The organism is Nocardia sp. NPDC004168, assembly GCF_040610355.1.
Classification (GTDB): Bacteria; Actinomycetota; Actinomycetes; order Mycobacteriales; family Mycobacteriaceae; genus Nocardia; species Nocardia sichangensis.
In genome coordinates this window covers 1-42,860 of the sequence record NZ_JBEXME010000039.1, presented here as the reverse complement: position 1 = coordinate 42,860, position 42,860 = coordinate 1, and the positions used below count along the sequence as shown (strand labels likewise).

General features: G+C 70.4%; 41 protein-coding genes. 12 read left to right on the top strand and 29 right to left on the bottom strand.

Translation table 11 applies throughout. The features are described 5' to 3' along the window. Window positions 1–132: 132 nt before the first annotated feature. Complete coding sequence (locus tag ABZW96_RS34630) at window positions 133–456, bottom strand: multidrug efflux SMR transporter (protein WP_355080710.1); 324 nt, start codon at window positions 454–456, stop codon at window positions 133–135. Between the two features lie 119 nt (window positions 457–575). Here ABZW96_RS34630 and ABZW96_RS34625 point away from each other — a divergent pair, with 119 nt between their 5' ends. Continuing rightward, window positions 576–1,841 carry a hypothetical protein gene (locus ABZW96_RS34625; RefSeq protein WP_355080709.1) on the top strand — a complete coding sequence of 422 codons (1,266 nt, stop codon included), beginning with the start codon at window positions 576–578 and terminating at the stop codon, window positions 1,839–1,841. A gap of 39 nt (window positions 1,842–1,880) precedes the next feature. Here ABZW96_RS34625 and argH read toward each other — a convergent pair whose 3' ends face one another. The 11 genes from argH to ABZW96_RS34570 all read right to left on the bottom strand — a co-directional run bounded on the left by argH (window position 1,881) and on the right by ABZW96_RS34570 (window position 12,870). Beyond that, on the bottom strand, window positions 1,881–3,290 hold the full coding sequence (gene argH, locus ABZW96_RS34620; protein ID WP_355080707.1) for an argininosuccinate lyase: 1,410 nt from the start codon (window positions 3,288–3,290) through the stop codon (window positions 1,881–1,883). A gap of 524 nt (window positions 3,291–3,814) precedes the next feature. Then, window positions 3,815–5,017, bottom strand: a complete 1,203-nt coding sequence (locus ABZW96_RS34615; protein ID WP_355080705.1) for an argininosuccinate synthase — start codon at window positions 5,015–5,017, stop codon at window positions 3,815–3,817. A gap of 287 nt (window positions 5,018–5,304) precedes the next feature. Then, window positions 5,305–5,724, bottom strand: a complete 420-nt coding sequence (locus ABZW96_RS34610) for a type II toxin-antitoxin system VapC family toxin (protein ID WP_355080703.1) — start codon at window positions 5,722–5,724, stop codon at window positions 5,305–5,307. After that, window positions 5,721–5,963, bottom strand: coding sequence for a type II toxin-antitoxin system Phd/YefM family antitoxin (locus ABZW96_RS34605; protein WP_355080716.1), 243 nt, complete (start codon window positions 5,961–5,963; stop codon window positions 5,721–5,723). Before ABZW96_RS34605 ends, ABZW96_RS34610 begins: the two co-directional genes overlap by 4 nt. A gap of 147 nt (window positions 5,964–6,110) precedes the next feature. Beyond that, complete coding sequence (locus tag ABZW96_RS34600; protein ID WP_355080701.1) at window positions 6,111–6,626, bottom strand: arginine repressor; 516 nt, start codon at window positions 6,624–6,626, stop codon at window positions 6,111–6,113. Window positions 6,627–6,669: 43 nt separating this feature from the next. Next, window positions 6,670–7,614 (bottom strand): ornithine carbamoyltransferase, encoded by a 945-nt coding sequence (gene argF / locus ABZW96_RS34595; RefSeq protein WP_355080700.1) that lies wholly within the window; start codon window positions 7,612–7,614, stop codon window positions 6,670–6,672. Next, window positions 7,611–8,813: an acetylornithine transaminase gene (locus tag ABZW96_RS34590; protein WP_355080698.1), complete on the bottom strand. Its 1,203-nt coding sequence runs from the start codon at window positions 8,811–8,813 to the stop codon at window positions 7,611–7,613. Before ABZW96_RS34590 ends, argF begins: the two co-directional genes overlap by 4 nt. Next, window positions 8,810–9,745, bottom strand: a complete 936-nt coding sequence (argB, locus tag ABZW96_RS34585) for an acetylglutamate kinase (RefSeq protein WP_355080696.1) — start codon at window positions 9,743–9,745, stop codon at window positions 8,810–8,812. Before argB ends, ABZW96_RS34590 begins: the two co-directional genes overlap by 4 nt. Next, window positions 9,742–10,959, bottom strand: coding sequence for a bifunctional glutamate N-acetyltransferase/amino-acid acetyltransferase ArgJ (argJ, locus tag ABZW96_RS34580; protein WP_355080694.1), 1,218 nt, complete (start codon window positions 10,957–10,959; stop codon window positions 9,742–9,744). The genes argB and argJ overlap by 4 nt, the downstream gene beginning before the upstream one ends. Then, window positions 10,956–12,014: an N-acetyl-gamma-glutamyl-phosphate reductase gene (argC, locus tag ABZW96_RS34575; protein WP_355080692.1), complete on the bottom strand. Its 1,059-nt coding sequence runs from the start codon at window positions 12,012–12,014 to the stop codon at window positions 10,956–10,958. The genes argJ and argC overlap by 4 nt, the downstream gene beginning before the upstream one ends. Before the next feature lie 148 nt (window positions 12,015–12,162). Then, window positions 12,163–12,870, bottom strand: coding sequence for a winged helix-turn-helix domain-containing protein (locus ABZW96_RS34570; RefSeq protein WP_355080690.1), 708 nt, complete (start codon window positions 12,868–12,870; stop codon window positions 12,163–12,165). 64 nt (window positions 12,871–12,934) lie between these two features. Here ABZW96_RS34570 and ABZW96_RS34565 point away from each other — a divergent pair, with 64 nt between their 5' ends. The 4 genes from ABZW96_RS34565 (at window position 12,935) to ABZW96_RS34550 (ending at window position 16,051) form a co-directional block, all read left to right on the top strand. Further along, entirely contained in the window at window positions 12,935–13,744 is an 810-nt protein-coding gene (locus ABZW96_RS34565; protein ID WP_355080688.1) for an isocitrate lyase/phosphoenolpyruvate mutase family protein, read from the top strand. 124 nt (window positions 13,745–13,868) lie between these two features. After that, a complete protein-coding gene (locus tag ABZW96_RS34560) occupies window positions 13,869–14,453 on the top strand; it encodes a dihydrofolate reductase family protein (RefSeq protein WP_355080686.1) in 585 nt (194 codons plus the stop codon). A gap of 14 nt (window positions 14,454–14,467) precedes the next feature. Further along, on the top strand, window positions 14,468–14,806 hold the full coding sequence (locus ABZW96_RS34555; protein ID WP_355080684.1) for a YciI family protein: 339 nt from the start codon (window positions 14,468–14,470) through the stop codon (window positions 14,804–14,806). Next, the gene (locus ABZW96_RS34550) at window positions 14,807–16,051 is read left to right on the top strand and encodes an RNA polymerase sigma factor (RefSeq protein ID WP_355080682.1); all 1,245 of its coding nucleotides are present in this window, start codon (window positions 14,807–14,809) and stop codon (window positions 16,049–16,051) included. Between the two features lie 10 nt (window positions 16,052–16,061). On the opposite strand, the gene ABZW96_RS34545 is transcribed toward ABZW96_RS34550, so the two are convergent. Next, complete coding sequence (locus tag ABZW96_RS34545) at window positions 16,062–16,799, bottom strand: SDR family oxidoreductase (protein WP_355080680.1); 738 nt, start codon at window positions 16,797–16,799, stop codon at window positions 16,062–16,064. Window positions 16,800–16,909: 110 nt separating this feature from the next. Between ABZW96_RS34545 and ABZW96_RS34540 the strand changes: the two genes are divergently transcribed. Continuing rightward, the gene (locus tag ABZW96_RS34540) at window positions 16,910–17,818 is read left to right on the top strand and encodes a LysR family transcriptional regulator (protein WP_355080679.1); all 909 of its coding nucleotides are present in this window, start codon (window positions 16,910–16,912) and stop codon (window positions 17,816–17,818) included. A 15-nt stretch (window positions 17,819–17,833) separates the two neighbouring features. Here the strand turns inward: ABZW96_RS34540 and ABZW96_RS34535 are convergent, their stop codons facing one another. Then, entirely contained in the window at window positions 17,834–18,325 is a 492-nt protein-coding gene (locus ABZW96_RS34535; protein ID WP_355080677.1) for a pyridoxamine 5'-phosphate oxidase family protein, read from the bottom strand. Between the two features lie 63 nt (window positions 18,326–18,388). Between ABZW96_RS34535 and ABZW96_RS34530 the strand changes: the two genes are divergently transcribed. Both ABZW96_RS34530 and ABZW96_RS34525 read left to right on the top strand, forming a co-directional pair. Beyond that, complete coding sequence (locus ABZW96_RS34530) at window positions 18,389–19,360, top strand: WYL domain-containing protein (RefSeq protein ID WP_355080675.1); 972 nt, start codon at window positions 18,389–18,391, stop codon at window positions 19,358–19,360. Window positions 19,361–19,365: 5 nt separating this feature from the next. After that, entirely contained in the window at window positions 19,366–20,112 is a 747-nt protein-coding gene (locus ABZW96_RS34525; RefSeq protein WP_355080673.1) for a phosphotransferase, read from the top strand. 160 nt (window positions 20,113–20,272) lie between these two features. Here ABZW96_RS34525 and ABZW96_RS34520 read toward each other — a convergent pair whose 3' ends face one another. Next, the gene (locus tag ABZW96_RS34520) at window positions 20,273–21,460 is read right to left on the bottom strand and encodes an epoxide hydrolase family protein (protein WP_355080671.1); all 1,188 of its coding nucleotides are present in this window, start codon (window positions 21,458–21,460) and stop codon (window positions 20,273–20,275) included. A gap of 62 nt (window positions 21,461–21,522) precedes the next feature. Here ABZW96_RS34520 and ABZW96_RS34515 point away from each other — a divergent pair, with 62 nt between their 5' ends. Beyond that, on the top strand, window positions 21,523–22,479 hold the full coding sequence (locus ABZW96_RS34515; RefSeq protein ID WP_355080669.1) for a YafY family protein: 957 nt from the start codon (window positions 21,523–21,525) through the stop codon (window positions 22,477–22,479). A gap of 4 nt (window positions 22,480–22,483) precedes the next feature. Here ABZW96_RS34515 and ABZW96_RS34510 read toward each other — a convergent pair whose 3' ends face one another. Next, window positions 22,484–23,584: an FAD-dependent monooxygenase gene (locus ABZW96_RS34510; protein ID WP_355080667.1), complete on the bottom strand. Its 1,101-nt coding sequence runs from the start codon at window positions 23,582–23,584 to the stop codon at window positions 22,484–22,486. 104 nt (window positions 23,585–23,688) lie between these two features. Here ABZW96_RS34510 and ABZW96_RS34505 point away from each other — a divergent pair, with 104 nt between their 5' ends. After that, window positions 23,689–24,246 carry a TetR family transcriptional regulator gene (locus ABZW96_RS34505; protein ID WP_355080665.1) on the top strand — a complete coding sequence of 186 codons (558 nt, stop codon included), beginning with the start codon at window positions 23,689–23,691 and terminating at the stop codon, window positions 24,244–24,246. A gap of 36 nt (window positions 24,247–24,282) precedes the next feature. On the opposite strand, the gene ABZW96_RS34500 is transcribed toward ABZW96_RS34505, so the two are convergent. From ABZW96_RS34500 to ABZW96_RS34470, 7 genes are all read right to left on the bottom strand, one after another. Continuing rightward, window positions 24,283–25,587 carry an amino acid deaminase gene (locus ABZW96_RS34500; RefSeq protein WP_355080663.1) on the bottom strand — a complete coding sequence of 435 codons (1,305 nt, stop codon included), beginning with the start codon at window positions 25,585–25,587 and terminating at the stop codon, window positions 24,283–24,285. Between the two features lie 35 nt (window positions 25,588–25,622). Next, window positions 25,623–28,394, bottom strand: a complete 2,772-nt coding sequence (ppc, locus tag ABZW96_RS34495) for a phosphoenolpyruvate carboxylase (protein ID WP_355080661.1) — start codon at window positions 28,392–28,394, stop codon at window positions 25,623–25,625. A 66-nt stretch (window positions 28,395–28,460) separates the two neighbouring features. Continuing rightward, window positions 28,461–28,880 (bottom strand): VOC family protein, encoded by a 420-nt coding sequence (locus tag ABZW96_RS34490; RefSeq protein WP_355080659.1) that lies wholly within the window; start codon window positions 28,878–28,880, stop codon window positions 28,461–28,463. Window positions 28,881–28,974: 94 nt separating this feature from the next. Next, window positions 28,975–29,544, bottom strand: a complete 570-nt coding sequence (locus ABZW96_RS34485) for an ATP/GTP-binding protein (RefSeq protein ID WP_355080714.1) — start codon at window positions 29,542–29,544, stop codon at window positions 28,975–28,977. Window positions 29,545–29,560: 16 nt separating this feature from the next. Then, complete coding sequence (locus ABZW96_RS34480) at window positions 29,561–29,905, bottom strand: DUF742 domain-containing protein (RefSeq protein ID WP_355080657.1); 345 nt, start codon at window positions 29,903–29,905, stop codon at window positions 29,561–29,563. Continuing rightward, entirely contained in the window at window positions 29,902–30,285 is a 384-nt protein-coding gene (locus ABZW96_RS34475) for a roadblock/LC7 domain-containing protein (RefSeq protein ID WP_355080712.1), read from the bottom strand. Before ABZW96_RS34475 ends, ABZW96_RS34480 begins: the two co-directional genes overlap by 4 nt. Window positions 30,286–30,326: 41 nt before the next feature. Then, window positions 30,327–32,744, bottom strand: a complete 2,418-nt coding sequence (locus ABZW96_RS34470) for a nitrate- and nitrite sensing domain-containing protein (protein ID WP_355080655.1) — start codon at window positions 32,742–32,744, stop codon at window positions 30,327–30,329. 394 nt (window positions 32,745–33,138) lie between these two features. On the opposite strand from ABZW96_RS34470, the gene ABZW96_RS34465 reads away from it, so the two are divergent. Beyond that, window positions 33,139–33,648: a DUF3558 domain-containing protein gene (locus ABZW96_RS34465; protein WP_355080653.1), complete on the top strand. Its 510-nt coding sequence runs from the start codon at window positions 33,139–33,141 to the stop codon at window positions 33,646–33,648. Window positions 33,649–33,956: 308 nt separating this feature from the next. Here ABZW96_RS34465 and ABZW96_RS34460 read toward each other — a convergent pair whose 3' ends face one another. The 6 genes from ABZW96_RS34460 to ABZW96_RS34435 form a co-directional block, all read right to left on the bottom strand. Further along, the gene (locus ABZW96_RS34460) at window positions 33,957–34,976 is read right to left on the bottom strand and encodes a hypothetical protein (RefSeq protein WP_355080651.1); all 1,020 of its coding nucleotides are present in this window, start codon (window positions 34,974–34,976) and stop codon (window positions 33,957–33,959) included. 43 nt (window positions 34,977–35,019) lie between these two features. After that, the gene (locus ABZW96_RS34455) at window positions 35,020–35,538 is read right to left on the bottom strand and encodes a hypothetical protein (protein WP_355080649.1); all 519 of its coding nucleotides are present in this window, start codon (window positions 35,536–35,538) and stop codon (window positions 35,020–35,022) included. Between the two features lie 39 nt (window positions 35,539–35,577). Continuing rightward, the gene (locus ABZW96_RS34450; protein WP_355080647.1) at window positions 35,578–36,351 is read right to left on the bottom strand and encodes an alpha/beta hydrolase; all 774 of its coding nucleotides are present in this window, start codon (window positions 36,349–36,351) and stop codon (window positions 35,578–35,580) included. Between the two features lie 161 nt (window positions 36,352–36,512). Then, window positions 36,513–39,020, bottom strand: coding sequence for a phenylalanine--tRNA ligase subunit beta (gene pheT / locus ABZW96_RS34445; protein ID WP_355080645.1), 2,508 nt, complete (start codon window positions 39,018–39,020; stop codon window positions 36,513–36,515). Window positions 39,021–39,053: 33 nt separating this feature from the next. Further along, on the bottom strand, window positions 39,054–40,115 hold the full coding sequence (gene pheS, locus ABZW96_RS34440) for a phenylalanine--tRNA ligase subunit alpha (RefSeq protein WP_355080644.1): 1,062 nt from the start codon (window positions 40,113–40,115) through the stop codon (window positions 39,054–39,056). A 328-nt stretch (window positions 40,116–40,443) separates the two neighbouring features. After that, complete coding sequence (locus tag ABZW96_RS34435; RefSeq protein ID WP_355080642.1) at window positions 40,444–41,871, bottom strand: MFS transporter; 1,428 nt, start codon at window positions 41,869–41,871, stop codon at window positions 40,444–40,446. A 103-nt stretch (window positions 41,872–41,974) separates the two neighbouring features. Between ABZW96_RS34435 and ABZW96_RS34430 the strand changes: the two genes are divergently transcribed. Next, window positions 41,975–42,547 (top strand): TetR/AcrR family transcriptional regulator, encoded by a 573-nt coding sequence (locus tag ABZW96_RS34430; RefSeq protein WP_355080640.1) that lies wholly within the window; start codon window positions 41,975–41,977, stop codon window positions 42,545–42,547. Window positions 42,548–42,860: the final 313 nt, after the last annotated feature.

The following is a 42,860-nucleotide window of genomic DNA, read 5'->3' as shown; positions in this document are numbered from 1 at the left end:
AGTGGCGCTCACCCTGGAGACACGAGGTACCGCTCATCGCGACGACGTGCTCACCGCCCTCGGGAACGCGGGATACGGGGTCCACGTATCGGATTGACCCGCGACAACTCGCGGGATGCCTCGCAACCGAAGTCAGTGCGCGCCGCCGAGTTCCAAGGCGAGCACGCCGAGTATCACGAGTCCGATGCCGCCGACCTGCACGAGGGTCAGCCGCTCGTCGAGGAACAGCACGCCGATCAGCGCGATCGCGGCGACGCCGATCGCCGACCAGATGCCGTAAGCCACCCCGATCGGCATCCCTCGCTTCAGCGCCTGGGCGAGGAAGAAGAACGCCGTGCAATAGCCGACGACCACGACGATCGAAGGGACGAGCTTGGTGAATCCGTCGGACAGTTTCAGTGAAACGGTCGCGGTCACCTCGGAGGCGATGGCCAAGGCGAGCAGCAACAAGGTCATTTTCGCAGCCTAGTCACAGCCGCGACCCGGCTCGGCCCGGCAGCGGTGGGCACCGGCCCTCCCAGTGCCGGGGATTCGCGGACCGGCGACCGTTGCCGACGTGCCGATACGCTCGGCCGATGCGTAGCTCGAACGTTGCGGTGACCGGTTTCCCCCTCGACGAAGTGACCTGCAACGAGTTGCCGTATGCCGAGCGCGATGAGAGGTACCGGCGTTTGCACGAGTGGCCGGAACCGAGTTACGCGCATCGGTCCGGGCTGCGCATGATCTGGAAGTACGACGACGTGCGCGAAGTGCTGGACGCGACGACGCCGGGCATCTCCAACGCGAATTCGCTGGATCCCCTCGTTGGTTACGCGCGCATCGCGGCGACGCCCCGCGCCATCCCGCATTTCGTCCGGCACCTGGTTCCGCCACCCGCGAAGGCGACCGCCAACCTGTCCGACGACCTGTTGCACAAGCGGGTGTGGAATACCATGGCCGGGCCTTCTGGGCATTTCACCATCTCCCCCGCCGATCGGGCCGCCCGGGCCGCCGAGATGGCCGAGCACTTCCACGCGGCGGTGCGGGACGCGGGATTCCGGCCCGGCTCGCCGTTGGACGTGACTGCGTTGTCGATCGGTTATGCCGCCCGCACCGTCGGTGCGGCGGTCGGCTTGCCCGCATCGGACTGGCCGAACGTGGCCGCTTGGAGCGGAGCGCAATCGGGACTGCTCGGCCGGGTGATGCGCGGACGCGAACTGGCCGACGCCGTGAGCGCGCTCGGCTGGCTGTTCACCGTCAGCGGCAGAGCGGTCCGCGCGGGCCGCGGCAGCGAGGCGACCGGGTTCGCCCGCACACTGCGCGACGCCGGGCTGTCCCATCGGATCGCGGTATCCGCCATGGCGAATTCATTGGCCGCAGGCGTGCACACGGTGAGCGGCAGCATTCAGCAAGGCGTCCAGCGACTGCTCGGGGATCCGGACCGCGTCTGGTGGGATCTGCTCGCCGAGCCGAACGGCGGCGCACGGGTCGCGGCGAAGATCCTTCAACTCGATCCGGGGCTGGTGGCATGGAAGCGTCGGGCCAGGACGCCGGTCGTACTCTCCAGCGGCACGCGGCTGCCCGCCGGACCGTTGCTCGTGATGTTCGCCGCGGCGAACCGCGACCCGGAGGCGTTTCCCGACTGCCTCGCGCTGGACCGGACCGGCAAATTGCCGTTGACCTTCGGGTTCGGCAGGCATGTCTGTCCCGGCAAGAGCATGGCCACGCTGGCGGTCGAGGTGTTTCTCCGGCAGTTGCGCGAGCTGACGCCGGAGGCCGAACCGGCGCAAGGGTTCGACGTGGGTCCCCGGCGCCGCAGCGATCTGCTGTTCAGCGGAGCCGACATCACCGTCGTCGGATAGGACGGGTCGCGGATCGCGGACAGCGGGCGGAGCCCGGGTTCAGTCCAGCCAGGCTCGCGCCGCGGCCGCCGCCTCGCGCACCTCCGCGAGCTGCGCCGCGACCTGGACACCGGCCGTACCGCCCCGGGCGTTGCGGGACGCGATGGAGCCCTGCACGGTGAGCACCTCGCGCACCTTCCCGGTCAGCGCCGGGTCGATCGCGGCGAACTCCTCGTCGGTGAGCTCGTCCAAGCCGACGCCGCGGGACTCGGCGGCACGCACGCACGCACCCGCCGCCTCGTGCGCGACCCGGAACGGAACACCCTGACGGACGAGCCATTCGGCGATATCGGTGGCCAGCGTGAAACCCGCGGGCGCGAGTTCGGCCATGCGATCGGTGTGAAAGGTCAGCGTCGAGACCAAGCCCGCGATGGCCGGGAGCAGCAGTTCGAGTTGCGCGACCGAGTCGAAGAGAGGTTCCTTGTCCTCTTGGAGGTCGCGGTTGTAGGCCAGCGGCTGCGCCTTGAGGGTGGCCAGCAGGCCGGTGAGATTGCCGATCAGCCTGCCCGCCTTGCCTCGGGTCAGCTCGGAGACGTCGGGGTTCTTCTTCTGCGGCATGATCGACGAGCCGGTCGACCAGGCGTCGGCCAGCGTGACATAGCCGAATTCCGGTGTGCTCCAGAGGATCACCTCTTCGGCCATCCGGCTCAGGTCGACGCCGATCATGGCGAGCACGAACGCGGCCTCGGCGGCGAAGTCCCGCGCCGAGGTGGCGTCGATCGAGTTGGCGGCGGCCGCGTCGAAATCCAGATCCGCGGCGATGGCCTCGGGGTCGAGTCCCAGGGAGGAGCCCGCCAGCGCGCCGGAACCGTAGGGCGACACCGCCGCGCGGCGATCGAAGTCGCGCAGCCGGTCGAGGTCGCGCAGCAGCGGGTGCGCGTGCGCGAGCAGGTGATGGGCCAGCAGCACCGGCTGCGCCGCCTGCAAATGGGTCTTGCCCGGCATCACCGCGTCCGGATGCGCGGCCGCCTGCTCCACCAGCGCGTCGACCACCGCGAGCACGCCCGCGGCCACCCGGCGCACGCCGTCGCGCAGCCACATCCGGAACAGCGTGGCCACCTGGTCGTTGCGCGAACGCCCCGCCCGCAACCGGCCACCGAGTTCGGCGCCGACCCGTTCGATCAGGCCGCGTTCCAGCGCGCCGTGTACGTCCTCATCCGACTCGGCGGGGCCGAACGCGCCGGACGCTACGTCCGCCGCGAGGCGATCCAGCCCGTCGAGCATGCCGGACAGGTCGGTGTCGGAGAGCAGCCCGGCCTTGTGCAGCACACGCGCGTGCGCCTTCGACGCGCGGATGTCGTAGGGGGCCAGCGCCCAGTCGAAGTGCGTCGACTTGCTCAGCGCGGCCATGGCCTCGGCCGGTCCGGAGGCGAATCGCCCGCCCCAGAGCGCACCTTGGTTCGTGCTCATGCTCGTCCGCCTCTCCGGGTCTTCAGGCCGTACTAGTTGAGTAAGTGGTTGGTTTGCGTTCAGGTCTTGCGTTGGGTGTCGGTCGGGGTTTGGGCGTACCCGGTGAGTTACCCATGTTCTTGCGAGATCAGTTGGTGCGTTGATTCGCGAGAACAGTTGTGGGTTGGTTTGCGGGATCAACTGGTGCATCGACTTGCGGCTCAGTCGTTCCGTTGGACCGAGGAACGAGTTGTTGCGTCGGCGCGCACAGGTCGAGTCGTTCCTGTTCGACGCAGCTTCGGTGGTTGCTCGAAACCATATGCCGGGGCCTCGAGCGCCGGGGCGAAGGCGTACGCAGGTTGCTTTCGGGGTGCACTGCTGCCCTGTCAGCACACTCCGAACGCCGATTCGAGACTACGGGAAGCCACACTCCTACCCCACCGCCGCCGAAGTCGAGGCGGTGCAGCGCGAATTCTGGTTCGAGGCCACCCGCGTGGGAGCCGTCGGCGTGCCGGTGCTCGGTCGGGCACCGGCACGCCTGAGGCTTACTTCTGGTTCAGGTCGCGGCGAGCGGCGACCTTGGAGGACAGGCCGTGGATCTGGACGAAGCCCTTGGCCAGGGACTGGTCGAAGGTGTCGCCCTCGTCGTAGGTGGCCAGGTTGAAGTCGTAGAGCGACTGCTCCGAGCGGCGGCCGTTGACCACGGCGGAGCCGCCGTGCAGCACCATCCGGATATCGCCGGAGACGTGCTGCTGGGTGTCCAGGATGAAGGCGTCCAGCGCGCGCTTGAGCGGGGAGAACCACAGGCCGTCGTAGGCCAGCTCGCCCCAGCGCTGCTCGACCTGCCGCTTGTACCGGCCCAGCTCGCGCTCGATGGTGACGTTCTCCAGGGCCTGGTGCGCGGTGATCAGCGCGATGGCGCCCGGAGCCTCGTAGATCTCCCGGCTCTTGATACCGACCAGGCGGTCCTCGACCATGTCCAGGCGGCCGACGCCCTGGCGGCCGGCACGGTGGTTCAGCTCGATGATCGCTTCCAGCACGCTGACCTGGCGGCCGTCGATGGCCACCGGAACACCCTTGTCGAACGTGACGATGAGTTCGTCGGGAGCCTCGAAGTTGACGGTTGGGTCGGAGGTGTAGTCGTAGACGTCCTTGGTCGGGGCGTTCCACAGGTCCTCGAGGAACCCGGTCTCCACCGCGCGGCCCCAGACGTTCTGATCGATGGAGAACGGCGACTTCTTGGTGACGTTGATCGGCAGCGCGTTCTCCTCGGCGAAGGCGATGGCCTTCTCCCTGGTCCAGGCGTAGTCGCGAACCGGGGCGATCACGTTCAGATCGGGCGCGAGCGCGCCGATGCCGACCTCGAAGCGGACCTGGTCGTTGCCCTTGCCGGTGCAGCCGTGCGCGACGGTGCTCGCGCCGTGGAACTTGGCGGCCTCGACCAGGTGCTTGACGATGAGGGGGCGGCTGATCGCCGACACCAGCGGGTACTGGCCCATGTACATCGCGTTGGCCTGGATGGTGGGCAGGCAGTACTGGTCGGCGAACTCGTCGCGCGCGTCGACCACGATCGCCTCGACGGCGCCGCAGTCCAGGGCGCGCTGGCGCACCACGTTCATGTCCTCGCCACCCTGGCCGAGGTCGATGGCCACGGCCACCACTTCGGCGCCGGTCTCCTTGCCGATCCAGCTGATCGCGACGGAGGTGTCCAGCCCACCGGAGTAGGCGAGTACGACGCGCTCGGACATGTTCTGTGTGCTCCTCGATGGTTCGGTAGGTGTATCAGCAGTATGGCGGGTGTCCGAGCAGTGGGAAGCCCGGCCCCGACGCCTCGAGACCAGCCTGGGCGGGTCCGCGTCATTCTGCAAATGATTATGCACGACGATGCAATCCCATTCACATCGGGCCTCGCGTCCGCCCGCATAGGACTGACGACCCCGCCGGCCGCACCCGTTGCCTTCACAGCGACGCGCTGTGTGACGACCGCGCCAGGAAGGTCCCTCCCAACACCGATCAACGAAACCGATGGACGTGCTCACACCTGCCAAGGATTGATTACCGGCACATCCATCGGAGCGAAGTCCTTCACGTTTCGTGTGACGAGCGTCATGCCGTGTTCGCTCGCCGTAGCGGCGATCATGGCGTCGCGCTCGGGGCGCGGGTCCGGCACGTGCAGCCGCGCGACGCGACGCGCGACCGGCAGGTCGATTCCCAGAATCCGGCCTGCGAACACATCGAGCACGTCGTCCTCCAACCACATCCGCAGCCGCTTTCCCTGCGCGGGGTCACGTCGTTCGACTCGGCCGATGCCGACCTCGATTTCCAGCACGGTGACGACGCTCAAATACAGTTCGGACGGCCTCCGCCCAGCTATCCAGGCCCGCACCGAAGGATCTGCCGCACGAGAGGATTTCCGCAGCTCACTGAGGACGTTGGTATCGAGCAGGAATGTCACAGCCGCGGGATCTTCAACTCAACGGGCAGCTGCGGTGGATCGAAATCGCCGTCGTCATCCTCCATGCTCAACCGCTTCACAATGTCCTGACTGTCCGCGCGCAGCCTCCGATACTCGTCGATCGAAAGCAGCACGAACGCCTCGGCACCACGATCGGTGATCACGACCGGTCCCTCGGTTGCGGCGCGTTTGGCCGCACTGACGTCGCGATTGAACTCCCGCGCACTCATCGTGGTCATAGACACCTCCCAAAGTAGGTACTTACCTACATTAGGGAATTCGCTACCGACGCGCCAGGCCATCGCCTGATCAGCTGCCGGCCCAGCACAACCCGGCCATGCAAGATCATGGTCGGGCGGCGGCGGGTCTGCTCCGCCGAGAACAGATCAGGCTAGTTGTTCGATCTTCGCGGCCACCTCGGCGCCGGTCAGGGGTTCGCGGGCGATGACGGCGATGGTGTCGTCGCCCGCGATGGTGCCGACGATGTACGGCAGGGCGGCGCGGTCGAGGGCGCTGGCCAGGTAGTGGGCCGCGCCGGGCGGGGTGCGCAGGACGGCGATATTGCCGCTGGCGTCGGTGGAGACCAGCAGGTCGCCGAGCAGTTTGGACAGGCGGTCGGTGCCGCCCGTCACGCCGCGCACGGGGCTGCCGTCCTCGGGGACGACGTAGACGCCCGCGCCGCCGTCCGCGGCGCGCAACTTCACCGCGCCGAGTTCGTCGAGGTCCCGCGACAACGTCGCCTGGGTGGTCTCGATGCCTTCGGCGGCCAGCAGCGCGGCCAGCTCGGTCTGGCTGCGCACCGCGTGGGCCGACAACAGTTCCACGATGCGGGACTGGCGGCCGGCCCGGGTGCGGGCGATGGCGGGACCGCCCCGGCTCGACTCCGACTGCGAGACGCTCACGCCGCCGCCCCGTTCGATCCGGGCCGGCGCGATCGCGCGGGCCTCACGCCGCTCCCCCGAATCGTCGCTCCAGCAGCCAGGCCAGCAGCGCCTTCTGCGCGTGCAGGCGGTTCTCCGCCTCGTCCCACACCACGCTGTGCGGCCCGTCGAGCACCTCGTCGGTGACCTCTTCGCCACGGTGCGCGGGCAGGCAGTGCAGCACGACCACGTCCGGCTTCGCGTGCGCGAGCAGCTCGGCGTTGAGCTGGAACGGGCGGAACGGACCCACCCGGTCCAGGCCGTCGTTCTCCTGCCCCATGGACGTCCAGGTATCGGTGACCAGCGCGTCGGCGCCCCACGCGGCGGCGACCGGGTCGCCGGTCACCGTGACGGTCGCGCCGGTCTCGGCGGCCCGCTTGCGCGCGGCCTCCACCACCCACGGCTGCGGCTCGAACCCCGCGGGCGCGGCGATGGTCACGTTCAGACCCGCGGTAGCGCCGCCGAGCAGCAGCGAGTGCGCCATGTTGTTGGCGCCGTCGCCGAAGTAGGCCAGTTCGCGACCGGTCAGGTCGCCCTTGTGCTCGGCGAGGGTCTGCAGGTCCGCGAGCACCTGGCAGGGATGGAACTCGTTGGACAGCGCGTTGACCACCGGCACCGTCGCGGTGGCGGCCATCTCGTCCAGCCGGGACTGCTCGAAGGTGCGCCACACGATGGCGTCCACATACCGGGACAGCACCCGGCCGGTGTCGCCGAGCGTCTCCTCCCGGCCCAGCTGGGTGTCGCGGCCGTCGACGACCACCGCGTGCCCGCCGAGCTGGGCGATGCCCATCTCGAAGGAGAACCGGGTGCGGGTGGAGTTCTTCTCGAAGATCACGCCGACGCCGCGCGGACCCTCCAGCGGGCGCCGCGCGAACGGCGACTTCTTGAGTTCGGCCGCGAGGGCGAGGATCTCGGCCTGCTCGGCCGGGCTGACATCGTCGTCACGCAGGAAATGCCGCACGGAAGTCATTGCGCCGCAGCCCCTTTCGCGTCAGCGAGCGCGGCGTCGAGGATCCCGGGCAGGTCGGCGACGAAATTGTCGGCCTGGGTCTCGGTGAGCACCAGCGGCGGCGCCAGCCGGATCACGTCGGGCTTGGCCGGGTTGACCAGGTAGCCCGCATCCCGCGCCCGCGCCTCGACCTGTGCGGACACCTCGTCGGTGAGCACGATGCCCAGCAACAGGCCCGCACCGCGCACCTGATCGATGAGCGGATGCTCGAGCAGTTCGATGCCGTCGCTGAGCCGCTTGCCGACCGACTCGACGTGCGAGAGCAGGTCGGTCTCATCGATCGTGCGCAGCACCGCGAGCGCCGCCGCGGCGCACACGGGATTGCCGCCGAAGGTGGTGCCGTGCATGCCGGGGGTGAGCAGATCGGCCGCCCGCCCGGTGGCCAGCACCGCGCCGATCGGCAGTCCGCCGCCGAGACCCTTGGCCAGGGTGATCACGTCCGGGACGATGCCGACGGCCTGGTGGGCGTAGAACTTCCCGGTCCGGCCGATGCCGGTCTGCACCTCGTCCAGCACCAGCAGCGCACCCTTGCGCGCGGTGATCTCACGCGCCTTGGCCAGGTAGTCGAACGGCGGTACCACCACGCCGCTCTCCCCCATCATCGGCTCGAGGAACACCGCGGCGGTGTCCTCGTCGACCGCGGCCTCCAGCGCCGCGGCGTCGCCGTAGGGCACGTGCACGACGCCGGGCGGCATCGGTTCGAACGGGGTGCGCTTGGACGGCTGCCCGGTGAGGGCGAGCGCGCCCATGGTGCGGCCGTGGAAGGCCTCCTCGCAGGCGACGAGCTTGGGCCGCCCGGTCAGCCGTGCGATCTTGAACGCCGCTTCGACGGCCTCGGTGCCGGAGTTGCAGAAGAACGCCCGGCCTTCGCCGTCGCCGAAGTGCGCGAGCAGCCGCTCGGCCAGCTCGACGACCGGCTCGCTGGCATACAGATTCGACACGTGCCCGAGCGTGCCGAGCTGCTGGGTGACCGCCTCCAGAATCGCCGGGTGCGCGTGCCCGAGGCTGTTGACCGCGATGCCGCCGAGGAAATCGACGTAGCGCTTGCCGTCCGCGTCGTAGACCACGGCTCCCGCGCCGCGGACCAGCGCGACCTTCGGTGTGCCGTAGTTGTTCATCAGCGCGGCGGACCACCGCTGCTGCAGTTCAGCTGTGCTCATTGTTTCGTTCCGTTCGGCGCGCCGGACCCGTTCGGGATGAGCGGGGCGGGCGTCACCATCGTTCCGATTCCTTCTCCGGTGAACAGTTCCAGCAGCACGGCGTGCGGGACCCGGCCGTCGATGACATGCGCGGTCGGCACCCCGGCCGTCACGGCGCGCAGGCAGGCTTCCATTTTGGGCACCATGCCCGCATCGAGGCGTGGGAGCAACTCGGCCAACGCTTTCGTATCGATGCTGGAGGTGAGCGACGAACGGTCCGGCCAGTTCGTGTACAGGCCTTCGACGTCGGTGAGCATCACCAGTTTCTCGGCGCCGATGCCCTCGGCGAGCGCCGCGGCGGCGGTGTCGGCGTTGATGTTGTGCACCACGCCGTCGGCGTCCGGGGCGATGGTCGACACCACGGGAATTCGGCCCGCCCCGATCAGATCCAGCACGGCATCCGGGTTCACTTCGGTGACGTCGCCGACCAGCCCGATGTCGGTGGGCTCGCCGTCGACCTCGACCGTGCGGCGGGTCGCGGTGAACAGCCGGGCGTCCTCACCGGAGATGCCCACCGCGTACGGGCCGTGCGAGTTGATCAGGCCGACCAGCTCGCGGCCGACCTGACCGAACAGGACCATCCGCACCACGTCCATCACCTCGGGTGTGGTCACCCGGAAGCCGCCGCGGAATTCGCCTTGCAGCCCGAGCTTTTTCAGCATCGCGCTGATCTGCGGGCCGCCGCCGTGCACCACCACCGGGTGGACGCCGACGGTGCGCAGGAACGCCATGTCGGCGGCGAAGGCCCGCTTGAGGTCGTCGTCGACCATGGCGTTGCCGCCGTACTTCACGACGACGATCTTGTCCCGGAACTTCTGCAACCACGGCAGGGCGTCGGCCAGGACGTGCGCCTTGTCCAACGCCGAAAGCGTATGCAACACATCGCTGGTCATGAGCTGTAGGCCGAGTTCTCTTCGACGTAACCGTGCGAGAGGTCGGTGGTGCGGATGGTCGCACGCGCGGAGCCCACGTTCAGGTCGATCAGCACCTCGATGTCGGCGCCGGACAGATCGACCTCGCGTGCGCCGGGCGCGCCGACGCCATCGATGCACACCGGTTTGCCGTTGAACGACACCGAGATCCGGTTCGGGTCCAACGTCACCGGCGCCATGCCGACCGCCGCGAGCACCCGGCCCCAGTTCGGGTCGGATCCGAACAGCGCCGTCTTGACCAAGCTGTCGCGGGCGACGGTGCGCGCCGCGGCCACGGCCTCGTCCTCGGTGACCGCGCCTGCGACGGTGACCAGCACCCGCTTGGTGACGCCCTCGGCGTCGGCCATCAGCTGGGCGGCCAGATCGTCGCAGACCGCGAGCACGGCGGCGTCCAACTCCTCCTGGCTCGGGCTGACCTCGCTGGCGCCGTTGGCCAGCAGCAGGACGGTGTCGTTGGTGGAGCAGGAGCCGTCCACGTCGAGCCGGTCGAAGGTGCGCGCGGTGGCGTTGCGCAGCGCGCGGTCGAGCTGATCGGCGGTCACCGCCGCGTCGGTGGTGAGCACGACCAGCATGGTCGCCAGCGACGGTGCCAGCATGCCCGCGCCCTTCGCCATGCCGCCGACGTTCCACTTGTCGCGGTGGTGGAACGCCGCCTCCTTGGGCACCGTGTCGGTGGTCATGATGGCCCACGCGGCATCAGCGCCGCCGGACAGGCCGCCGCCCATCTCGTGCACGATCTCGGTGACGGCGGGGATCAGTTTGTCCATCGGAAGCCGGTCACCGATGAGCCCGGTGGAGCAGACCGCGATCTCCCCCGCTCCGGTCTCGGTGCCCCAGTTGCTCAGCGCGGCGGCGAGTTCCTCGGCGGTCTTGTGCGTGTCCTGGAATCCGCCCGGGCCGGTGCAGGCGTTGGCTCCGCCGGAGTTCAGGATCACCGCGCGCAGCCGCTTGCCGGTCAGCACCTGCTGCGACCACAGCACCGGAGCGGCCTTCACCTTGTTGCGGGTGAACACGCCCGCGGCCGGGTACTCCGGCCCCTCGTTGAACACCAGCGCCAGGTCCGGCTTGCCGCTGACCTTGATGCCCGCGGCGATGCCCGCCGCGCGGAAGCCGAGCGGTGCGGTCACGCCCTGGGTGCGGACCAGCTTGCCGCTGGCGGTGTCGGTCGATGTCACGGTGCCACTCCTACGGTGGAAAGTCCTTCGGTCTCCTCGAAGCCGAGGGCCAGGTTCATAGATTGCACCGCGGCGCCCGCGGTGCCCTTGGTCAAGTTGTCGATCGCGCCGATCACCACGAGCACGCCCGCGTCGGCGTCCACGGCCACCTGCAGGGTCACGGCGTTGGAGCCGAGCACCGACCCGGTCTGCGGCAGCGCGCCCTCCGGCAGCAGGTGCACGAAAGGCTCGTCGGCATAGGCTTTTTCGTAGACCGCGCGCGCCTGCGCCGCGTCGACGCGAATCGGTGCGGTGCAGGTGGCCAGGATGCCGCGTGGCATCGGCGCGAGTACCGGCGTGAAGGACACCGTGACGTCCGTGCCGCCTGCCGCCGTGAGGTTCTGCGCGATCTCCGGGGTGTGCCGGTGCGCGCCCGCGATCCCGTAGGCCCGCGCCGAACCCATCACCTCCGACCCCAACAGCCCGATGTCCAGCTTGCGGCCCGCTCCGGAGGTGCCGCTCACCGCGACCACGTGCACGGTGGGCTCCACGATGCCGGCGGCGACGGCGGGAGCCAGCGCGAGGCTCGCGACGGTCGGATAGCAGCCGGGGACCGCGATCCGCGTCGCGCCCCGCAGCTTCTCCCGGCCGCCGGGCAGCTCGGGCAACCCGTAGGGCCAGCTGCCCGCGTGCGGGCTGCCGTAGTATTTCTCCCAGGCCTCGGGGTCGGTGAGCCGGAAGTCGGCGCCGCAGTCGATGATCACGGTGGACTCGGGCAACTCGGCGGCGATGGCCGCGGACTGGCCGTGCGGCAGGCCGAGGAAGACCACGTCGTGTCCGGTCAGTTCGGCGGCCGTGGTCGGCGCGAGCACCCGATCGGCCAGCGGCAGCAGATGCGGCTGCAGCTCCCCCAGCGGGGTACCCGCATTGGAGCCCGCGGTCAGCGCCCCGATGACGAGGCGCCCGGTTCGGTAGGCCGGATGCCCCAGCAGCAGACGCAACACTTCGCCGCCCGCGTACCCGCTGGCACCGGCTACCGCGACCCGCACGGCGGGTCCGCCCGAGGAATCAACCATGTGATGATTATGCATGACTATGCAAGCTCATTCACAGCCTGGTCGCCGGGAGCGGTTCACGACCACCAGATACCCGCCGCGTCGTCAGGCGAAACGGCGAGCTCGCGGCATCGGTCACGCAAGGTACGGCGCATCGGTCCGCCGCAGGTCAGCGCAGTAGTCCGGGGGCGATGCCCAGCGTCTCGGCCAGCCCGGCCTCGCCTCGCGCCGTCACGCGCACGGCGCGCCCGCTACCGATCCGCTTGATCCACGCCAGCTCGATCATGCGGCGGCAGAGTTGCGCGCCCGCCGCGCCGCCCAGATGAACGCGGCGCTCGGTCCAGTCCAGGCACGGCCGGACGATCGGCCTTCGCGTGGCGCGCAGCGCGGCGGGGTCGACGCCCATCGGCCCGGTGAGCCACGCCGAGCCGGACTCCGTCAGCGCGAACCCGCTGTCGCCGCGCAACAGGCCCTGTGCGGTCATGGCGTCGGTGACCGCCACACCCAACCGACCCGCGAGATGGTCGTAACAGGTGCGGCCACGGGCCAGCGCGGCGGCGGCGGTCGCGGTGCGCAGTCCGGTCGCCGGGGCGGCGGGCGGGCCGACATGGGCGACCATGGCCTCGAGCAGGTCCGCGACCCGGGGCCCGGCCAGCCGCAGGTAGCGGTGCCTGCCCTGCCGATGCTCGAGCACCAACCCGCCGTCGCGCAGCCGGTCCAGGTGTTGCGTCGCGGTGGACGGCGCGACACCGGTATGGCGCGCGAGTTCGCCCGCGGTCCAGGCCCGTCCGTCCAGCAGCGCGAGGCAGATGTCGGCGCGGGTGCGGTCGGCGAGCAGAGCGGCCAGGCCCGCCAGTTCGGCTCCTCGATCGGACATCACCTCATCATGGCGCGTCGTCGTTTCGGCGGGCACCGAAACGTCCCGTGGCTACGGTCGCGGCATGACTTCGTCTTCTCCGGCGGCGCCCGCGCCGACCAAGTTCGAGATCTTCCGCGCTTTGCACCACCGCGACCTGCCCCTGGTGCTGCCGAACGCCTGGGATTTCGCCTCGGCGGCGTTGCTGGCGACCGAGGGATTCCCGGCGATCGGCACCACCAGCCTGGGCGTGGCCGGCGCGGCGGGGCTCGCCGACGGTGCGGGCGTCACGAAGGCGGAGACCTTCGACGCCGCCCGGCGCCTGGCCCGGCTGCCCATCCCGATCACCGCCGACATCGAGGGCGGGTTCGACGAGCGGCCCGAAGCGGTCGCCGATTTCGCCGGACAACTCGCCGCCCGCGGGATCGCGGGTATCAACCTCGAAGACGGCCGCGCGGGTTCCGCTCTGGCCGACCCACGGCACCAAGCAGCGCTGATCGGCGCGATCAAGGACCGCACGCCGCAGCTGTTCGTCAATGCCCGCGTCGACACCTACTGGCTCGGCCTCGACCACGGCTCCACGCAGGAGCGTGCGCGGCGCTACGCCGCGGCCGGAGCCGACGGCGTGTTCGTGCCAGGCGTGGCCGACCCGGCCCGCGTCGAGCGGATCGTCGCGGCGACCGAGCTGCCGGTGAACGTCCTCTATTCGGCCACCGGCCCCGGCATCGCGACGCTGGCGGACCTGGGTGTCCGCCGGATCAGCACCGGATCGCTGCTCTACCGCGCCGCAATGTCGGCCGCGGTGGACGTGGCCCGCGCCGTGCGGCACGACGCTCCCGTCGCGCCGGGCATCGTCAGCTATTCCGACATCCAACGCCTGCTGCCTGACAAGTGAGTCCGCCCGATGCCGCGGTGCCGGAAATTGGGCGGAAAATATTCCGCGCTCGCTGTCGATCCGCCGGTCGTCCGTTCGTGTACGTGGTGAGACCGGCGCCGCGCCGGTCGCGGAAGGAGCGGAGATGAGCAAGATCATCGCGGTGGAGCATCTGAGCTTGGACGGCGTCATGCAGGCGCCCGGCCGGGCGGATGAGGACAGCAGGGACGGATTCGCCCACGGCGGCTGGGCACACCGGCACGACGACCCGGTGCAGGCGGAGGTCATGGGCAGGCATATGGCGGCCAACCGCGGCGCGCTGCTGCTCGGCAGGCGCACCTACGAGGATTTCGCGGGATACTGGCCGCGACAGGTCGGCGATCCGATGGCCGAGGCGCTGGACAAGACCGAGAAGATCGTCGCCTCTCGCACCGGAAGCGGGCCGCTGGCCTGGCGGAATTCGACCTGGCTCGGCGGCGACGCGGCGACGGCGGTGCCCGGAATACAGCGGCGGCAGCCGGACCGGAACCTGGTGGTACTCGGCAGCGGTGACCTGTTGCGCTCTCTGATGCGTCACGATCTCGTGGACGAGTACCTATTGCTGACCCACCCGCTGGTGCTCGGCACCGGTCGCCGCCTGTTCGACGGCGTGGGGCCGGTCGGCCTGCGGTCGGTCGACACCGTGGTGACCGGCACCGGTGTCGTCATCACCACCTACCGGCGTGCGTGAGGGAGGACGACGGAATGAAGAACTATCTGCTCGGCATCTACCAGCCCGACGATGGCGTGCCGGACAACCTGGACGAGATCATGCGCGATCTCGCGGCGCTGAACGACGAGATGCGGGCGGCGGGAGCCTGGGTGTTCGCGGCGGGCCTGCACGCGCCGAGCACCGCCACCGTGCTGCGCGCCGAAGGCGACGACATGCTGATCACCGATGGCCCGTATGTCGAGGGCAAGGAGCACATCGGCGGGTTCACCGTCATCCGCGCCGCCGATCTCGACGAGGCTCTGGAATGGGGCCGCAGGCTCGCCGCCGTCGTCACTCTGCCCATCGAAGTCCGTCCGATCCGAGACGAATAGATGAGCGAGGCCGTGACCGGCTCGGTGATCGAAGCGGTGTTCGCCGAGCACTACGGCCGTGCGGTGGCGAGCCTGATCCGCGTGTTCGGAGACATCGGCGTCGCCGAGGACGCGGTGCAGGACGCGTTCGCCGCCGCCGTCCAGCGCTGGCCCGCCGACGGTGTCCCGCCGAGCCCGCCCGGCTGGATCATCACCACCGCGCGCAACCGGGCGATCGACCGCCTGCGCCGCGATGCCTCCCGGGCGGACCGGCACGCGCAGGCCAGGCTCCTGCATGCCGAGGACGAACCGTTGGAGCCCGTGAGCGCCGTGCGCGACGACCGCCTCCGGTTGATCTTCACCTGCTGCCACCCAGCCCTCGCGCAACAGGCGCGGGTGGCACTGACCCTGCGGCTGCTCGGCGGGTTGGGCACCGCCGAGATCGCCCGCGCATTCCTGGTCTCGGAAGCGACCATGGCGCAACGCTTGGTGCGGGCCAAAGGCAAGATCCGGGATGCCCGCATTCCCTACCGGGTGCCCGCCGACGCCGAGCTGCCCGCCCGGCTGCGCGCGGTACTCGCCGTCGTGTATCTGATCTTCACCGAGGGGCACACCGCCTCCTCCGGCGCGCGGCTGGTCCGGGCCGACCTCTGCGCCGAGGCGATCCGCCTCGGGCGCTTGCTGGCAGAGCTGATGCCGGACGAGCCCGAGGTGACCGGACTGCTCGCGCTGATGCTGCTGAGCGAGTCCCGCCGCGCCGCCCGCACGGGTGCCGACGGCTCTCTCGTCCCGCTCGCGGAGCAGGATCGCAGCCGGTGGGACCGCGACCTCGTCGCCGAAGGACACGCACTCGTCCGGCAGTGCCTGCGCCGCAACCAGCCGGGGCAATACCAGCTGCAGGCGGCGATCAACGCGGTGCATGCCGACGCACCCACCGCCGCGGCCACCGACTGGACCCAGATCCTGCGGCTCTACGACCAGCTCGCCGCACTCGCGCCGAGTCCGATCGTCGCGCTCAATCGCGCGGTAGCGGTCGCCGAAATACACGGTCCGGCAACGGCCCTGGCACAGGTGGACGCCCTGCCCCTGGCGGGGTACCACTTGTTCCATGCCATCCGCGCCGACCTGTTGACCCGGCTCGGCCGCACCGAGGAGGCCACCGCCGCCTACGACGCCGCCATCGCCCGCACCGAGAATGCCGCCGAGCGCAGTTTCCTGGCGCGTCGGCGCGCCGAACTGGGTGGGCAACCACGCCGGAGCGATTGACGGCCCGCGCTCACGCCAGGCGGCCGCCGCCGTCGACGTGCAGGGTCGTCCCGGTCATGAACGGATTGGTCAGTGCCGACAGCGCCGCAGCGGAGATGTCGGCGGTGCTTCCGACCCGGCGCGCCGGATTGCGAGCCGCCACCTCCTCGAAGAACTGCTCTTTCCGCTCGCCCAGACCGTCCCAGGCGCCCGAGTCGACGATGCCCGGCGACAGCGCGTTCACCCGGACCGGCGCCAGCTCGACCGCCAGCGCCTCGGCGAGAAAACGCACCGCGCCGTTGGTCGCGGCCATCACCGTCCGGCCTGGCGCGGGCCGCCATGCGGCGACCCCGGAGAACAGCAGCAGCGCACCGCCCGGCCTGACCCGGGCGGCGAAGTGCTTGCCGAGCAGGATCGGACCGATCACCTTCGCGTCGAAGGCCCGCACGACCGCCGCGCGGTCCAGCTCGGCCACGGGACCGTTCGCGTGCGCCGCCGCCACCGACACCAGATAGTCCAGTTCACCGATCTCCTCGGCCGCCCGGACGACGGAGTCCTCGTCGCCGAGATCGATGCGCAGGGCATGGATCGCCGCGCGACCACGTGTCTCGCCCGCCACCTGCCGCCGCGCGGCGGCGACGGCGTTCTCGTCCCTGCCCGCGAGCACCACGTCCGCGCCCTCGGCGGCGCCATCTCGCGCGATCTGTCGCGCGATGCCCGACGCACCGCCGACGATGACGAGTTTCTTGCCATGCATCGTGCCTGTCATGAGTTGCCTCCTCGGTAGGTGTAGCCCCCACCGAGAAGGAACAAGCGGGGAGACCATCGACCATCCCGTCGTGAGATCGATATTTTCTGGCTTTGCCATAAAATTCTCGAATGCCTACTTTGCGCGCGCTGGAGTGCCTGGTCGCCGTGCTGGACTCCGGATCGGTGACCGAAGCCGCCGGCCGGCTGCATCTGTCGCAGCCCGCGCTGTCGCATCAGATCGCCGCGCTGGAACGCGAACTCGGCACGCCGGTGCTGGAGCGGCTGCCGCGCGGTGTGCGGGCCACCGCGGCGGGCCGCGCGATCGCCGCGGACGCGCGTGCCGCCGTGGCCGCCGCCGAGCGGGTGGTCACGGCAGGCCGCGCCGTCGCCGCGGGCGCGCGAGGACAGCTGCGGATCGCCTGCGCGGACAGCATGTCCGCGAGCCTGCTCGCGCCTGTGCTGCGCGCCTGGCACCGCCGCCGCCCCGAGGTACACCTCGTCCTGGCCGAGTTGTCCAGCGCGGACGCCATGGCCGAGATGGTGTCCGCCGGGACGGCCGACCTCGCCCTCGGGCCGCGGCCGTCCCGCTGGGAGGGCCACCTCGTGGTGATCGGAACCGAGGAGATCGTCGCGGTATCGCCGCAGGCAGCCGGAGAGCCCACGGCCACGGTCACTTTCGCCGACATCGCCGCGCGACCGGTGGTGCACTACCACTCCGACAACGGTCTCGGCGCCTGGCTCGACGAAATCGCGGCAGGCAGGGGCGTGGCGCTGACCGCGTCCACCCGGACCCGGCAGGCCACCACCGCCGCCCAGCTGGCCGCCGCCGGACTCGGCACCGCACTCGTGCCGACCAGCGCGCTGACGGCCACGTTCTCCGGCGCCGTCCGCAGCCTGCGTCCGCGCCTGGTGCGCGAGGTCGTCTGCCTCACCGCCACCCCGGGCGATCCTCTCGTCCGCCGATTCCTGGAAGACCTGCGCCGGCGCGGTGTCCCGGTCCCGAGCCCGATCGCCGCCCAGTTGACGGCACGGGAGTGAGGCGGCGGCGCCGGGTCAGTGCTTGCGCACCACGCGTTCGCCTTCGCCCGGTTTCCAGATGGTGATGTCGAGGTGGTCGCCCGCGACCTCCACTGTCGACGCGCCGGTGAGATCGGCGACGTAGAAGTGGTCGAACTGTTGGCCCCTGATGTCGAACCCGGTCTCGTCGAACAGGTGCTGAGCGAAGCGAACGTGCACGTCGCGGTCAGGAAGCTCGACGACCGTGCCGAAGAGTTTGGCGTCGCCGTCGGAAACGTTCGTGTCCACCGTGGCGGTGTGCAGGCAGAAGCGCGGATCGCGCGCCAGATCGCGGAACTTGGTCGTGCCCGGCATCCCCGCGATCACCAGGAGCCCATCGAAGACGCGCGGCTCGATCGGACTGATCCGTGGATATCCGTCCGAACGGATGGTGCCGAGCATGCAGAGATTGCCCGCCGCGCGGTGCCTGCGCAGGAAGATCTCGGCGATGTGCGGCGCTTCTTCGGTGAACCGGCTCCAAGTGGTCATACCGGCGACGGTACGGTGAATACTTGCCATCTTCTGTCCAGGTTTCCGGCTAGTGTCGCCTACGTGCGAGCGAGTCGACTGGTGCAGCTGCTCTTGCTGTTGCAGACGCGGGGCAGGCTCACCGCGCCCGAACTGGCCAGGGAACTGGAGGTGTCGGTGCGCACCGTCTACCGCGACGTCGAGGCCCTCTCGTCGGCCGGTGTCCCGGTCTACAGCGAGCCGGGCCGGGCCGGTGGCGTGCGGCTGGTCGACGGCTACCGCACCCGGCTCACCGGCCTCACCACCGACGAAGCCGACGCGGTGCTGCTGACCGGTCTGCCCGGTGCAGCCGCCGATCTCGGACTCGGCACCGTGCTGGCCACCGCGCAGTTGAAGGTGCTCGCCGCGCTGCCGCCGGAACTGCGCGGGCGGGCGACGCGCATCGCCGAACGTGTGCTCGTCGACGCGCCGGGCTGGTTCCACCGGCCGGACGAGACGCCGATGCTCGCGACGATCGCCGACGCGCTCTGGCACGACCGCAGGCTGCGGGTGCGCTACCGCCGCAACGACAAAGTGGTCGAGCGCCTGCTCGACCCGCTCGGTCTGGTGCTCAAGGCGGGCACCTGGTATCTGGTGGCGCGCAGCGGGTCCACACCGCGCTCGTACCGGGTCGGCCGGATACTCGCCGCCGAGCAGACCGGCGAAACCTTCTCCCGCCCAGCGCAATTCGATCTGCGCACACACTGGTCCGAGGCCGCCGACGAATTCGCGCGCTCGATGCTGCGCGTGCGGGCGCGCTGCCGGATCGCCGCCACCCACCTGCGCCTGCTGCGGCTGACGAACGATCCGGCGGCGGTCGCGGAGGCACTGGCCTCGGCGGGACCGCCCGATGCCGAAGGGTGGGTCGAGGTGGTGGTTCCGTCGGAGTCCTACGACGTGCTCGCCCATGGCCTGCTGCCGCTCGGCGAGCACGTCGAGGTTCTGGACCCACCGCAGTTGCGCGCGCGACTCGCGGCGACCGCCGCCGCCATGCACGCGCGCTACTCCGGGAAGTAGTTCCTATGTCACCTGATGCCGAAATCCCCCTGACCGGAGGACGAATCACCCCCGGCGTGGTCCGCGTCGGCGACACAGTGCGACGACCCGCCACCGCCTCGTCGGCCTTCGTCGCCGAACTGCTCACGCACCTCCAGCAAGTCCGTTTCGCCGGCGCACCGCGTTATCTCGGAATCGACGACACCGGCCGCGATACCTTCACCTACCTGCCCGGATGGGTGCCCGCCAGGTTCCAGCGCTGGACGGACACCCAGGTCGCCGCGGCAGGGGCCCTGCTCCGTTCGCTCCACGACGCGACCCGCGACAGCGGCCTCACGGCAGGCCGGCCGGTCGTCTGCCACCACGACCCCGGCCCCAACAACACCGTCTTCCGGAATGCCCGACCGGTCGCCTTCATCGATTTCGACACCGCCGCCCCCGGCGACCCGCTCGAAGACTTCGGATACCTGGCCTGGACGTGGTGCGTCTCCTCGAAGCCCGACGCACCACCCGCCCCCGCCCAGGCAGCCCAGGTGCGAATCCTCGCCGACGCCTACGGCCTCACCAATGCCGAGCGAGCCAACGTCGTCGACGCGATGCTCGACCGCCAGATCCGCAACGCCCACTGGTGGACAGCACAGCTGGCCGACCCCGGCCATCGCGGCACCAGCCCCGAGCAGGTCGCCTCCCGCATCGCCTGGTCCGAACGGGAACAGGCCTACACCAGCGCCCACCGCGCCGCCTTCGAAGCGGCACTCCGGTACGACGGATGATCCGGGTCTCGAGCGTGCCGCCGCACCGACATTCGACCCGGGAAAGCCCGGCGGGACAAGCGGATCCGCCGAGGTCCATCGACGGATGGACCACTCACCGGCCGTGCGCGGCCGCCGGGTGGTGTCCGGCCCGGTCAGCTCTGTGGACGAGTGGGCCGGATCAGCGCAGCGTGCGGAAGAACTCGCGCACGTCCGCGAGCAGCAGATCCGGCGCCTCCATCGCCGCGAAATGCCCGCCGCGGTCGAACTCGGTCCACCGGACGATGTTGTGCGCGTCTTCGGCGAGTTTGCGGACGGACATGTCGCCGGGGAAGATCGCCGCCGCGGTCGGCACATCGGACTTCCGCGTCGGCGCGCCCCAGACCGCGGATTCGCTGTAGAGCCGCAGCGAGGAGGCGAAGGTTCCGGTGAACCAGTACAGGCTGACGTTGGTCAGCAGCGCGTCCCGGTCCACCGCGTCGTCGGGCAGCTCGATCGCCGGGTTGGTGTACTGCCGGAACAGGTCGGCGATCCAAGCCAGCAGCCCGGCGGGTGAGTCCTGGAGGCCGATCGCGAGCGTCTGCGGACGGTTCGCCTGCACGGTCGCGTAGTCGTAGCGGGCATAGCTGTCCGGACCGGTCATCGTGTCCAGCTTCGCCTGATCCGCCGCGGACCATTCCGCCTGAGCCACGTATTCGTCCGGGCCGCCGGAGTTTTCGGCGTCGCCGTCCCAGGATGGAATCGTGATCGGGCCGTTCACGTGCAGGCCTACCAAATGCTCGGGGTCGATATGGCCCAGTTGGGCGGCGACGAAGTACCCCGCGTCGCCGCCCTGCACGCCGTAGCGGTGGTAGCCCAGACGCGCCATGAGTGCCGCGACCACCTCCGCGAACCGCTCGGTCGAGCCCGCACCCGGGTCCGGGGCCACCGTGGAGAACGCGAAACCCGGCAGCGAGGGCACAACCACGTGGAACGCGTCGGCCGGGTCGCCGCCGTGTGCGCGCGGATCGCTCAGCGGTCCGAGCAACTCCAGGAACTCGACGAACGACGCGGGCCAGCCGTGCCCGAGCACCAGCGGCATGGCATCCGGCTCCGGCGAGCGCAGGTGCAAGAAGTGCACCTGCTGCCCCTCGATGTCGGTGACGAACTGCGGCAGCTCGTTCAGCTCTGCTTCCACTGCGCGCCAATCGAATTCGGTACGCCAGTACTCGGCCAGCGGTCGCAGGTAGGACACTCGCATGCCCTTGTCCCATCCGGCGCCGGGCAGGTCGCTCGGCCACGACGTGCCTGCGAGGCGCCGGTGCAGATCGTCGATCTGCTCCTGCGGGATGGCGATGCGGAAGGGGCGAATGTTCGGTTCGGTAGTCATATCGGCCACGGTAGGAAGGGCTTAGGACGGGAGCGTTCCTAACTTCCGGGCATGCTGGCGTCATGCTGGAAACGTCGGCCCGCCTGCTCGCCCTGCTGACTCTGCTGCAGACCCGTCCGGACCGGACGGGCACCGAACTGGCCGAACGGCTCGGCGTCACCGGCCGCACCGTTCGCCGCGACGTCGACCGGCTGCGCGAGCTGGGCTACCCGATCCATGCCACCCGCGGCGCCGCGGGCTACCGGCTGGGCGCGGGGACAGCGCTGCCGCCGCTGCTGCTCGACGACGACGAAGCGGTCGCGGTGGCGGTCGGGCTGCGCGGCGGCACCGTGACCGGGCTCGAAGAGGCATCGCTGCGCGCGCTGACCAAACTGGAGCAGGTGCTCCCGCCGCGCTTGCGGCACCGGATCCGCACCCTGCGCGGCGCCACCTTGCGCGTCGGCGCACCGGCGCCGCAGGTCGATCCGGACACGCTCATGGCCATCGCCGAAACGTGCCAGCGCCACGAACGGCTCCGGTTCGACTACCGCGCGCACAACGGCGCGCTCGGCCCGCGCACCGTCGAGCCGCACACCCTCGTGCACTTCAGCAGGCATTGGTACCTGGTCGCCTGGGATGTCGACCGCACCGACTGGCGCACCTTCCGGGTGGACCGGATGACCCCGCGGATTCCGACCGGGCCGCGCTTCACGCCCCGGGAGCCGCCGGAAGGCGATGTCGTGGCATATCTTTCGATGCGGCTGTCGGCCCACTCGTGGCCGTATCAGGCGACGGTGCTGCTGCACCGATCGGCCGACGACGCCGCCGGACGCGTCTGGCCCGGTGCGGGCGTCGTGGAAGCCGTCGACGAGCACAGCTGCCGCCTGCATGTCGGCAGCGAGACGCCCGAACAGCTGGTCTGGATGATCACCTCGGTCGATCTCGACTTCACCGTGCTCACCGGCCCACCGGAACTCCTCGACGCGCTCCGCGCCCAGGCCGCCCGCTGCGAGCGCGCGGTACGCGACTTCGCGCCGTAGCGAGCTAGCAGCGCCAATCCAGGACCGGCGCGAACGACCTGAGTTGCACCGAGCCGGGGATCGCCCGCAGCAAGGCGTCCCGCAGCGCGACGCCGGGCGGGAACGACAGTTGCGCCACCGCGCCGATCCGGCGCGAGCGAGCCGCGATCATCCGGGTACGCGGCCCGCGTTCCCGGTCGTAGGCGGTCAGGTCACCGTCGCGGGTCACGACCCGGGCCAGCACCACGGCGTCCTCCAGCGCCTGGCAGGCGCCTTGCCCGAGGTTGGGCATCATCGCGTGCGCGGCGTCGCCGACGAGCGCGATCCGCTCTGCCACAAAAGTTTTCAGCGCGGGCAGGTCGTAGAGATCGTGCCGCAGTACCTCGGCGTTCCCGGCCGCGGCGAGCAGGGCGGGAATCGGCTCGTGCCAGCCGCCGAACCGGGCGCGCAACTCGGCGAGCCCGCCGCTCGCCGTGCCCGCGGGCATGTTCGCGGTGGCGAAGCAGTAGACCCGGCCGTCCGCGAGCGGCGCGTACCCGAAACGCTCACCGCGCCCCCAGCTTTCGCCCATATCGGTGACCGGCTGGTGCGGCGTGACGACCAGACGCCATGCGGTGTATCCGCCGTAGCGGGGCCGAATCTCGCCGCAGACGGCGCGGCGCACCACACTGCGGATGCCGTCGGCGCCGACGACGAAGTCTCCGCTGGACGTCCCGGCCGAGTGCACCACCGTGCCGTCCACCCTCGCCTCGGCCACGGTGACACCGGTGCGCAGCGCCTCCGCCGGGATGGCCGACCGCAGAATGTCCACCAGATCGGCGCGGTGCAGCATGATCGGGCTGCCGTACGCCGCCCGGAGCTTCTCGGCGTCGATCCTGGTCAGCCACCGCCCGGTGCGGTCGCGAATACCCGCAGCGCCCTCCTCGACGGCCCGTGCCCGCACCGCGTCGCCCAGGCCGAGTACATCGAGAGCACGCAGGGCGTTGGGCCACAAGGACAACCCCGCCCCGACCTCGGTGATCTCGGCACTCCGCTCGAGCACTTCGACGCGCAGGCCCTGCCGGAGGAAGGCGACCGCGGTCGCCAGACCACCGATGCCACCGCCCACGATGACCACCTCGGGCATCGTTTCCCCTTTCTCCGGACCACTCGGTTCCCCGAACGTTACTACGTATGTAGTGTCGCCGCGCCGGACTGTAACCGGTATCACTACCGCTGTAGTATCGAGGAATGTCCGGTAAGCGCGAACTCGTCTTGGACGCGGCGATCGAGCTGCTCGGGTCCCGCGGGATCCGAGCCCTCACCCACCGCGCGGTGGACGAGGTCGCGGGCATGCCCGCCGGATCGGCGTCCAACTACTTCCGCACCCGTGCGGCGCTGCTGACCGGCATCGCCGAGCGACTCGAAGCTCGCGACTACGCGGATTGGGAGGCGCTCAACCGGCGACCCGCCCCCGCCACCATCGAGGACCTCGTCGACGGCACGGCCGCCTTCGTCGTCCACGCGGTGCGAACCGACCCCACACGGACATTGGCGCGCTACGCGCTGTTCCAAGAAGCGCGGACCTCGCCCGCGCTGCGTGAGACCGTGCGGAGCGGCCACCGCAGGCTGACCGAATGGGCCGCGAGCCTGCTGGCGAACGTCGGCGGGGACCGGGCGACGACGCAGATCCTGGTCGGCCAGCTCGAGGGCATCATCCTGCACCAATTGGTCGATCCGACACCGGATTTCGATCCGCGTCCGGTGCTGGACCGGTTGGTGCGCGCGCTGATCGCTTCGAACGACTAGCGCCGGGCGTCGCGGCCGAGAGCCCGGCGCCACCCGTCAGAAGAACGTGTGCAGGAGATCCACCACTCGCGGCGAGGGCGCGTCGGCGTCATCGATCACCGGGATCAGCCGCCATTTGTCGAAAGCCGTGCACGGGTGTGACAGACCGAGCCGAACGACCGCCCCGATGGGCAACTCGGTGGCGGCGCCGCCCGGTAACCGGAGGAAGGCGTGCTGGTCGTTGAGCGCGGAGACCGTCGCGTCCGAGTCGAGCGCACCGCCCCGCGGTCCCGCGACGCGCTGCGGAACCGGCATCCCCTCGTCGAAAGGCAGATCACGTTTGCCCGCGTCGAGCAACGCGAGGCCGGGCTCCGGGCGCGAGAGTGCGCGTGCCCAGCCGTGCATCGCCGAGCGCAGCGGCCGCGCGCACTCGGGAGCCGCCAGTGGCGACATGCTCGCGTAGAAGCCGTCATCGTGGATGACATACGCGCCCGAGCGCAGCACGACCGTCGTCGCGACACCTTGCCTGCCCTGCTCGTCGGACAGCGGGGCGAGGTACTCGAGCGCCAGCTCGGGATAGGCGCTCCCACCGGCGGTGACGACGGCCGGACCGCGATATCGCCCCGCCGCGTCGAGTTCCCGGTGCAGCCGGGCGAGTTCCCCGAGGTAGTCGCGCACCGCGCGGATGCCGGTCGCGGTGCGGTCGTGTGCGAGCGCGCCCTCGTAACCGCCCACCCCGGCGAGCGTCAGCCGGGACGCGCCGGCGATCGCCCGAGCTACGGCGTGCGCCTGTTCCACCGTGCGTGCGCCGGTTCTGCCGTGCGGGCCGCCGAGTTCCACCAGCACCCGGATCCGCGCCGACTCGGGGGCGGTGCGCAGGTGCGCGTCCATCAAAGCGACCGTTTCGGCGCTGTCGGCCCAGCAGTAGAACTCGAAAGACGGATCGCGCGCCGATTCCGCCGCGACCCACCGCAATCCGACCGGGTCCACCAGCGCGTTGGCCAGCAGCACCCGCGCGACGCCGAAGGACCGCGCCACCTGCGTCTGCCAGATGGTGGCAAGGGTGATGCCCCATGAGCCCGCGGCCAGCTGATCGGCCCACACCTGCGGCGCCATCGTCGTCTTGCCGTGCGGCGCCAGCCGAACGCCTGCCGCCCGCACCCACTCGGCCATGACCGCGATGTTCTCCGCGAGGGCCGCGCGATCGACCGTGAGCACCGGCGTCTCCAGCTGATCGAGCGCCGGTGCGGCAGCGCGGAGTTCGCGCACGGTCCGCCCCCAGAACGCGGGTGGCATGCCCTTGTGCTCGGGACCGATCCGGCGGTCCGCCAGCGCCGCCACGGCTGCTTCGTCGATCGACACGACGTCCTTCCTACCGGACGCGGGCCCTTCGGCGGCTAACCCGAGTTGCGCAGGGCGGTGGCCAGGCCGTTCATCGTCAGCAGGATGCCGCGTTTCACCAGTTCGGAGTCGTCCCCGGCTCGGAGGCGGCGCAGCAGCTGCACCTGCATCTGGTTCAGTGGTTCCAGGTAGGGGAAGCGGTTGTGGATCGACTCGGCCAGCGACGGGTTGTCGGCCAGCAGGTGATCGTTGCCGGTGATCGCGGCGTGCATGCGGACGGTCCGGGCGTGTTCGTCGCGGATCATGCCGAAGATCTGCTCCCGCAACGCCACGTCGTCCACGAGTTCCGCGTAGCGGGCGGCGATGTCCAGATCGCTCTTGGCCATCACCTGCGCCAGATTGGACAGCACCGTGCGGAAGAACGGCCAGCGGCGATACAGATCCGCCAAGGTCGCCAGACGTTCCGGGTCGCCGCCGATCCATTCCTCCAGCGCGGCACCGGTGCCGTACCACCCCGGCAGCATCACCCGCGCCTGACTCCACGACATCACCCACGGGATGGCGCGCAGGTCCGCGACCGAATTCGTCGGCTTGCGCGAGGCAGGCCTGCTGCCGATGTTCAGATCGCCCACCTCGGCGACCGGCGTGGACTGCCGGAAGTACTCGACGAATCCGGGTGTCTCGTGCACGAGCCGCGCGTACGCGGCTCGGGCGCGGGCCGCCAGGTCGTCCATGATGCCGTAGGACGGCTCGGCGTCGGCGCCGAGACCCTCCACGTCCAGCAGCGTCGACTCCAGGGTGCCCGCGATCAGCGACTCCAGATTGCGATGCGCCGCACCGGGTTCGGCGTATTTCGCGGCGATCACCTCGCCCTGCTCGGTGAGCCGCAGCGAGCCGCGCACCGCTCCGGCCGGCTGGGCGAGGATCGCGTCGTAGCTGCGGCCGCCGCCGCGACCGACCGTGCCGCCGCGGCCGTGGAACAGCCGCAACCGGATGCCGGTCTTGCGGGCGACCTCGACCAGATCCAGCTCCGCCCGGTACAGCGCCCAGTTGGCGGCCAGATACCCGCCGTCCTTGTTGGAGTCGGAGTAGCCGAGCATCACTTCTTGGCGCATGCCCTGCGCGGCCACCAGCTCGCGATAGACCTGCACCTCCAGCGCCGCCGACAGCGTGGCCGCACCCGCGCCGAGGTCCTCGATGGTCTCGAACAGCGGGACGATGCCTACCGGGCAACTCGGCGGCCCGTCCGGCTCCCCCGGGTCGAGCAGACCGCCCTCCTTCAGTAGCAGGGCGGCTTCGAGCAGGTCACTGACCGACGTGCACATGCTGATGATGTAGTTCGGCACCGCCGCCGCGCCGAGCGTGTCCACCACGTCGCGGGCGGCGCGGACGATGCCGAGTTCCTTGACGGCCAGTTCGCTCAGCCGGGCGTGCGGACCGAGCAGCGGGCGGCGAGTGCGCAGCTCGGCGGCGAGCAGTTCCACCCGGCGCGACTCCGGCAGGCTCGCGTAGTCGGAGTGCACCCCGGCCCAGGCCAGCAGTTCGGCGACGACCTGCTCGTGCACCTCCGAGTTCTGGCGCATGTCCAGGCTCTGCAAATGGAAGCCGAACGTCTCCAGGGCGTGGCGCAACGTGGCGAGGCGATCGTCGGCGAGCAGGCCGTCGCCACTGCGCCGCAGCGAGGCGTCGATCGCGTCCAAGTCGTCCAGGACGGCCTGCGGAGTCGGGTAGGGCCGCGCCCCGGCATCGAGGCCGTTCGGCGGCACCTGCTCGAGCGCCGCCAGCGCGGTGGCGGTCAGCCGGGCCCGGACGTGGTGCAGCGCACGGCGATACGGCTCGTCGGCGTGCGTCGCCGGATCGGGGTACCCGGTCTCGGCGAGCGCGGCGACCTCGGGCGTCACGGCGACCAACCGGGCCGACAACGACAGCGTCTTCTCCAGTTCCACCAGATCGCGCAGGTAGCGCTCGAACGCGACGCCCGCGGCGCGGGAGGCGGCCTGCCGCACCACCTCGGCGGTGACGTACGGGTTGCCGTCGCGGTCGCCGCCGATCCACGAACCCGGACGCAGCATCGGGCGCGGCAGCAGCTCGACGCCGGGCCAGCGCGAGCGCAGCGCGGCGCGTACCTCCGCGTTGATCGCCGGGATCACGTCGAACAGGGTCAGGTCGTAGTAGCGCAGACCCACCGAGATCTCGTCCTGGATGCGCAAGCGCGCCAAGCGGATCAGCGCGGTGCGCCACAGGCTCAGCACCTGGCGGCGGATTCGCCGCTCGAGGTCGGCGCGCTCGCGCTCGTTCTCGGCGTAGCGCTGGCGCAGGCGCATCAGCTCGGTGATCCGGGCCTGCGCGTCGAAGACGGTGCGGCGGCGCGTCTCGGTCGGGTGCGCGGTGATCACCGGCGACACCAGCGCGTCGGCCAGCAGATCCGCGACCCGGGTTCCGTCCAGCGCCGCCGCGTCCAGCTTGCGGTAGGTGGCCGCCAGTGACGAGTCCTGCGGCGGTTCGCCCGCCGTCTCGTGCGCGGCGCGGCGGCGGTCGCGCTGGATGTCCTCGGCCAGATTGGCCAGCAGCACGAAGTAGCTGAACGCGCGGATGAGCGGAAGGGCCACCGTGATGTCCACTCCGTCGAGCATCTCCGCGACGGCGCTGCGCCCGACCTCCTCGCGGCGCACCCGGAACGCTTCGATGCGCACGCGCTCGATGAGGTCGAAGACCTCCGGCCCCTCGTGGTCGCGAATGGTGTCGCCGAGCACGCCACCGAGGAACCGGATGTCGTCGCGCAGCGGCCGGATGGCGTCCTGTTGGGTCTCGCTCGTCGTTTCACCCATGATCAGACAGTATTGTCCTCCGGCCCGCCGGGAAATGCGACGCGGCCCACACCGGCCGCGCCCGGCTCAGCCGGGAAGTTCGGAGAAGCGCAGGTGGTTGCCCCACAGGTCACGGAACCCGCAGTCGCGGACGCCGTACGGCTGCGAGATCGGCTCCTGCGTCACCTCCACCCCGGCGTCGCGCAGCCGGGCGAACGTGGCGTCCACGGCGTCGGTGGTGAAGATCAACGTGCCCTGCGCCCCGTTGGCCAGCCGGGCCCGCGCCGCCGCGGCGGCCGCCTCGTCCGGCACCATCTCGGGGGTCTCCAGAATGAACTCGATGCCCGGCTGCTTCGCCGGCCCGACGGTCAGCCAGCGCCCACCGGCGAACGGCAAGTCCGCACGCACTTCCAGACCGATCACGTCGCGATAGAACTCCAAGGCCTTGTCCTGGTCACCGACCAGCACGCCGATGTGGGTGAGGCCGAGGTCCGCGCCGTTGCTCATGATGATGCTCCTTCTGTTCGTCAGGGCCGGGCAACAGTACGGACGACGCACGCGCGGCGAATTCATCGGTCGCGGCGCAATCTCGCGGCGATTCTCAGCCCGCGTCCCTTGCGGTCAGGTGATCCGCCCGGTGCAACAGGACCTGTTCGAGTAGCGAGACCAGCACCTCCTTGACCGAATCGCGCTGCCTGGCATCGCATTCCAGCACCGGGATCCAATCCTCCAGTTCGAGCGCCTCGCGGACCTCGTCGAGGTCGAAACGCGTGCTGCCGTCGAAGCGGTTGACCGCGATGACGAACGGCGTGCCGCGTGCCTCGAAATAGTCCAGTACCGGATAGCAGTCGTCGACGCGGCCGGTGTCCACCACGATCACCGCGCCGAGCGCACCGTCGACCAGGTCGTCCCACAGGAAGACGAAACGGTCCTGGCCCGGCGTGCCGAACAGGTACAGCAGCAGCGAGCTGTCCAGGGTGATGCGCCCGAAGTCGAGGGCGACCGTGGTCTGCGTCTTGTCGGCCCGATGCCCCGCGTCGTCCACGCCGACGGCCATCTCGGTCATCGCCGCCTCCGTCACCAGCGGCTCGATTTCGGAGATGGCTCCGATGAATGTCGTCTTCCCGACGCCGAAACCACCGCTGACCACGATTTTCACCGAGGACGGCATGGTTGGCGTTCGCATGTCAGAGTGCCCGGACAAGGTCCCTGATCCTCTCGATGGCGGCGGCGGTGAGCTGGTCGGCCGAGCGCACGGTCACGTGTCCGGTGGCGGCCAGGTCGCTGACCACGACCTTGGCGACCCCGACCGGCACGCCAAGCGCGGCGCCGATCTCGGCGATGGAGTGCGGCCGCTGGCACAGCCGCACGAGGGTGCGCTGCTCGAAACGCAGCGGCGCGGACAGCGCTGCGGGCTCGGCCCGCACCAACGTCTCGATGCGCAGTCCGTCCAGCAGCGGCCTGGTGCGTCCCGCGGTGACCACGAAGGGCCGCACGAATCGGTCCTCGCCGGAGGCGAATTCGTGTCTCATCGCCGCAGCGACTCACGCAGTTCGGCGATGAGCGCGGGATCGAGCAGCGCACCAGCGCGGTCGGCGAGCACCGCCATCTCGTAGCCGACCAGACCGACGTCGCAACCGCTGTCGGCGATCACGCCGAGACAGCTGCCGTCGCCCATGGCGGAGACGAGCAGGAACCCGCGCCTCATCTCGATCATGATCAGTTTCAGGCCGTCGAAGGAGTAGCTGCGCGAGGCGCTGCGGGCCAGCCCGACCAGCCCGGACACCATGGCGGCGAGCCGGTCGGCGGAGGCGCGGTCCAATCCTTCGGACATGGCGATGAGCAGGCCGTCCGAGGACACCGCGACCGCCTCGCGCACACCGTCGGTCTCGCGAACGAAGTTGGCCAGCATCCAATTGAACGTGTGCGGGTCGGCGCTCGATATGTGGGTGGTCACCGGATCTCCTCTGCCATGGTCGCGGCGGGCTGGAATTCGGGCGCCGCGTCGGCGGCGCGGACGCGGTCGTCCCGCGCGGCGGCGTGCCGTGCGGGCGCGCCACGCTGATGTCCCGTCCGGAAGGAGGACAGCATGCTGCGGATCTCCTCGGGTGAGCGCTCGACCGCGGGGGCGGGCTCCATGCGGGGCGGCGCGTCGGGCCGCGCGCCGGTGGCGGCAGCGCGGGCCTTCTTGTTTCGTTTCACCAAGCCGTTCTTGGTGTGCCGCGCCCCGGGGTCGCTCGGCGCCGGGCCGAACGGCTCTTCTGAGCGGCGGGATTCGGTGCGGCCGACGTTCGCTGTCGGCTCGGTCGGCGCGGAAACGAACTGCGTGTAGGGCGACGACCCGGCGTTCACCGCGTGCGCCGGTGGGCGGTCGGCGGTCGTAGCGGTAGCGGTACCGCGCGATTGTGGCCTCGAACCGGTGGCAGACCCAGCGGTATCGCCCACCGTGGCGGTGTGGGAGGTGGCGGGATCGTCGCGCCGATCCGGCTCGGTCTCGACCATGCCGGGCGGCAGCGTCAGGCGCGCGACGATGCCGCTCACCGGCGAGACGCTCAGTTCGACCGTGATGCCGAGCCGTTCGGCGAGCCTGCCGACCACGTAGTGGCCGAGGTGGCGGGTCGGTGCGACGACGAAGTCCTGTTCGCCGCGCAATCGTGCGTTGGCCTGGGCCAATTGGTCGGCGGGCATGCCCACGCCGTGGTCGACCACCGCGAGCAGGTACCCGTTGGGCCCGGCGCGCCCGTAGATCTCCACCTCGACATCCGGTGGGGAGAACGCCAGCCCGTTCTCGATCAGCTCCGCGAGTATGTGCGCGAGTTCGCTGGCCGCCGCGCCGGCGATGAGCACGTCGTCCATCCGGCGCAGCACCACCCTGCGGTAGTCGTCGACCTCGGACAGGCCCGCGCGGATCACGTCGCTGAGCGGGATCGGTTCGGCCCAGCGGCGCGGGCTCGCCTCGCCGACCAGCACGAGCAGGCTTTCGGCGTTGCGGCGCATGCGGGTAGCGAGATGGTCGAGCTCGAAGAGGTTCGACAGCGCCTTGGGATCGAGCTCCTCGCGTTCGAATTCGCTGATCAGGCCGAGCTGGCGGCGCACGAGGTTCTGGTTGCGGCGGGCCAGGCTGACCATCGACTCGGTGGTGTTGCGGCGCACCAGCGCCTGTTCCGACGCGAGGTCGAAGGCGGTGGACTGCACCCGATCCAGCGCTCGGGCCACGGCGACGATCTCGACGCCCGCCCCCGGCGGCGGTCGCACCGGGGCGGGCGGGTCCGGCGGCCGGGTGTCGTCGCCGGTGCGCCAGGCCGAGATCACGTCGGGCAGCCGCCGACCGGATACGTCGTCGGCGTCCGCGGCCAGCGTGGCCAGCGGCCGGACGATCGCGCGCACCGCCGCGACGACCAGCGCCACCTCCAGCGCGATCGCCGCCAGCGCGGCGAGCACGAACGCGCCGAGGGCCAGCGCGGCGTCGCCGCGCAACACCTCTGCCCGCTGCCGCACGTCGGCGCCGACCGTCTGCTGCACGGTGCGCTGCGCGTCGATGACCGCGGTCATCCTGGCCCACCAGGCGATCGGATCGACCGGGCGCGCCAGCGGTCCGCCGCCCGCGGCGATCGCGACGTTCTCCGACTCCGCGGCCGCGGCCGCGTCCGCGCCGTCCAGCACGGCGTCCAAGCGGGCCTGCTGCGCGCCGGTCGCGTCGCGGGCGAACGCGGCCAGTCCGGCCAGTTTGGCCGCGCGGATGTCGAGGAATTGCACGTACTCGCCCGGCCCGAAGGCATCCGCGGCGAAGACGCCGTTGAGGAAGCCGCGCTCGCGAGCCGTCTGCTCCTTCGCCTCACCCAGCGCGTACAGCGCTTGCAGCCCGTGCCGGACCACCGGGTCGGCGGCCTGATCCAGACCGAGGGACAGGTGGTTCAGGGCGTCGATCGCGTCGGTGTAGTACTGGAACGCCGCCTGCCGGGGTTCTCGCCGCTGGTCGATCGTGGATCGGGTCGCGTCCAGATCGGCCAGCGGCCGGGCGGCCTCCCGCACCCGCTCCGCCCCGGGCGGGCCGTCCGCCGCCGCCTGCCGCAGGGCACGCAAGGCGCGGTCGACCGCACCGCGCTGGTCGTCGACCGGCTGGCGCAAGCGCTGGTCGCCGCCGAGCAGGCCATTGGTCAGGCCGCGCTCGCGCTGCGTCTCGTGCACCAGGTCCTGCACCGCCAGCGCGAGCGTCACCGCGGCGACTGTGTCCCGGCTCTTCCGGTACGCGTCCACTTCGCGCGCCACCAGCGTGCCCAACAGCGCGAGCACCAGCACGAGCGACACCACGAGGATGCGGGCCAGCTGCCCGCGGATGGTTCGCGGGCGCACAATTCCGCTGCCGGACACCTGGCGTTCACCATCGGAAATGCGGAGGGGGACAACCGGTGTGCCGCCGGAATTCTCCGGTCGTCCAGGTGACCGCACCACCCTCTGCTCCTCCGATCAGCCGCCGCGCCTGCTCCACAGCGAGCACGCGGAAATCAAGGGGAAACTGTCACACGGCCTACCCGCCGTCAACGCGAGAATCGGGCAAAACGGACACTGTGCGGACTTCTAAACACACTGGCAACGAAGAGTTACGAGCGCGACAAAACCGGCATCCGCGAACGAATGCCGAGACTCGTTGTGTCATACCCACCTTCGCCCGCCGCGAAACCTCGCGACCCGACTCTGATACAGTCCGGCGCGACAAACCGGATGGCAAGAGGGCTGGATGGCGCACCGAATTACGTTGGTTCCCTTGGCGATCGCACTCGCGTTAGGACTGGCCGCCTGCGGCGACGAGTCCGGCGGGTCCCCCGCGACGACCAGCACGCAGACCGCGAGCGCCGCGGGCACGGCCACCCAGCTGTTCGATCCCTGCACCGGCATCCCCGACGCCGCGCTGACGAGCGCCGGACTCGACCCGGCGAGCAAGCAGGTCGGCGTCGGCGGGGTGAAGCAGCCCGGTTGGGAGATCTGCGGATGGAAGGGCGCCGACTTCACCCTCGGCGTGTTCTCCAACAACATGTCCGTTGCCGAGTTCGAGCGGAAGCCGGGCAATGTCGACTTCCAGGACGTCACCATCGCCGGACGCACCGGACGCCAGTTCCGCGTGGACGACGCCGCCAAAGACCAAATGTGCGACGTGCTCTTCCCCGCCCGGCAGGGCCTGCTGCAACTGACCCTGGTCAACAAGACCGCGGACCAGAACCCCTGCGATCGCCTCGCGACCATCGGCGAAGCGATCGTCCCGGCGCTGCCGAAGTAGCACCGCCCCCCTCGGCGCAGGACCGGGTACGGATTCGCCTGGCGCACCCGACAACCACGACCATCTCGCGGCGGCATCGGCGAAACTCAGACCCCCGATTACTCTCGCACGCAACCACACCAGCTCAACCACCGGTTTCGAGCGAAGCGAGACCGAGCATGCGCCGTTCGCGGCCCGGCTCGCGTCCGAGTGGCCGTCGCGTCCGCGACGAAGGAGCAAGCGGCGGTCGCTCGGACGCGAGCCATGAAGGGGCCGCGAACACCCAGCGCCGCAGGCGCTGGAAAACGAACACAGCCCGGCGCTGGAAATCAGACAGAGAGGATGGCGAGTACCTCGTCGGAGGTATAGAAGGGGGCGAGGCGCTCGCGGATCAACCCGGCGAGAACCCCTTCGCGCTTCGCGCCCTCGATGACCGCCGGCCCGTACCGGAGGATCTCCTGGACGATGTCGTCACCGGTCAGACCGAGTTCGGGCAGCATGGCCGCCAAGGTGTAGTCGCCGTACTTGGTGAAGAACACCTCCACGCACTCGTCCAGGAGCAGGCCGAAGTACTCCTTCTCGCGGGTGGTGACGGCGATCTCGTAGCACAGCAGTACCAGCTCGTTGAGATCCTTCCGGCTGAGGTATTCGCGCAGACCGCTGACCGGCTCGTCGGCATGCAGATCCCAGAACTCCATCGCGGCGGCGTGCACCGGGGCATCGCGCAGCATCTCGCGGATGGCGTTGTTGGTCCGCTTGAGGGCGAACAGCGCGCCCTTGCCCGCGAGGTCGCCGACGAAGGTGCCGTCGGCGGCCTTCTTGGCGCGATTGGCCGCGGACTGGCCCAGCGACATCAGCGAGGACACACCCGGGATCTTCTCCGCGCGTTCCCGGTTGGCCTGCATGAAGTCGTTGATCAGCTTGTCCACGAACTTCGACGCGACCGTGGCCACCAGCGGGCTCTCGGTGAGCCGGTCCAGGATGCGCTCCTGCGCCTGGTGCATGCCGAAGATCTTTTCCAGCAGCGCCTCCACCGGCTCGCGCTCGACCACCTCGCCGAGCGTGTAGTCGTGGTTGGCGGCGATGTGGTCGTAGATGGAGTCGGCGAACACCCCGACCATATCGGCGAGAACCGGACTGCCGCCGATCAGCTCGACGACCGTGCGGACGGTCTGCTTGGCCTGGTCGATCTCCACCACGTCCCGGAAGACGAGCGTGTCGGCGACTCCGAGCACCGCCTCGGTGTCGCGGGCGACCACCTCCGCGAAACGCTCGCCGGTCACCTCGGCGAGCAGGAATGCCACCTGGGCCTCCAGTAGCCGTTCGGCGATCTCACGCGGCTCGCTCATCGAATTCCACCCATCACACCTCGTGCGGCGCGCCCGGCACGGTTCACGGCTGGTGCGGGTCGGCGTCGTTGCCGTGCAACGATTTCCGGATCCGGTCCAGGCGCTCACGCGCGGCCTGCTCACGTGCCTGCCATTGTTCGTCCACGCCGCGGCCCGCTGGAGTCTGCCGGTCGAGTTCACCCATCCCCTGCGCGGTGCCGTAGCGATGCTCGACCTTATCGCGAACTGACTCGAAAGTAGGAACACCGGAGGCCGAATATCCGCCACTCGCGGCGGACTCCGGCATACCCGGCGGCGGTACCGGTACCGCCGGTACCGCGGAACCGCCGCCGACCTGGCCCGACACATCGGGCGTGTGCTGCGGGAACCCAGGCCCGCCTGCCGGGGTGGCAGGAGTCACATCTCCGGCCGCAGCCGCATCACCGGTTTCCAACAGCCCGACCAGCGCGGCGTGGACCGCCGCGAACCCGGGACGCGCCGCCGTTGCGGCCAGCAGTACACCTGCCAGCTCCGCGTCCGGCAGCCCGGCCAACCGGCTCGCGATTTCGCTGTTGTCACTCATACCGCCAGGCTACGCACGCGCGACCGCACCGAAGGCCGTTCACGACCGCACGCGCGCACCCGCCCAGTCGCGCACCAGGTCGTACCAGGCCGAGCCGCCCACGACGATCAGATCGTTGTGCCCGGCTCCGGGGAAGACCACCAGCCGTTTCGGCTCCGGCGCCGCGGCGTAGAGCCGTTGCGCGTGCCGCAGCGGCAGCAGTTCGTCCTGGTCGCCGTGCATGATCAGCACCGGGGCGCGCAGCGCGCGGATGCGGCGTTCGTTCGGATAGGCGTTCGGCACCAAGGCCGCGGGCAGGAACGGATACACCGAGCGAGCCGCGTCGCGCAGGCCGCTGAAGGTGGACATCAGCATCACTCCGGCCGGGGGATGGTGCTGTGCCAGCTCGAGCACGACACCGCCCCCGAGGGACTTGCCCAGGTACAACACGCGATTCGGATCGACGCCGGGTTGTTCCAGCAGCGCCCTGCGCGCGGCGCGCGCGTCCAGGTAGGTGCCGTGCTCGGTCGGTTTCCCGGTGCTGCGCCCGTAGCCGCGGTAGTCGAAGGCCAGCACGTCGAAACCGGCCTCGGTGAGCAACGCGAAGATCGGCACCCGGTCGCCGAGATTGCCCGCGTTCCCGTGCGCGAACAGGATGTGCCCGATCGAATCGCGGGCAGGCATCCACCACGCATGCACGGTCTGCCCGTCCGCCGTGGGCAGGGACAGGTCCGTGTACTCCATGCCGAGCAGCGCCGGAGTTTGCAGCACCGTCCGCTCCGGCAGATAAGTCAGCGCGTTGAGGATCGGACGGGCCGGGTGTCGCATGCCCATGTTCTTACTCCTGAACAGGCAAGGCCGGGTCGGGCGGGTGCCGCGACACGAGCGCTCGAAGCCGCGGCCCACCGCCGCAGGGCCGGTGCGGACGCCGGTCGCCGCCCGACCCGCGGAGACGATCGAACTCGGCCGGTAGCCGGTTGCGGTGACCGCGTGCGTCAGCCGCGCAGCACCGCGCCCACGGCGTCGGCCGCCGCCGCGACGGCCGCGTCGCGTGCCGCACTTGCCTCGTCCTCGGTGAGGGTGCGGTCGGTGGCACGGAAACGCAGGGCGTAGGTGAGCGACTTACGTCCCTCACCCGCCTGAGCGCCCTCGTACACGTCGAACAGCGCGATGTCCTCCAGCAGCTCGCCGCCGCCGGTGCGCAGTGCGGACTCGACGGACGCCGCCGGGACGGTCTTCTCGACGCTCACCGAGACGTCCTGGAGCACCGCGGGGAACGGCGACACCGTCGGGACCGGCCGGGACTCGCGCAGCGGCAGCGCGTCCAAGTCGAGTTCGACGGCGCAGGTGCGCGGCGGCAGGCCGGAACGTTCCAGCACGGCGGGATGCAGCTCACCCGCGTAGCCGACAACCGTTCCGTCGACCACCAGCTCGGCGCAGCGCCCGGGATGCCAGGGCAGCTGAGCCGCCGCACGGCGCTCGATGGTCACACCGGCCGCGTCGCCGACGGCGTCGGCGAGGGCGAACGCGTCGGCGGCTTCGACCGGACGGCCCGGCCCCCACGGCCCGCGCGGCTCCCTGCGGCCGGTCAGGACAGCGGCCACGTGCACCGGCTGTTCCGGCAGCGAGTCCAGCAACTCGGCGATCTCTTCGTCGGTGGGGCGCCGGTCCACCGGCAGCGGATCGACCGCTCTGGTGTTCGCGCCCGGGAGCACGACTTGCGCGATGCCGTAGATCGCCAGGTCACGCGCGCCCCGCGAGATATTGCGGACCGCCACCTCGAGCAAACCGGGGAGCAGGGTGGTGGCCAGCTCGGCGCGCTCCACGTCGAGCGGATTCAGCACCCTGGTGGTGGCGCGGCGCGGGTCGTCGGCGTCCAGGCCCCAGGTATCGAACACTCCGGCGGGCAGGAACACCGGCGGCGGCACCTCCACGGCGCCCGCGAACGCCAGCGCGCGGCTGACGGCGCGCCTGCGGCGCTGGGGCGGCGTGAGCCCACGCCCGGCCGGTGCGGCCGGCAGCACGGACGGGATCCGCTCCAGGCCCTCCAGCCGCAGCACCTCCTCCACCAGGTCGGCGGGCTGAGCCAGGTCGGGCCGCCAGCTCGGCGGGGTCACCACCAGCTGACCGTGCCCGGCCTCGCTGACGCCGACCTCGACCGTGCAGCCGATCTGGGCCAGGCGGCGCGCCGAGGTGCCGGTCGCGTACGTGACGCCCGCGACGCGGTCGGCCAGGTCGATGTCCATCCGGATCGGCTCGGGCGCCGGGACGGGGGTCCGGACGTCGGTCAGCACGGGTTCGATGGTGCCGCCGGCGATTTCGGCCAGCAGCGTGGCCGCTCGATCGAGCGCGGCCACGTTGATCTCCGGGTCGACGACCCGTTCGTACCGCTTGCCCGCCTCGGACACCAGCTTGTGCCTGCGCGCGGTCCGGTAGATCAGCAGCGGGTTCCAGGTGGCCGCCTCGAGCAGGATGTCGGTGCTCTCCGCGCCGACCTCGGTGCTCGCGCCGCCCATCACACCGGCCAAGGAGATGACGCCGGAATCGTCGGCGATCACCACGTCCTCGACGTCGAGGGCGCGCTCGACGTCGTCCAAGGTGCGCAACTTCTCGCCCTTGTGCGCGGAACGGACCACCAATCCGCCCGACACCTTGTTCGCGTCGAAGGCGTGCAGCGGCTGCCCCAACTCCAGCATCACGTAATTGGTGACGTCCACGGCGGGCGAGATCGGGCGTACGCCCGACAACAGCAGCCTGCGCTGCAACCACCACGGGCTCACCGCCTCCGGGTCGACGCCGGTGACCCGGCGGGCCGCGAAGCGCGTGCACCGGGAGTCCGGCTCGACCCGGGTCGGCCAGGCTTCCTGCTCGTGGTCGGGCAGGGTGCGCACCGCCGGATCGGCGTACTCGAGATCGAAACCGCAGGCCAGCTCGCGCGCCAGGCCGCGAACGGAGAAGCAGTAACCGCGGTCGGGAGTGATGTTCAGCTCGATGACGGTGTCGTCCAGACCGAGCAGCGCGTTGGCGTCGGCGCCGGGCTCGGCGGTGCCCGGTTCCAGCACCAGGATGCCGGAATGGTCCTTGCCGATCCCCAGTTCGGCGACCGAGCAGATCATCCCGTTGGACACGTGACCGTAGGTCTTGCGCGAGGTGATCTCGAACCCGCCGGGCAGCACGCCGCCGGGCAGCACCACGACCACCAGATCACCGACCTGGAAATTCCGTGCGCCGCAGATGATCTCCTGCAACTCGGGCTTACCGATGTCCACCTTGCAGAAGCGGATCGGCTTCTTGAACTCGGTCAGTTCGGTGATCTCGGCGACGCGGCCGACCACCAGCGGCTCGCCGCCCTCCTCCGAACCCGCGATCCGCTCGAGCTGGTCGAGCTCTTCGACTTCCAGCCCGACCCGGACGAATCCCGCGTCGAGCTCCTCCGGCGTCACCGACCACTCCGGGTTGGTGCGCTGGATGATGTCGGTCAGCCAGGACTGCGCTACTCGCACTTGACGTTTCGCTCTCTCGATCGAAGGGTGGGGTCAGGACCGGATACCGAAGGGCAGCGTGAAACGCACGTCGCCCTCGACGATGTCGCGCATGTCCGGGATGCCGTTGCGGAACTGCAGCGTGCGCTCCAGGCCCATGCCGAAGGCGAACCCGCTGTACACCTCGGGGTCGATCCCGCTGGCGATCAGCACCTTCGGGTTCACCATGCCGCAGCCGCCCCATTCGACCCAGCCCGCACCGCCCTTCTTGTCCGGGAACCACACGTCGACCTCGGCGGAGGGCTCGGTGAACGGAAAGTAGTTGGGCCGCATGCGCGTGCGGGTCTGTGGTCCGAACAGCGCGCGAGCGAACGCGTCCAGCGTGCCGCGCAGATGCGCCATGGTCAGGCCCTTGTCCACCGCCAGGCCTTCGACCTGGGAGAACACCGGTGTGTGCGTGGCGTCCAGTTCGTCGGTGCGGAAGGTGCGGCCCGGGCAGACCACGTAGATCGGCAGCTCGCGTTCCAGCATCGAACGCACCTGCACCGGCGAGGTGTGCGTGCGCAGCACTTGGCGCGAGCCCTCCGGCGCGATGTGGAAGGTGTCCTGCATGGTGCGGGCCGGATGGTCGGGCAGGAAGTTCAACGCGTCGAAGTTGAAGTGCTCGGTCTCCACCTCGGGACCTTCGGCGACCTCCCAGCCCATCGCGACGAACACGTCGGCGATCTGCTCGGAGATGACGGTGATCGGATGCCGCGCGCCGACGGCCGCTCGGCGTGCGGGCAGCGTCACGTCGATGGTCTCGGCGACCAGCACGGCGGCGTCGCGCTCGGCCAGCAACGCGGCGCGGCGGGACTCGAATGCCTCCGACACCCTGGACCTGGCGACGTTGACCCGTTTGCCCGCGTCCGCCTTCTCCGTCTTGGGCAGGCCGCCCAGCGCGCGTTGGGCCAGCGCCAGCGGCGCCTTACCGCCGAGGTGCTCGGTTTTCGCGACCGCGAGCGCATCCAGGTCGGCGGCAGCGGCGAACGCCTTCTCGGCGGCCGCCGCGGCCGCGGCCAGTGCCTCCTCGGTCAGCGCCGCGTTCTGCTCGCCTGCGTCGATGTCGTCGGCCACGATGCTCCGTCTCTCCCCTGGGGATCAATTCGCGGGCACCGCTGCACGCCTGCCCGCATTGCTGCTGGTCGCAATCGTATTCGATGGGCCTCGGCGGATTCACGCGGATTACCCGCCACGCCGCGCGAGCCGTGTGGTACCCGCGAGCCGGACGGGCGCGCGCCGGCCCCGCTCCACTACCCGTCCGGAACGGCGCGACTCGTCACAGGCTCGCAGGCGGTGACCGGTCAGGGCAGCGAAAGACCAGCTCCGACAGCCGCCGCGAAACGCCCGGCCCTGGCCGATACCCAGTGACCGGGCGCTCCGCGATCAGCGCGCGACAGTGCGGTCAGCGCGCGGCGGTGATGTGGCGGGGCAGCAACCGCGACCCCAGCGCGCCGACCGCCACGATCGCGGCACCCACCCACACCGCGGGCACCAGTCCGTCGACGTAGCTCTGCGGATCCAGGTACGAGCCCCGCGCCGCGAACACCGACGCCAGCACCGCGACGCCCATGGCGACACCGACTTCCCGCAGGGTGTTGTTGGTTCCAGACGCCATCGCGCGATCCTCCTCCGCCGCGGCGGCCATCACCACGGTCGCGCCGGGCGCGAAAGTCAGGCCCATGCCGATCCCGCCGAGCAGGAACGGACCGACGAACGACAGGTAACTCGCGTCGACGGAAGTGACCAACGCCATCCAGCCCAGCGCGACGGCGAGCAGTGTCTGCCCGGTGGTGAGCAGCGCACGGGCGCCGACCTTGTCGACGATCAAACCCGCCAGCGGAGCGACCACCATCGGCGCCATCGTCCACGGCATGGTGCGGATGCCGGATTGCAGCGGTCCGTAGCCCTGCACGACCTGGAAGTACTGGGCCAGCAGGAAGATCGAGCCGAAGACGCCCATCGAGAAGGTGAAGCCGGTCATGTTGCTCACCCGGAACGCGCGGGAGCGGAACAGACGCAGCGGCAGCATCGGCTCCCGCGTGCGCAGCTCCCAGGCGATCAGGCAACCGAGCAGCAACACGCCACCGACCAGCGCGGACAGCACGCCACGAGACGTCCAGCCATCATCGGCGCCGTGGATGACGCCCCACACCACCGCCAGCACGCCGCCCGCCGACAGCAGCAGTCCCAGCAGGTCGACTCGTCGGCTGCCGCCGTGCGACTCCGCCAGCACCCGCAGCGCGAACGGCAGCACGACCAGGCCGATCGGCACGTTCACCCAGAAGATCCACTGCCAGCTCAGCCCTTCGACGACCGCGCCGCCGATGAGCGGCCCCAGCGCGACGCCGAGGCCGGCGATCCCGCCCCAGATGCCGATGGCGGCGCTGCGCATCTTCTCCGGCACCGCCGCCGACAACAGTGTCAGCGACAGTGGCATCACCCCCGCCGCGCCGAATCCCTGTACCGCCCGCGCCGCGATGAGCATGCCCGGTCCGGTCGCCAGCGCGCAGACCGCGGACGCCAGTGTGAACAGCGCGATGCCGAGCAGGAAGATCCGCCGCCTGCCCAGTCGGTCACCGACCGCGGACGCGGTGAGCAACAGCGAGGCGAACGACAGCGTGTAGGCGTTGACGAACCATTGCAGGTCGGCCAGCGAGGCGCCCAACTCGGTGCGGATCACCGGCAGCGCGTTCGTCACGACCAGGTTGTCCAGCGTGACCATGAACATCGGGATACCGACCGCGGCGAGGACGGCGGCGAGCCTGCGACCGCCGATCGTCGCCTCGGGCGCGGCGACGGTCGCCGTGGCGGATGGAAGGGTCTCGGTCATGTCCAGTCCTTGTTGTAATCGACTGATAACTAATGCTCGAAACGGTATGCATCGACTGATAACATGTCAAGAGCAAGGCCGGTACCAGCGAAAACGGAGAACGATGGCGACCAGAACCAGGATGACGGCGTCCGAACGGGGCGAGCAGGTGCTGCGCGCGGCGGTCTCCGCGTTCGCCGAATGCGGTTACGCCGCTACCAGGACCGACGAGATCGCCCGGCGAGCGGGCGTGTCACAGCCCTACGTGATCCGGCTGTTCGGCACCAAGCAGAACCTGTTCCGCGCCGCCCAGCACCGCGTCTGCGACCGGATCGAGGAGATCTTCCGCGCCGCGCGCGCCGAGGCATCGCCCGAGGCGGCCCCCGACGAAGCCCTCGCCGCCCTCGCCACCGGCTATTCGGTCTTCCTCGCCGAACGCGAACTGCTCCAACTTCTGCTGCACGGCTTCGCGGCCAGCGCGGACCCGGAGATCGGCGACCAGGTCCGGGCCAGGTTCGGCGGTATCTACCACCTGATCCGCGAACTGACCGGAGCACCGGAAACCGAGGCGCGCCGCTTCCTCTCCACCGGAATGCTGCTCACCGTCATGAGCGCCATGCGAGTAGCGGGGCCGGACGCGGTACCCGCGACGTGGGCGACGGAGATCTTGGAGAACTTGAGCACCGAAGGCGACTGAATTCCATTCGCGGCCCGGCTCGCGCTCGGGCCTGCGCGCCCCGGGACACCCTCAGCACCGGTCAGGCACCCGAGCTACATGCGAATGTCCCGAGCTCGAACGCCAACGCGGCCAGCGCACGTCACTCCAGGTTTCGAGCGAAGCGAGACCGAGCCTGTTCCGTTCGCGGCCCGGCTCGCGTTTGCGCGGCCGCCGCGCACGCGACGAAGGAGCAAGCTCAGCACCCTGACCGGATTCGCCACGCACATTAATTTTCCACCGAATAATATTCCCGCCCCGATTAATAGCCGGATACTTCTCAGTCAAGGTGACA

Bases quoted from the DNA above. Each gene is read 5' to 3' on its own strand.
- ABZW96_RS34550 (WP_355080682.1), top strand. From the start codon at position 14,807: ATGAGCGAGGCCGTGACCGGCTCGGTGATCGAAGCGGTGTTCGCCGAG.
- ABZW96_RS34605 (WP_355080716.1), bottom strand. From the start codon at position 5,963: ATGACCACGATGAGTGCGCGGGAGTTCAATCGCGACGTCAGTGCGGCC.
- ABZW96_RS34435 (WP_355080642.1), bottom strand. From the start codon at position 41,871: ATGACCGAGACCCTTCCATCCGCCACGGCGACCGTCGCCGCGCCCGAG.
- ABZW96_RS34615 (WP_355080705.1), bottom strand. From the start codon at position 5,017: ATGTCCGAGCGCGTCGTACTCGCCTACTCCGGTGGGCTGGACACCTCC.
- ABZW96_RS34450 (WP_355080647.1), bottom strand. From the start codon at position 36,351: ATGGGCATGCGACACCCGGCCCGTCCGATCCTCAACGCGCTGACTTAT.
- ABZW96_RS34475 (WP_355080712.1), bottom strand. From the start codon at position 30,285: ATGCTGGCCAACTTCGTTCGCGAGACCGACGGTGTGCGCGAGGCGGTC.
- ABZW96_RS34455 (WP_355080649.1), bottom strand. From the start codon at position 35,538: ATGAGTGACAACAGCGAAATCGCGAGCCGGTTGGCCGGGCTGCCGGAC.
- argC (WP_355080692.1), bottom strand. From the start codon at position 12,014: ATGGTTGATTCCTCGGGCGGACCCGCCGTGCGGGTCGCGGTAGCCGGT.
- ABZW96_RS34590 (WP_355080698.1), bottom strand. From the start codon at position 8,813: ATGAGCACAGCTGAACTGCAGCAGCGGTGGTCCGCCGCGCTGATGAAC.
- argH (WP_355080707.1), bottom strand. From the start codon at position 3,290: ATGAGCACGAACCAAGGTGCGCTCTGGGGCGGGCGATTCGCCTCCGGA.
- ABZW96_RS34505 (WP_355080665.1), top strand. From the start codon at position 23,689: ATGTCCGGTAAGCGCGAACTCGTCTTGGACGCGGCGATCGAGCTGCTC.
- ABZW96_RS34430 (WP_355080640.1), top strand. From the start codon at position 41,975: ATGGCGACCAGAACCAGGATGACGGCGTCCGAACGGGGCGAGCAGGTG.
- ABZW96_RS34560 (WP_355080686.1), top strand. From the start codon at position 13,869: ATGAGCAAGATCATCGCGGTGGAGCATCTGAGCTTGGACGGCGTCATG.
- ABZW96_RS34540 (WP_355080679.1), top strand. From the start codon at position 16,910: ATGCCTACTTTGCGCGCGCTGGAGTGCCTGGTCGCCGTGCTGGACTCC.
- ABZW96_RS34520 (WP_355080671.1), bottom strand. From the start codon at position 21,460: ATGACTACCGAACCGAACATTCGCCCCTTCCGCATCGCCATCCCGCAG.
- ABZW96_RS34480 (WP_355080657.1), bottom strand. From the start codon at position 29,905: ATGAGACACGAATTCGCCTCCGGCGAGGACCGATTCGTGCGGCCCTTC.
- ABZW96_RS34535 (WP_355080677.1), bottom strand. From the start codon at position 18,325: ATGACCACTTGGAGCCGGTTCACCGAAGAAGCGCCGCACATCGCCGAG.
- ABZW96_RS34570 (WP_355080690.1), bottom strand. From the start codon at position 12,870: ATGTCCGATCGAGGAGCCGAACTGGCGGGCCTGGCCGCTCTGCTCGCC.
- ABZW96_RS34515 (WP_355080669.1), top strand. From the start codon at position 21,523: ATGCTGGAAACGTCGGCCCGCCTGCTCGCCCTGCTGACTCTGCTGCAG.
- ABZW96_RS34555 (WP_355080684.1), top strand. From the start codon at position 14,468: ATGAAGAACTATCTGCTCGGCATCTACCAGCCCGACGATGGCGTGCCG.
- ABZW96_RS34565 (WP_355080688.1), top strand. From the start codon at position 12,935: ATGACTTCGTCTTCTCCGGCGGCGCCCGCGCCGACCAAGTTCGAGATC.
- ABZW96_RS34545 (WP_355080680.1), bottom strand. From the start codon at position 16,799: ATGACAGGCACGATGCATGGCAAGAAACTCGTCATCGTCGGCGGTGCG.
- ABZW96_RS34460 (WP_355080651.1), bottom strand. From the start codon at position 34,976: ATGAGCGAGCCGCGTGAGATCGCCGAACGGCTACTGGAGGCCCAGGTG.
- ABZW96_RS34510 (WP_355080667.1), bottom strand. From the start codon at position 23,584: ATGCCCGAGGTGGTCATCGTGGGCGGTGGCATCGGTGGTCTGGCGACC.
- argB (WP_355080696.1), bottom strand. From the start codon at position 9,745: ATGACCAGCGATGTGTTGCATACGCTTTCGGCGTTGGACAAGGCGCAC.
- ABZW96_RS34490 (WP_355080659.1), bottom strand. From the start codon at position 28,880: ATGAGCAACGGCGCGGACCTCGGCCTCACCCACATCGGCGTGCTGGTC.
- ABZW96_RS34625 (WP_355080709.1), top strand. From the start codon at position 576: ATGCGTAGCTCGAACGTTGCGGTGACCGGTTTCCCCCTCGACGAAGTG.
- ABZW96_RS34630 (WP_355080710.1), bottom strand. From the start codon at position 456: ATGACCTTGTTGCTGCTCGCCTTGGCCATCGCCTCCGAGGTGACCGCG.
- argF (WP_355080700.1), bottom strand. From the start codon at position 7,614: ATGACTTCCGTGCGGCATTTCCTGCGTGACGACGATGTCAGCCCGGCC.
- ABZW96_RS34525 (WP_355080673.1), top strand. From the start codon at position 19,366: ATGTCACCTGATGCCGAAATCCCCCTGACCGGAGGACGAATCACCCCC.
- ppc (WP_355080661.1), bottom strand. From the start codon at position 28,394: ATGGGTGAAACGACGAGCGAGACCCAACAGGACGCCATCCGGCCGCTG.
- ABZW96_RS34485 (WP_355080714.1), bottom strand. From the start codon at position 29,544: ATGCCGTCCTCGGTGAAAATCGTGGTCAGCGGTGGTTTCGGCGTCGGG.